This is a genomic window from Shewanella sp. SG44-2 (genome assembly GCF_014164215.1).
GTDB classification, from domain to species: domain Bacteria; phylum Pseudomonadota; class Gammaproteobacteria; order Enterobacterales; family Shewanellaceae; genus Shewanella; species Shewanella frigidimarina.
Genome location: NZ_JACJEU010000028.1, coordinates 1 through 54756, shown reverse-complemented (window position 1 = coordinate 54756; position 54756 = coordinate 1). Strand labels below are relative to the sequence as shown.

General features: G+C 42.4%; 47 protein-coding genes, 2 tRNA genes, 1 pseudogene and 1 riboswitch. Of the genes and pseudogenes, 37 read left to right on the top strand and 13 right to left on the bottom strand.

The window, feature by feature from the left end; translation table 11 throughout:
* Positions 1 to 44 precede the first annotated feature (44 nt).
* The 7 genes from H5181_RS16925 to H5181_RS16895 all read left to right on the top strand — a co-directional run bounded on the left by H5181_RS16925 (position 45) and on the right by H5181_RS16895 (position 7050).
* Positions 45 to 120: transfer RNA gene (locus H5181_RS16925), tRNA-Glu, on the top strand.
* 37 nt (positions 121 to 157) lie between these two features.
* Positions 158 to 233, top strand: a tRNA-Ala gene (locus H5181_RS16920).
* Between the two features lie 402 nt (positions 234 to 635).
* Positions 636 to 1655, top strand: a complete 1020-nt coding sequence (locus tag H5181_RS16915) for a TRAP transporter substrate-binding protein (RefSeq protein WP_182751585.1) — start codon at positions 636 to 638, stop codon at positions 1653 to 1655.
* 65 nt (positions 1656 to 1720) lie between these two features.
* A complete protein-coding gene (locus H5181_RS16910) occupies positions 1721 to 2380 on the top strand; it encodes a TRAP transporter small permease (RefSeq protein ID WP_041413121.1) in 660 nt (219 codons plus the stop codon).
* Complete coding sequence (locus tag H5181_RS16905) at positions 2380 to 3777, top strand: TRAP transporter large permease (RefSeq protein ID WP_011638166.1); 1398 nt, start codon at positions 2380 to 2382, stop codon at positions 3775 to 3777. The genes H5181_RS16910 and H5181_RS16905 overlap by 1 nt, the downstream gene beginning before the upstream one ends.
* A gap of 100 nt (positions 3778 to 3877) precedes the next feature.
* Positions 3878 to 5674, top strand: a complete 1797-nt coding sequence (locus tag H5181_RS16900; protein ID WP_182751584.1) for an ATP-binding protein — start codon at positions 3878 to 3880, stop codon at positions 5672 to 5674.
* Between the two features lie 2 nt (positions 5675 to 5676).
* The gene (locus H5181_RS16895) at positions 5677 to 7050 is read left to right on the top strand and encodes a sigma-54 dependent transcriptional regulator (RefSeq protein ID WP_011638168.1); all 1374 of its coding nucleotides are present in this window, start codon (positions 5677 to 5679) and stop codon (positions 7048 to 7050) included.
* On the opposite strand, the gene H5181_RS16890 is transcribed toward H5181_RS16895, so the two are convergent.
* The 3 genes from H5181_RS16890 to tesB form a co-directional block, all read right to left on the bottom strand.
* Positions 7047 to 8282: an MFS transporter gene (locus tag H5181_RS16890; protein WP_059744391.1), complete on the bottom strand. Its 1236-nt coding sequence runs from the start codon at positions 8280 to 8282 to the stop codon at positions 7047 to 7049. The two genes, H5181_RS16895 and H5181_RS16890, sit on opposite strands and share 4 nt — an antisense overlap.
* Positions 8283 to 8384: 102 nt before the next feature.
* Positions 8385 to 8786 (bottom strand): YbaY family lipoprotein, encoded by a 402-nt coding sequence (locus tag H5181_RS16885; RefSeq protein WP_011638170.1) that lies wholly within the window; start codon positions 8784 to 8786, stop codon positions 8385 to 8387.
* Positions 8787 to 8795: 9 nt separating this feature from the next.
* A complete protein-coding gene (tesB, locus tag H5181_RS16880; RefSeq protein ID WP_011638171.1) occupies positions 8796 to 9656 on the bottom strand; it encodes an acyl-CoA thioesterase II in 861 nt (286 codons plus the stop codon).
* 207 nt (positions 9657 to 9863) lie between these two features.
* On the opposite strand from tesB, the gene H5181_RS16875 reads away from it, so the two are divergent.
* Positions 9864 to 10757 carry a 1,4-dihydroxy-2-naphthoate polyprenyltransferase gene (locus H5181_RS16875; RefSeq protein WP_182751583.1) on the top strand — a complete coding sequence of 298 codons (894 nt, stop codon included), beginning with the start codon at positions 9864 to 9866 and terminating at the stop codon, positions 10755 to 10757.
* A gap of 69 nt (positions 10758 to 10826) precedes the next feature.
* On the opposite strand, the gene gndA is transcribed toward H5181_RS16875, so the two are convergent.
* A complete protein-coding gene (gene gndA / locus H5181_RS16870) occupies positions 10827 to 12356 on the bottom strand; it encodes an NADP-dependent phosphogluconate dehydrogenase (protein WP_182751582.1) in 1530 nt (509 codons plus the stop codon).
* Positions 12357 to 12609: 253 nt separating this feature from the next.
* Positions 12610 to 14526 (bottom strand): propionyl-CoA synthetase, encoded by a 1917-nt coding sequence (locus H5181_RS16865; protein WP_182751581.1) that lies wholly within the window; start codon positions 14524 to 14526, stop codon positions 12610 to 12612.
* 318 nt (positions 14527 to 14844) lie between these two features.
* Here H5181_RS16865 and H5181_RS16860 point away from each other — a divergent pair, with 318 nt between their 5' ends.
* From H5181_RS16860 to H5181_RS16825, 8 genes are all read left to right on the top strand, one after another.
* A complete protein-coding gene (locus tag H5181_RS16860; RefSeq protein ID WP_182751580.1) occupies positions 14845 to 15255 on the top strand; it encodes a MerR family DNA-binding transcriptional regulator in 411 nt (136 codons plus the stop codon).
* Between the two features lie 125 nt (positions 15256 to 15380).
* Positions 15381 to 16550, top strand: a complete 1170-nt coding sequence (locus tag H5181_RS16855) for an isovaleryl-CoA dehydrogenase (RefSeq protein WP_182751579.1) — start codon at positions 15381 to 15383, stop codon at positions 16548 to 16550.
* Positions 16551 to 16639: 89 nt separating this feature from the next.
* A complete protein-coding gene (locus H5181_RS16850) occupies positions 16640 to 18247 on the top strand; it encodes a carboxyl transferase domain-containing protein (protein WP_123881506.1) in 1608 nt (535 codons plus the stop codon).
* 38 nt (positions 18248 to 18285) lie between these two features.
* On the top strand, positions 18286 to 19098 hold the full coding sequence (locus tag H5181_RS16845) for an enoyl-CoA hydratase-related protein (protein ID WP_182751578.1): 813 nt from the start codon (positions 18286 to 18288) through the stop codon (positions 19096 to 19098).
* 2 nt (positions 19099 to 19100) lie between these two features.
* Entirely contained in the window at positions 19101 to 21131 is a 2031-nt protein-coding gene (locus H5181_RS16840) for an acetyl/propionyl/methylcrotonyl-CoA carboxylase subunit alpha (RefSeq protein WP_182751577.1), read from the top strand.
* Positions 21132 to 22022 carry a hydroxymethylglutaryl-CoA lyase gene (locus tag H5181_RS16835; protein ID WP_182751576.1) on the top strand — a complete coding sequence of 297 codons (891 nt, stop codon included), beginning with the start codon at positions 21132 to 21134 and terminating at the stop codon, positions 22020 to 22022.
* A 66-nt stretch (positions 22023 to 22088) separates the two neighbouring features.
* Positions 22089 to 22793, top strand: a complete 705-nt coding sequence (locus tag H5181_RS16830; RefSeq protein ID WP_182751575.1) for a CoA transferase subunit A — start codon at positions 22089 to 22091, stop codon at positions 22791 to 22793.
* Positions 22794 to 22806: 13 nt separating this feature from the next.
* A complete protein-coding gene (locus H5181_RS16825; RefSeq protein WP_011638182.1) occupies positions 22807 to 23463 on the top strand; it encodes a 3-oxoacid CoA-transferase subunit B in 657 nt (218 codons plus the stop codon).
* A gap of 138 nt (positions 23464 to 23601) precedes the next feature.
* On the opposite strand, the gene H5181_RS16820 is transcribed toward H5181_RS16825, so the two are convergent.
* The gene (locus tag H5181_RS16820; RefSeq protein ID WP_011638183.1) at positions 23602 to 24483 is read right to left on the bottom strand and encodes a universal stress protein UspA; all 882 of its coding nucleotides are present in this window, start codon (positions 24481 to 24483) and stop codon (positions 23602 to 23604) included.
* A 1230-nt stretch (positions 24484 to 25713) separates the two neighbouring features.
* Between H5181_RS16820 and H5181_RS16815 the strand changes: the two genes are divergently transcribed.
* The 10 genes from H5181_RS16815 to H5181_RS16770 all read left to right on the top strand — a co-directional run bounded on the left by H5181_RS16815 (position 25714) and on the right by H5181_RS16770 (position 35319).
* Positions 25714 to 26268, top strand: a complete 555-nt coding sequence (locus tag H5181_RS16815) for a Na+/H+ antiporter subunit E (RefSeq protein ID WP_259397072.1) — start codon at positions 25714 to 25716, stop codon at positions 26266 to 26268.
* Positions 26269 to 26446: 178 nt separating this feature from the next.
* Positions 26447 to 26725 carry a monovalent cation/H+ antiporter complex subunit F gene (locus H5181_RS16810; protein ID WP_123776255.1) on the top strand — a complete coding sequence of 93 codons (279 nt, stop codon included), beginning with the start codon at positions 26447 to 26449 and terminating at the stop codon, positions 26723 to 26725.
* Positions 26712 to 27011: a monovalent cation/H(+) antiporter subunit G gene (mnhG, locus tag H5181_RS16805; protein WP_182751574.1), complete on the top strand. Its 300-nt coding sequence runs from the start codon at positions 26712 to 26714 to the stop codon at positions 27009 to 27011. The genes H5181_RS16810 and mnhG overlap by 14 nt, the downstream gene beginning before the upstream one ends.
* Entirely contained in the window at positions 26999 to 27331 is a 333-nt protein-coding gene (locus tag H5181_RS16800; protein WP_182751573.1) for a DUF4040 domain-containing protein, read from the top strand. The genes mnhG and H5181_RS16800 overlap by 13 nt, the downstream gene beginning before the upstream one ends.
* Before the next feature lie 173 nt (positions 27332 to 27504).
* The gene (mbhE, locus tag H5181_RS16795; protein ID WP_182751572.1) at positions 27505 to 28161 is read left to right on the top strand and encodes a hydrogen gas-evolving membrane-bound hydrogenase subunit E; all 657 of its coding nucleotides are present in this window, start codon (positions 27505 to 27507) and stop codon (positions 28159 to 28161) included.
* Positions 28161 to 28469: a Na+/H+ antiporter subunit C gene (locus H5181_RS16790; RefSeq protein ID WP_011638189.1), complete on the top strand. Its 309-nt coding sequence runs from the start codon at positions 28161 to 28163 to the stop codon at positions 28467 to 28469. Before mbhE ends, H5181_RS16790 begins: the two co-directional genes overlap by 1 nt.
* Positions 28470 to 28758: 289 nt before the next feature.
* Positions 28759 to 30204 carry a complex I subunit 5 family protein gene (locus tag H5181_RS16785; protein ID WP_182751571.1) on the top strand — a complete coding sequence of 482 codons (1446 nt, stop codon included), beginning with the start codon at positions 28759 to 28761 and terminating at the stop codon, positions 30202 to 30204.
* The gene (locus tag H5181_RS16780; RefSeq protein WP_102037116.1) at positions 30204 to 31697 is read left to right on the top strand and encodes a complex I subunit 5 family protein; all 1494 of its coding nucleotides are present in this window, start codon (positions 30204 to 30206) and stop codon (positions 31695 to 31697) included. The genes H5181_RS16785 and H5181_RS16780 overlap by 1 nt, the downstream gene beginning before the upstream one ends.
* Positions 31697 to 32998, top strand: a complete 1302-nt coding sequence (locus H5181_RS16775; RefSeq protein WP_182751570.1) for a proton-conducting transporter membrane subunit — start codon at positions 31697 to 31699, stop codon at positions 32996 to 32998. Before H5181_RS16780 ends, H5181_RS16775 begins: the two co-directional genes overlap by 1 nt.
* Before the next feature lie 530 nt (positions 32999 to 33528).
* Positions 33529 to 35319 carry an acyl-CoA dehydrogenase C-terminal domain-containing protein gene (locus H5181_RS16770; RefSeq protein ID WP_182751569.1) on the top strand — a complete coding sequence of 597 codons (1791 nt, stop codon included), beginning with the start codon at positions 33529 to 33531 and terminating at the stop codon, positions 35317 to 35319.
* Between the two features lie 74 nt (positions 35320 to 35393).
* Here the strand turns inward: H5181_RS16770 and H5181_RS16765 are convergent, their stop codons facing one another.
* The 4 genes from H5181_RS16765 to H5181_RS16750 form a co-directional block, all read right to left on the bottom strand.
* Positions 35394 to 35972, bottom strand: a complete 579-nt coding sequence (locus H5181_RS16765) for a thymidine kinase (protein WP_182751568.1) — start codon at positions 35970 to 35972, stop codon at positions 35394 to 35396.
* Between the two features lie 159 nt (positions 35973 to 36131).
* Positions 36132 to 37688 (bottom strand): Na+/H+ antiporter NhaC family protein, encoded by a 1557-nt coding sequence (locus H5181_RS16760; protein ID WP_011638195.1) that lies wholly within the window; start codon positions 37686 to 37688, stop codon positions 36132 to 36134.
* Between the two features lie 82 nt (positions 37689 to 37770).
* Positions 37771 to 37987: riboswitch (Lysine riboswitch) on the bottom strand.
* A 406-nt stretch (positions 37988 to 38393) separates the two neighbouring features.
* The gene (locus H5181_RS16755; protein WP_182751567.1) at positions 38394 to 39317 is read right to left on the bottom strand and encodes an electron transfer flavoprotein subunit alpha/FixB family protein; all 924 of its coding nucleotides are present in this window, start codon (positions 39315 to 39317) and stop codon (positions 38394 to 38396) included.
* Between the two features lies 1 nt (position 39318).
* Positions 39319 to 40068 (bottom strand): electron transfer flavoprotein subunit beta/FixA family protein, encoded by a 750-nt coding sequence (locus H5181_RS16750; RefSeq protein ID WP_059744357.1) that lies wholly within the window; start codon positions 40066 to 40068, stop codon positions 39319 to 39321.
* A 435-nt stretch (positions 40069 to 40503) separates the two neighbouring features.
* Here H5181_RS16750 and H5181_RS16745 point away from each other — a divergent pair, with 435 nt between their 5' ends.
* The 5 genes from H5181_RS16745 (at position 40504) to H5181_RS16725 (ending at position 44824) form a co-directional block, all read left to right on the top strand.
* A complete protein-coding gene (locus H5181_RS16745) occupies positions 40504 to 40914 on the top strand; it encodes an H-NS family nucleoid-associated regulatory protein (RefSeq protein WP_101086534.1) in 411 nt (136 codons plus the stop codon).
* A gap of 162 nt (positions 40915 to 41076) precedes the next feature.
* The gene (gene rcsF / locus H5181_RS16740) at positions 41077 to 41472 is read left to right on the top strand and encodes an Rcs stress response system protein RcsF (RefSeq protein WP_182751566.1); all 396 of its coding nucleotides are present in this window, start codon (positions 41077 to 41079) and stop codon (positions 41470 to 41472) included.
* 153 nt (positions 41473 to 41625) lie between these two features.
* Positions 41626 to 42375 (top strand): tRNA (N6-threonylcarbamoyladenosine(37)-N6)-methyltransferase TrmO, encoded by a 750-nt coding sequence (gene tsaA / locus H5181_RS16735; protein WP_041413643.1) that lies wholly within the window; start codon positions 41626 to 41628, stop codon positions 42373 to 42375.
* Positions 42376 to 42379: 4 nt separating this feature from the next.
* The gene (locus H5181_RS16730) at positions 42380 to 42994 is read left to right on the top strand and encodes a DapH/DapD/GlmU-related protein (RefSeq protein ID WP_011638201.1); all 615 of its coding nucleotides are present in this window, start codon (positions 42380 to 42382) and stop codon (positions 42992 to 42994) included.
* Positions 42995 to 43108: 114 nt separating this feature from the next.
* Positions 43109 to 44824, top strand: a complete 1716-nt coding sequence (locus H5181_RS16725; protein WP_182751565.1) for a proline--tRNA ligase — start codon at positions 43109 to 43111, stop codon at positions 44822 to 44824.
* Between the two features lie 64 nt (positions 44825 to 44888).
* Here H5181_RS16725 and H5181_RS16720 read toward each other — a convergent pair whose 3' ends face one another.
* Positions 44889 to 46253, bottom strand: a complete 1365-nt coding sequence (locus H5181_RS16720) for a sensor histidine kinase (RefSeq protein ID WP_182751564.1) — start codon at positions 46251 to 46253, stop codon at positions 44889 to 44891.
* 10 nt (positions 46254 to 46263) lie between these two features.
* Entirely contained in the window at positions 46264 to 47826 is a 1563-nt protein-coding gene (locus H5181_RS16715; RefSeq protein ID WP_011638204.1) for a response regulator, read from the bottom strand.
* 356 nt (positions 47827 to 48182) lie between these two features.
* Here H5181_RS16715 and H5181_RS16710 point away from each other — a divergent pair, with 356 nt between their 5' ends.
* From H5181_RS16710 to H5181_RS16690, 5 genes and pseudogenes are all read left to right on the top strand, one after another.
* The gene (locus H5181_RS16710) at positions 48183 to 49316 is read left to right on the top strand and encodes a patatin-like phospholipase family protein (RefSeq protein WP_011638205.1); all 1134 of its coding nucleotides are present in this window, start codon (positions 48183 to 48185) and stop codon (positions 49314 to 49316) included.
* 275 nt (positions 49317 to 49591) lie between these two features.
* The gene (locus H5181_RS16705; RefSeq protein WP_011638206.1) at positions 49592 to 50023 is read left to right on the top strand and encodes a copper resistance protein NlpE; all 432 of its coding nucleotides are present in this window, start codon (positions 49592 to 49594) and stop codon (positions 50021 to 50023) included.
* A 73-nt stretch (positions 50024 to 50096) separates the two neighbouring features.
* Positions 50097 to 50303 (top strand): annotated as a pseudogene (locus H5181_RS16700) (sugar phosphate nucleotidyltransferase); the annotation flags it as partial.
* Between the two features lie 158 nt (positions 50304 to 50461).
* Positions 50462 to 51364 (top strand): dTDP-4-dehydrorhamnose reductase, encoded by a 903-nt coding sequence (rfbD, locus tag H5181_RS16695; RefSeq protein WP_182751563.1) that lies wholly within the window; start codon positions 50462 to 50464, stop codon positions 51362 to 51364.
* Between the two features lie 154 nt (positions 51365 to 51518).
* Positions 51519 to 51680, top strand: a complete 162-nt coding sequence (locus H5181_RS16690) for a hypothetical protein (protein ID WP_041413129.1) — start codon at positions 51519 to 51521, stop codon at positions 51678 to 51680.
* Between the two features lie 154 nt (positions 51681 to 51834).
* Here H5181_RS16690 and H5181_RS16685 read toward each other — a convergent pair whose 3' ends face one another.
* Positions 51835 to 53232 carry a magnesium transporter gene (locus H5181_RS16685; protein WP_011638212.1) on the bottom strand — a complete coding sequence of 466 codons (1398 nt, stop codon included), beginning with the start codon at positions 53230 to 53232 and terminating at the stop codon, positions 51835 to 51837.
* 150 nt (positions 53233 to 53382) lie between these two features.
* Here H5181_RS16685 and H5181_RS16680 point away from each other — a divergent pair, with 150 nt between their 5' ends.
* Positions 53383 to 53868, top strand: coding sequence for a glutathione peroxidase (locus H5181_RS16680; RefSeq protein WP_182751562.1), 486 nt, complete (start codon positions 53383 to 53385; stop codon positions 53866 to 53868).
* Positions 53869 to 54756: the final 888 nt, after the last annotated feature.

Here is a 54756-nt window from a genome sequence, read left to right as displayed (position 1 = left end):
ACCAATGAGTATTCACTCGATACAGAGTATAACGTATCAAATGTGTCCCATTCGTCTAGAGGCCTAGGACACCGCCCTTTCACGGCGGTAACAGGGGTTCGAATCCCCTATGGGATACCATATTTTTCAAATTTTAGTTTTTAGTCAGCTAAAATTTGGGGCTATAGCTCAGCTGGGAGAGCGCTTCGCTGGCAGTGAAGAGGTCCACGGTTCGATCCCGTGTAGCTCCACCAATTATTTGGTATTTAATGCATATATTGCATTAATAGATTAACCACCGGAAGGTGGTTTTTTTATGTCTAATTTTTATATATCCCTCCTTTTAATTAAGACCATATAAGCTCATATTCCTCAGCCAGCAATAAATACCACCCTCATATCACGATCAGTGCAAATGTGTGACATCCCACCCATAAGGATTTTTTTACTGTGTGACAATCCACACATAAAATCACGCTCCTGTTTCCTTATTAAATTAAAGTTAATACATTTCATTGAGTTACAAATAATTAACATTCTGGCCTAATGCTTGCTATGTTTTATCTATCCTCATAAAACGTTTATGGCGTACTTGTTCTGGGACAAGTCACCACCTTGAGGAAAATATAACACTAAAAAAAAGGAAGTTAATTATCATGAAAAAATCGACCAGTACCTTTACAAATCCACTCAAGTCAATTGCTAAACTAGCGACTATTGCTACTATTCTTGCCGCGAGCTTTAATGTTTTTGCTGAACCTGTAGAAATTAAATTTTCGCATGTTGTTGCGGAAAATACTCCAAAAGGACAAATGGCACTTAAGTTTAAAGAATTAATTGAGCAACGTTTACCAGGTGAATATGTTGTTAACGTATTTCCTAACTCACAGTTATTTGGGGATAACAATGAGCTAGCAGCACTTCTGCTAAACGATGTGCAATTTGTGGCACCATCATTATCTAAGTTTGAGCGCTTTACCAAAAAACTACAGATTTTCGATTTACCTTTCTTGTTTGAAGATATGGCCGCAGTTGATCGTTTTCAGCAATCAGATTCAGGCCAAAAATTATTAAACGCGATGAACCGTAAAGGCCTTGTTGGTCTAGGTTATCTTCACAACGGTATGAAGCAGTTTTCTGCGAACGATCCTTTGGCATTACCAAAAGATGCGAATGGCAAAAAGTTCCGTATTATGGCATCTGACGTTATTGCAGCTCAGTTTGATGCTGTTGGTGCTATTCCAGTTAAAAAGCCCTTCTCTGAAGTGTTCACTCTGCTACAAACACGCGCTATTGATGGTCAAGAAAACACTTGGTCAAATACCTATTCAATGAAATTTTATGAGGTGCAAAGTCACATCACAGAAAGTAATCATGGCGTTTTAGATTATATGGTTGTGACCTCAAATACCTTCTGGAAAGGTCTACCCGCTGATAAACGTGCCATCTTTAAATCATCACTTGATGAAGCGATTGCTCTTGGTAATAAAATTGCTTCAGAAAAAGATAACCAAGATAGACAAGCGATTATTGATTCTAAGCGTTCAGAATTAGTCACGTTAACGCCTGCTGCACGCCAGCAATGGGTTAACGCAATGAAACCAGTTTGGGCTAAGTTTGAAGATCAAATTGGTAAAGACATGATTGATGCAGCACAAGCAGCTAATACTAAATAGTCTCAACACTTGACGTGGTACTGATGCATTATTGCATCAGTACCACCTTTTTTTATTCAAGGAGTATGACCGTGATTTCAAGACTATTTGGTTATTTTGAAGAAGGGTTCCTTAATTTATTAATTACATTAATGACGTTGCTGGTTTTTGGCGAAGTTATTGCCCGTTTCTTTTTTAATACCGGTTTTTTATGGATCCAAGAACTGACCCTTACTCTTTGTGGTTGGTTTGTACTATTTGGCATGTCCTATGGCGTGAAAGTAGGAGCACATATTGGTGTTGATGCGTTTGTGTCTAAGCTATCTGGTAAGCCACAGAAAGCGGTCGCTATCTTTGCGTGCCTGTGTTGCATTATTTACTGCGGAATGTTTTTAAAAGGAGCTTGGGACTACCTAAGCCAAATGTACCAAATTGGTATTCCAATGGAAGACATCGACTTTCCTGCGTGGTTTATTCATCAATTAGATCCAGATTTTGCTTGGGAAACATTGCGCATCGATATAGAAGATGGCGCTGTTCCTATTTGGTTATCTCAAAGTATTTTAATTATCGGATTTTCAATGCTCACATGGCGTTTTATAGAATTATTTATCGCTATTTTGCGCAATAAAGCTGTTGGTTTCCAACTGGCCGATGAAGCAAAAGACAGCATGCATTTAATCGATGAAGCTGCGCTATCCACATCATCAGAACAACTAGAAAAAAATGATAAGGAAGCGAAATAATGACTATAGCAACTCTATTTATAGCTTTATTTATTTGCATGATGATTGGTATGCCTATTGCTATCGCATTAGGTTTTTCAAGCATGCTAACTATTTTGTTATATTCAAATGATTCGCTCGCTTCAATAGTTTTAAAACTGTATGAGTCGACTTCAGAACACTACACTTTATTGGCAATTCCATTCTTTATTCTATCATCGGCATTTTTGTCTACTGGTGGCGTAGCAAGACGTATTATTGACTTTGCAATGGACAGCGTTGGTCATATACGCGGTGGTCTTGCTATGGCATCGGTGATGGCTTGTATGCTGTTTGCCGCGGTATCTGGTTCATCACCTGCAACTGTGGCTGCTATTGGCTCTATTGTTATTGTTGGTATGGTACGCGCAGGTTATCCAGAAAAATTTGCAGCAGGCGTTATCACTACTTCAGGTACCTTAGGCATTTTAATTCCACCATCGATTGTAATGCTGGTTTATGCGGCTGCGACAGAAGTGTCTGCCGCTAGAATGTTTATGGCTGGTTTAATTCCAGGCTTAATGATGGGTTGTATTTTAATGTTAGCAATCTACATTGTTGCACGAATTAAAAAACTGCCTTCGCGCCCTTTCCCTGGAATAAAAGCACTAAGCATATCAAGTGCTAAAGCAATGGGTGGATTAGCACTCATTCTTATTGTACTGGGTTCAATCTACGGTGGTGTTGCCAGTCCAACTGAAGCAGCGGCCGTAGCTTGTGTGTATGCTTACTTTATTGCAGTATTTGGCTATCGGGATATTGGACCACTCAAGAATGTTGCTTGGCGAAATAAACAAGAATCTTTAATCGGCGCCTCATTACGCAATATAGGGCACATGTTGCTTGCCGTTATTAAAACTCCAACCGACAAAGAAATCCGTCATGTAGTACGTGATGGCGCTAAAGTTAGCATTATGTTGTTGTTTATTATTGCTAATGCCATGCTGTTTGCTCACGTATTAACCACCGAGCGTATTCCACATATTATTGCCGAAACGATTGTCGGATTTGGATTACCCGCATGGGGTTTTTTGATCATCGTCAACTTATTGTTATTAGCTGCGGGTAACTTTATGGAGCCTTCAGCTATTCTGTTGATTATGGCGCCAATATTATTCCCTATCGCAACCCAGTTAGGTATCGATCCTATTCACTTAGGCATCATTATGGTGGTCAATATGGAGATAGGCATGCTCACACCGCCTGTAGGGCTCAATCTGTTTGTCACAGCAGGAATAACAGGAAAAAGTATGGGGTGGGTAATTCAATCGTGCCTGCCTTGGCTGGTATTGTTACTCGGTTTCTTGATGTTGATTACCTATATCCCTCAAATTTCACTATTTTTACCTGAGTATATAGACAAATTAAACGGCTATTAGCTTGATAATTCGCGTATTATAGACGAGCCTTAATTTATTAAGGCTCGTTTTTTTACACATGCTCAATAATCATCATAACTATTACCGATTGGGAATATGCATGCTTTCATTCTCGACTACCAAAAAACGTAAAATTGTACTGAGCATCATGCTCATCATCGGGTTATTACTGACCCTAAAAGTTACGTATTGGTATTTACTTGAACAGGGCACAAAGTCCATTGCTGAACAATCTGAAAAACAAATCAATGAACTGGTAATTTTTATTGATAACGCCCTTTCACACTACGAAAATATTCCAGCAGTGCTCGCGCAAAATCCCATCTTAGAGCAAGGGTTACTTGATCAACGCAATCCTCAAACAATCGAAAAACTTAACGCTTATTTATCTGAATTACAGCAAGTTACAGAGTCGTCAGATATTTACCTTACTGATGCGCTCGGAGTTGCTATTGCCGCCAGCAATTGGGATGTACCCAACTCTTTTATAAATCATGATTATTCATTTAGGCCCTACTTTATTGATGCTATATCAGGAAAGTCTGGACGATATTATGCAGTCGGTACCTCATCCAATAAGCGCGGATTCTACTTTGCTAATCCGGTATATCACAAGGGAGTGGTATTGGGTGTAGTGGTTGTGAAAGTTGATATAAGTTTGATTGAACAACAAAGTAGTGGCATTGCCATCGCAAGCCAATATGAGTTTATGATTAGCGATCCTGACAATATAGTGTTTCTTTCAAGCATTAATAGTTGGCGATTTAATTCATTAACGCCGCTAACACAGGCAAAACGTTTTGCACTTAATTCATCAAAACGCTATGCAAACCGACCCATTGGTGAGCTTAGCATTACCCCTAATTTTGCCTTAGGTGAGTCAAGCACGACTCAGGTATACCAAATCTCGTCTTCTGAAGGCAAAGAGAAGTATTTAGAACGCCACCAGTTAATGCCTAATGCTAACTGGAATGTGCATATTCTAGCCCCCATGAAACCGTTATATGAGTCTTTACCGCCTATTATGTTGCTAGCGGCGACACTTTACTTATTACTGGCCTTGTTTATTATTTACAGCTTAGAACGAAGAAAAAACTTTCTTCGGATGCGTCAAGCCCAAAACCTATTAGAACAACGCGTGAAAGAACGCACATTAGAGTTAGAACAAGCCAATACTCAACTTAAAGATACCCAAGACGAACTTATCCAAGCCGCAAAGCTTACGGTCATAGGCAGTCTGTCCGCCAGCATAAACCACGAACTCAATCAACCGCTAGCCGCACTACGTAGTTATGCGCAAAACACCCAAACTTTCATTGGCCGTAATATGATTGAAGATGCCAGCAGCAATATCAAAATCATGATAGAACTCACCGATAGGCTCGCAGATATTATTGGTCAGTTTAAAAGCTTTACGCGTAAATCTCAGGGTAAAGATAACGCCACCGAAATTAATCAATCGATTGAGCAAGCACTTACCATTGTTCAACCTGAAATGGACAAACAGGGTGTTAAGTTATCGCTGAAATTATTAACGGGTAAATGCCAAATATGGGGCGACAAAGTGCGATTACAGCAAGTGCTCGTTAATCTTATTAGTAACGCTATCGTCGCTATGCAACAATCTAACGAGCGACAATTACAAATCGAAGTCTACTGCGACAGTAAGGTCAATATAAGTATCCAAGACAGCGGTCCGGGTGTAAGAGAAAGCCAGATGAACAAAATTTTTGAACCTTACTATACCACCAGTGAGCGTCAAGGATTGGGCTTAGGGTTGTCCATCTCGCAACGTATTATTGAGTCAATGCAAGGTTCTATTACTGTCGAGAATGCCATACCCGGTGGGGCTATTTTTCATATCATTTTGCCACTTTATTTACGTGAGGAAGTGTAAACGTGACTCAAATACAAGACATCAATAATTATCAAGTCATTATTGTTGATGATGAACCTCATATCGGCATCGTATTACAGCAATTATTTAAGCTAGAGAATATCAGCGCGCTGGCGATTACGAACCCGCAATATATAGCTAACCAAATAACCGCTAACTGGCCAGGCATAGTGATTTCTGATGTCAATATGCCGCAACTCGATGGCTTAAGTTTATTGCAACAACTGAAAAAACAAGACAATGACTTACCTGTAGTACTATTAACGGGTTTTGGTGATATCGCCATGGCGGTAGACGCACTCAAAAAAGGTGCTTACGACTTTATCGAAAAACCATTTAACAACGAACATATACTCGATGTGACCAAACGCGCATTAGATAAACGTGCGCTAACACTTGAGAACCGTAAACTTAAACGCGAACTTGAATCGCACATAGCACCTGGCCCACGTATTTTAGGCAGTAGTCCTGGTGTAATGAAAATGCGCCACCTTATTGACCAAGTGCTAGACACACCGGCAGATATCATGATTGAAGGTGAAACAGGCGCAGGTAAAGAACTTGTCGCCCGATACCTGCATGACCACAGCTATCGTAACAAAGCCAATTTTGTCGCCATTAATTGCGGTGCAATCCCTGAAAACCTCATTGAAAGTGAACTCTTTGGTGCTGAATCGGGTGCTTTCACTGGCATAGACAAACGCCGGATTGGTAAGTTTGAATATGCTAATGGTGGCACGCTACTTCTGGATGAAATAGAAAGCACTCCTATGGCTTTACAGGTTAAATTACTGCGAGTCTTGGAAGATCGTAAAGTCGAACGATTAGGATCAAATACACCGATAAATTTAGACATAAGAGTTATTGCCGCAACAAAATTAAACTTGCAACAACTGTGTGAAGAAGGGAAATTCAGACAAGATTTATTGTACCGACTTAACCTGGTGACCATTGTCATTCCTCCACTACGAGATCGCCGAGAAGACATTCCATTACTGTTTTTACATTTTGCCAGAATTGCTTCTGCCCGTTACCATAAAGCACTCATTGCATTAAATCCCCAGCAAACCATGGTGCTAACCTCTCACGACTGGCCAGGCAATGTACGCGAGTTGCGCAACTTAGCAGAGCGTTATGTATTACTGGGTGCAGAAGCCGCTTTTGCGGGCAATTTAGACAGCCACACGACTATGCACACTAGCATGTCGCTTCAACAACGAGTTGAGTTCTTTGAGAGGATGTTGATTGAAGAAGCTTTAAGCCATAACAAAGGCAGTATTAAGCTAACAATGGAGCAACTCGAATTACCGCGTAAGACCTTGTACGACAAAATGCGTAAGTTTGACTTAGACCGTAAACAATTTATCGAGAGTTAGCTCGCTTTGGATACATCAATAACCTGTTGTTGATGTATCCCTAAACGCCAGATAGCCACTAAAAGCAGTGCCAAAAGGCTCATCGATCCGACAACCACTCCATTCCATTCTGCTTCGTGCCAAAATAGCATTAAATAAGGCCCTCCCAGAGATGCACCAAGATAGTAGCAACATAAATACAGCGATGTAGCCTTAGCACGATGACTGGTTGCACGGATAGCTACAAACGAATTGCAACAGCTATGAGTTAAGAAAAATCCGCAAGCACTGATCAAAAAGCCCACCACAATAGCAGTCAATGTATCCACTAAGGTCAACAACGTGCCTGCGACCATCAAGCATAACGCCACCCTAAATAATGGCATCGAGCCATAGCGCATAATCCATTTTGCCGACAAATAAGAAGCGAAGGTGCCACTTGAATAACATAGAAAAATCAAGGTTGCATTAAAGCGACTTAAACCATAAGGTTCAGCCATAATATGCAATTGAATAAAGCTAAATTGATTAACCATCATCATAAATGCTAAGCCACCAATGGCATAAGCAAGGCGCATCTGCGAGTCTGACAAATGGAACATAAAGCCATCGATGTCTTGCTTTACTTTATGCATCAAAGAGACTTTTTGCTTTACCACTGGGGGCTTAATTTCTTTACGCGGCAATAAATACGTTACCAATGCCACTCCCATTAACGTTACCAAAAATATCAACCCCATAGACGACTGCCACGATAAATTTTGGGCCATTAACCCACCGAAAATTCGTCCTGCGATGCCACCCATACTGTTGGCCATAATGTATACGGCAGCAGCTTTTAGCATAAAGGAAGGAGCCAATTGCTCTTTAAAATAGGCCATCGAAATCGCAGGAACAGCAGCAAGCAAAATACCTTGAAGTAAACGAACCCAAAGTAAGTCATCAAAAGTCTGAGCAAAAATCAACAATATATTAGATGCAGCAAGTAACCATAAACTCACCACAATAGGGGCCAACCGTCCTATCCGGTCAGATAAAACCGCATAAAAAAGTAATGAAAAAGCTAAGGTAAAACTGGTAACCGATAACACCAAAGTAGCTTGTGCGCCAGACACATCAAAATGTTCCGCTATAGACGGCAGCATGCCTTGTACTGTGTACAAATTAATGTAAATCACCATAGAAGCGATGCACAAGGCCCAAATTAAACGAGTTTGCGCATGCGAACGATAAGTCTGAGATAACTCTGTCATAAACAACCTAAACAGCACATTAGGGTAGAAAACAGATTATTACCCGCCAAATAAATAGATCAATGACGGGCATAAGAGTTTGTGAACTAGATTACGAAGTGGTTATTTAACGCGTTTCATTAACACTTGAGTGGTAAATTGACCGTTACTGATCACACGGAACTTATCATACGTTTGAAAAATAGCATTTCCTTGATAAGTGATCATTGCCACAACACCGTAATCAACACCGCTTTTGACTAACTCAGCAGGTAAGGTGAATTTAAATGGAACGGGTGCTCTGGCTATATCAAAGTTTTTTTGAGAAATAATCGCCCCCGGAGTATTGAAATCAATCAATGCGATGTTAATTTTACACCCCTGTGGTAAAGCAATTTTTTCTATATAGCCAGCATAGCCATTTACAATAACAGGTTTTTCAGGCTCAATCGTCACACAACCATTCAGCATAATGGCGATCAAAGTGACAACCGCGAATTGTATCCCTTTCTTAATTATTAACATGTTAGCGTCCTACTTGGTCATTCTGATTAAACCTTCCTGTGTGGCAGAAGCCACAAGACGTCCTTGCTGATCAAAAAACTGCCCTTTTACAAATCCACGTCCACCGCCTGCATTGGGGCTATCAATACAGTACAAGAGCCATTCTCCCATATTAAATGGGCGATGGAACCACATGGCATGATCAATAGTGGCCATACGCATACCTGGAGTTAAAAAAGACACCCCATGGGGCTGAGTTGCTGTGGCTAAAAAATTAAAATCCGATGCGTAAGCGAGTAAATACTCTTGAATACTGTGATCCGATGGTACTTGTCCATTGGCACGTAGCCATACATACCCTTTTGCCTCTGTGGTGTTTGGCGCGATAGGATGAACTGGGTTAACTAAACGCATTTCAATCGGAGAGTCTGCCATAAATTTTTCGAGCATTTTCGCAGGTACTTTATCACGCATGGTCACTGCAAGTTCTTGCTGATTCAATAAACCTTCAGGTCCGGGCACATCAGGCATGACATCTTGATGATTAAAGCCTTCTTCAACCGTTTGGAACGAACAGGTCATATAAAAAATAGGTCGACCTTTCTGAATCGCTTTCACTCTACGCGCACTAAAGCTTCCTCCGTCGCGCATATTTTCAACATCGTAAATAATCGGTAGCTTTTCGTCACCGGCACGTAAAAAGTATGAGTGTAAAGAATGTACATGACGGTCTTCACTAACCGTTTGTTTTGCAGCACTTAACGCTTGCCCCATCACCTGGCCACCAAACACGTGCCCGAAGCCTAAATCTTGACTCTGGCCGCGAAACAGACCTAACTCAATCTTCTCAAGTGACAACAATGACAATAAATCGTTTAATACCTGACTCATAACACCTTCTCTACAACTTGGATTAACGTTAAGGTTACCTCAGTTAAGCTGATGTTTTCTAGCTTATTCTATGGTAATAGCTGAATTAAAGTCATCTTGTGACAAATCACAAAATAGTGATGCAACGCAAATATTCATATCTGCAGCCTTATTGAATATTTGGTATGCTATTAGACATAACTAATCAACAGTGCGTCTCACAATATTATGCAACCTAGCTCAATGCAATCATGGTTTATGGCTATCCGTCCTCGTACGTTACCGGCGGCAATCGGTCCATTATTAATTGGAAACATGCTCGCGATTGGGCTCGAACAATTTAGCTTACTCATCGCCTTCACCTCAATGCTATGTGCGGTATTATTGCAAATTTCAGTTAATCTCGCTAATGACTACTTTGACTTTAAGAATGGTATCGACACCGAAGAGCGTCTCGGTCCAATAAGAGTCACTCAAAGCGGCATACTTGCGCCTTCATCAGTACGAAACGCCATGATCGGTTGCCTTATTACATCACTATTAGTGGGTTCATTACTGATCGTTCACGGTGGCTGGCCCATTGCCATTCTTGCAGCAGCCTCTATATTGGGCGCGTTGTGTTATAGCGGAGGCCCCTACCCACTTGCGTCACATGGATTAGGTGAAATTGCTGCATTTGTATTTTTCGGCTTAGTCGCCGTTGTTGGCAGTTACTATTTACAAGCAGGCACCACCACCATGACAGCGTGGTTACTTGGCTGTGCCATTGGCTTTTTTAATGCAGCCATCATGCTAGTCAACAATACTAGAGACATTTCTACCGACACTAAAGCAGGTAAAAATACCCTTGCGGTACGAATTGGTGAAGCACAAGCTAAAGTGTTGTACCAAAGTTTTGTCTATTTACCATTTGGTATCATTATCGCGGGATTCTTGCTCGGGTCACTCGATGGATTACCTGTATTATTATCGGGAGCATCATTAATCATTGCGCGTAATCTCAGCCGCGAATTTTACGATAACTCAGGTGAAGCATTAAATCCGATCCTTGGACAAACAGCTAAATTGACGATGATTTTTAGCATCTTATTTAGCATTGGATTGTACTTTTCGCTAACCTAACCATTTGCCTTAGCTAAATAAAAAAGGCGCTTCATTGTAAAATGAAGCGCTTTTTTAACGTAAGCGTAATTACACCTTAGACAAAGTGCGTTGTTTTGCACTCCAATCTAAATGGTATTTCTCACCAGCGGGCTTATCGGTGCGCTCAAAAGTATGTGAACCGAAAAAGTCGCGCTGACCTTGTAATAAATTAGCGGGTAATGTCTCACAGCGGTAACTGTCGTAATAGGCAATAGCCGAACTAATACAAGGTGCAGGAATGCCTTGCATAACAGAGGCTGCAACCGTTTTACGCCAGTTAAGGTGTTTTTGCGACAATGTCTGGCTAAAAGTGTCGGCCATTAATAAGTTTGCTAGGTTTGCATCTTCTTGATAAGCCTGAGTAATAGACTGCAAGAATGTCGCTCGAATAATACAACCCGCTCGCCAAATTTTAGCAATTTCAGCAAAATCTAAAGACCAATTTTGCTCTTTAGCATTCATCGCCATCAACTGGAAACCTTGAGCATAACAGCACACTTTAGCGCAATATAATGCATCTTCAAGGTTAGCAATAAACTCAGCTTTTTCAGCATCACTAAAACTGACTGGTGCAGGTCCTGCTAACTTCGAACTTAGCTGCATACGCAAGTTTTTCTGAGTACTCACAGCGCGTGCATAAACAGCTTCTGCAATCGTTGGCGCTGGGCAACCAATTTGCAAGCTGCTCACTGCAGTCCATAAACCAGTGCCTTTTTGGCCTGCTTTATCTAAAATCATTTCAACTAACGGCTTGCCAGTTAAGGGATCGTCTTGTTGTAAGACTTCAGCACTAATCCCCATAAGGTAACTGTTAAGAATACCTTTATTCCAACCATTGAACACATCACCGATGTCATGGGCAGACATGCCTAAGCCGTCACTGAGTAACTGGTAAGCTTCGCAAATAAGTTGCATATCCGCATATTCAATGCCGTTATGAACCATTTTAACGTAATGACCAGAACCAGCAGGACCAATATAAGTCGTACATGGCTCACCTTCGGTTACTGGATTGCCAGGCTCAAAACGCTCAATCGGTAAACCTGTTACAGAATCCACTTTAGCAGCAATGGCTTTCCAAATTGGTTCGACATAACGCCATGCTTTTTCATCTCCACTAGGCATTAGCGATGGACCATAACGTGCACCTACTTCGCCACCAGACACTGCAGAGCTAAAGAAAACAAACTTATCTTTATAACGTGCTTCGCGTTCTACCGTATCGGTCCAAAGGCTGTTACCCGTATCAATAACGATATCATTGGCTTCAATACCAGCTTCGATTAACGATTTACACACACCGTCAACAGGCCCACCAGCAGGCACAGATAAAACAATCACTCGAGGTTCAACTAATTTAGCCAGCATTTCTGTAAGATTATTACATGACTGCATGCGCGGTGCCGTACCTGCTTTGCGCTCACTTTCTTCTTGAGCCACAGCGGCGTTGACTTTTGGAGTATCTAAATCGAAAACTGCAACATGGTAGCCGTTGTCAGCAATGTTTAATGCGAGGTTCTTGCCCATAACACCAAGGCCGATAACGCCGACGTGAGATTGTTGGGTGTGGTTATTCATAGTGTATGTTTCCACAGGTCACAGAGATTAATCGCGTAGTGCGAATCCATTTGGGTGGCAAGTATAGCGATTCTTGTAACTAAATTACCAGTCACAAAACGCGGAAACGCTGTTTTTTACAATGTATGCTCAATCTGTTTATTAGGATATAACATCTTGTCACAATAGAAAAAACCATAAAAACACAGGTTTTTTATGGTTTCGATTAACAATCATCGCGTCTTATACTAGGGTTAATTATTGAAGAGTAACATCATGTTAATTTAGTAGTTAGTGCATTAGCATAACCCATTCTAGTCAACGCATTGCGAACAATATCCAAGGTTTGTGGGTCTTCAATCGTTGCTGGCATGGTGTACTCTTGATTGTCAGCAATTTTACGCATTGTGGCTCGTAATATTTTTCCAGAGCGAGTTTTAGGCAACTTTTGCACAGCACTGACTAACCTAAATGAAGCCACTGGACCAATTTCATGACGTACCAGTGCAAGTAACTCTTTATAAAGAGCTTCATCTGATAAGGTCACACCGTTTTTAAGTACCACTAATCCAAGGGGCACCTGGCCTTTCAGTTTATCTTGCACACCAATTACCGCGGCCTCAGCAACGGCTTCATGCTGACATAAGACCTCTTCAAATCGACCGGTAGATAAACGGTGTCCGGCAACATTTATGATGTCATCAATTCTGCTCATAATGTATAAATAACCATCTTCATCGACGTAACCAGCATCTCCAGTTAAGTAATAACCAGGATACATAGACAAGTAACTGTCAATATAGCGTTTATCATTTTGCCACAAGGTCGTTAATGTGCCTGGTGGTAAAGGCTGCTTTATCACCACATTACCACTTTCATTAGGAGCCACTTGTTGCCCCATGGCATCAAGAATCTCCACTTGGTATCCAGGTACTGCGCGCGCAGGCGATCCGGCTTTAATCTCTATCGGATCGGTGCCTATCAAATTTGCCGCGACTGGCCAACCGGTTTCGGTTTGCCACCAATGATCAATTACAGGTTTACCTAACTGCTGCTGACTCCAATTTAAGGTGTCAGGATCGCAACGCTCCCCCGCTAAATACATTTGCTTCAGACAAGTTAAATCAAATTGTTTAATAAACTCGCCGTCAGGATCTTCTCGTTTTATGGCACGAATAGCTGTGGGGGCGGTAAAAAAGCTACGAACATTTTTTTGCTCGATAATACGCCAAAATGCACCGGCATCGGGAGTACCAATAGGCTTACCTTCGTACATTATGGTCGTCGCACCCACAAGCAATGGCCCATAAACAATATATGAATGCCCTACCACCCAGCCAACATCAGATGCCGCCCAAAAAACATCGCCAACACCAATGTCATAAATGTGTTTCATCGACCATGCTAATGCGACTGCATGGCCACCATTATCACGTACTACACCTTTAGGTTGACCAGTGGTACCAGAGGTATATAAAACATATAAAGGATCGGTCGCATCGAGCGACACGCAATCAGCGTCAGGCGCACCCACCAGTGAATTGTACCAATCCAGATCTCTTGGTGACTGTAGTTGTGCTTGATATTCAGTACGGTTTAAAATAATGCAGTGATCGACTTGATGTTGTGCTTGAGATAATGCGTCATCGAGTAAAGGCTTATACGGTACGACACCAGAAGGCTCAATACCGCATGAAGCAGACAGAATTAACTTGGGTTTTGCATCGTTAATACGAGTCGAAAGCTCATTGGCGGCAAAACCACCAAATACCACAGAATGAATTGCACCAATCCGTGCACATGCCAGCATGGCATAGGCGGTTTCTGGCACCATTGGCATATAAATAACCACTCGGTCGCCTTTTTCGACGCCAAGAGACACCATCAATCCAGCCAAGCGTTTAACTTGAGCCAACACAGATTGATAGCTAATAGAGTATTCGTTGTGCGTCACAGGACTAATATAGTGAATTGCAGTTTGCTCGCCTCGCCCAGCTAATACATGGCGGTCAACGGCATTGAAGCAGGTGTTCATCTTACCATCAGCAAACCAACGATAAAACGGTTTGTCGCTGTCATCTAATACCTTTTTTGGCGCAACATCCCAATGAATGGATTTTGCCGCTTGTTGCCAAAATACTTCAGGCTCGGCTATCGATTGTGCGTGCATTGATAGTCCTAACTCAGCCATATTGTTCTCCGTTAATCAGCGTTCATTAAATTGATTATGAGCAGAATTTATCAAATAGCCCTATTAGACCAAGGGATAATAGCGTTGCATAATGCGAGAAATACCTTTAATTTCAATCGAGTGTTTAACTTAAGCAGAACAAATGACAAATATAAAAAAATACAAAACAGAACAGACGGTTAAGGTATAATCATGGTATAAGTGGCAAGCAAAATTAACACAATATCCACAGTTTAAAAGCTGAAACAACCGCACCAAACTTTACCTTTACGTAAACTTCATATATCTTGCATCAAAAGAAACACTTTTGGTGACATGATGAGCACAACCCACATTCCTCAATCAACATATTCAATCAGTGACTTATCAAAAGAATTTGATATCACCACCCGCAGTATTCGTTTTTACGAAGACCAAGGCTTGATTAAACCTAAGCGTCGCGGGCAAACCCGAATTTACAGTCTGAAAGACCGAGTGCGCTTAAAACTTATTTTACGCGGCAAACGCCTTGGATTTTCGTTAGCAGAAACACGACGTTTATTTGAACTTTACGACGCGGATAAAAGCAGCTCAACTCAACTACAAACTATGCTTGATTTAGTGAACGACAAAAAATCAGCTCTTCAACAACAAATGGACGACATTAAAGTCGTGCTAATGGAGCTAAATTCAGCCGAACAACAGTGCAAAGCGGCATTAGCCGACAATTCGACTAAGAAAGCCAAATAACAACAAAAAATAACTGGCTGACTCAATTCAGCCAATAGCTTTGCCCCACTGCCAAAAACGCAACCATAAAGCGTTGGCAGCAAATGTTTTACCAGACCATAAAAAATTCAACAGGACACATGAAAATGAGCGATTTATATACCAGTTTAAACTTCGGTTTAGGTGAAGATGTTGACATGTTACGTGACGCCGTTCGTGGTTTTGCCGCCAACGAAATTGCCCCCATGGCCGCCCAAGTCGATATCGACAATGAGTTCCCTAATCAGTTATGGCCAGTACTTGGCGAGATGGGTTTATTAGGTGTTACTGTTGATGAGCAATATGGCGGCGCTAACATGGGCTATCTGGCTCACGTGGTGGCAATGGAAGAAATCTCCCGCGCATCAGCCTCTATTGGGTTAAGTTATGGTGCTCACTCAAACTTATGTGTGAACCAAATTAACCGTAACGGTAATGACGCTCAAAAAGCTAAATACTTACCAAAGCTTGTCAGTGGCGAACACATTGGTGCACTTGCCATGAGCGAACCCAATGCCGGTTCTGATGTAGTGTCAATGAAACTGCATGCTCGCAAAGAAGGTGACCGTTACATCCTTAACGGCAATAAAATGTGGATCACTAACGGTCCTGATGCCCATACCTATGTTATTTACGCCAAGACCGACTTGGAAAAAGGCGCACATGGCATTACCGCATTTATCGTTGAGCGTGGATCGAAAGGATTTAGCCAAGCACAAAAACTCGACAAGCTAGGTATGCGCGGTTCAAACACCTGTGAATTAGTGTTTGAAGACTGTGAAGTGCCAGAAGAAAACATCTTAGGCGGCCTCAACAATGGCGTAAAAGTGCTAATGAGCGGCCTTGATTACGAACGAGTGGTGTTGTCTGGTGGGCCATTGGGCATTATGTCTGCTTGTATGGACATCGTAATCCCGTACATTCATGAACGCGAACAATTCGGTAAATCGATTGGTCAATTCCAACTAGTGCAAGGCAAGTTAGCCGATATGTACACGGGTATGAACGCTGCCCGCGCTTATGTTTACAGTGTGGCTAAATCTTGTGACCGTGGTGAAACCACTCGTAAAGATTCCGCTGGCGCTATTTTGTACAGTGCAGAACTTGCCACTAAAATGGCCTTAGATGCCATTCAATTACTGGGCGGAAATGGCTATGTGAATGAATACGCAACTGGCCGTTTATTACGTGATGCTAAGCTTTACGAAATTGGTGCAGGCACCTCTGAAATTCGCCGCATGTTAATTGGTCGCGAATTGTTTAACGAGTCAAAGTAACTAGCATTCCAGTACGAAGGCGGCATATCAAGCGTGTCATGTCGCCTTAATCAAGCCCCCCTATTTTTTGCTTCATTAAGGATATAGAAATGACGCAACTGAGCAGCCGTATCAATCCTCGCAGTGACGAATTTAAAGCCAAGTCAGACAGCATGACGTTATTGGTCGATGATCTTCAACAAAAACTAAAAAAAATCGAACAAGGTGGCGGCCCTGTCGCCTTAGAGCGCCATTTATCTCGTGGTAAATTATTGCCACGCCAGCGCGTTGAAAAGCTGCTCGACCCGGGTTCACCCTTCTTAGAAATATCGCAATTTGCCGCTTACGAAGTCTATGACGAAGAAGTTCCAGCCGCTGGTGTCATTGCTGGTATCGGCCGCGTCAGTGGTGTTGAGTGCATGATTATCGCCAACGACGCCACCGTAAAAGGCGGTACTTACTACCCTATTACCGTGAAAAAGCATCTACGTGCGCAAGACATCGCCAGCCGTTGCCACTTACCGTGTATCTACTTAGTCGATTCAGGCGGCGCTAATTTACCCCGCCAAGATGAAGTATTTCCAGATCGCGATCATTTCGGCAGAATTTTTTATAACCAAGCGCAAATGTCAGCCAAAGGTATTCCGCAGATTGCAGTCGTCATGGGCTTGTGTACCGCAGGCGGCGCCTACGTTCCTGCAATGGCCGATGAGTCTATTATTGTTAAAGATCAAGGCACCATCTTTTTAGCCGGACCTCCATTAGTGAAAGCAGCGACAGGTGAAGAAGTCAGTGCAGAAGAGCTTGGCGGTGCAGAAGTTCATACCAAAATATCCGGTGTTGCCGATCATTTAGCACAAAATGACGACCACGCGCTTGAGCTTGCTCGCCGTGCAGTACTGCGTCTTAATCATCAAAAAGAAATCAAAAGCTTATTAAGCCCAGTCAAACCACCTAAGTTCGATATCAATGAATTGTACGGCATTGTCGGTACCGATCTTAAAAAGCCGTTTGATGTAAAAGAAGTCATTGCCCGAGTAGTTGATGACTCTGACTTTGACGAATTTAAAGCCAACTACGGGGCAACCCTAGTGTGTGGTTTTGCGCGTATTCACGGTTACCCAGTTGGTATTGTGGCCAATAACGGCATTTTGTTTTCTGAGTCGGCGCAAAAAGGCGCTCATTTCATTGAACTGTGTTGCCAACGTAAAATTCCGCTGTTATTCCTACAAAATATTACCGGCTTTATGGTGGGTAAAAAGTACGAACACGAAGGCATTGCTAAACATGGTGCCAAAATGGTGACCGCAGTGTCTTGTGCCAACGTGCCTAAATTTACCGTGATTATCGGTGGCAGTTATGGCGCGGGTAACTACGGCATGTGTGGGCGCGCATTCGAACCGACCATGATGTGGATGTGGCCTAACGCGCGTATTTCGGTCATGGGTGGCGAACAGGCTGCTGGCGTATTAGCCACAGTGCGCCGCGATGGTTTAGCCCGAAAAGGCGTCGAATGGTCTGCAGAAGATGAGCAAGCCTTCCGTAAACCAATTGTTGAGCAATACGAAAAAGAAGGTCATCCGTATCATGCCAGTGCCCGACTTTGGGATGATGGCATTATTGATCCGGCACAAACGCGTGACGTGGTCGGCTTAGCCTTATCGGCAGCATTAAATGCTCCTATTGAAGATACCCGCTTTGGGGTGTTCCGCATGTAATTGTGCGGTTAATTCAGCTAATTAAGGAGTAATAAATAATGTTATCAAACCAATATAAGTTCATTGAATACCGCCTAGAACAAGGGGTGGCAGAGCTGATTTTAAACCGAGTTGAAGTGCATAATGCCTTTGATGAAGTGATGATTAGCGAGATGATCCAGGCTATCGAACACTTTGCCAAAGACAGTCAATGCAATATGTTGATATTACGTGCTAATGGCAAAAACTTCAGTGCTGGCGCCGACCTCAATTGGATGCGCAAACAAGCACAAATGGACTTTGACCAAAACCTCACTGATGCCCACCAGCTTGCCAAACTGATGCATGTGTTAGACAAGTTTCCAAAACCAACTATTGCCTTAGTACAAGGCGCAGCCTTTGGTGGTGCATTAGGGCTGATTTGCTGCTGCGATATTGCCATTGCCAACACTCGCGCCAGTTTTTGCTTAAGCGAAGTGAAATTGGGTCTTATCCCTGCGGTAATTAGCCCGTATGTGGTTCGTGCTATGGGTAATCGCCAATCACGCCGCTTTATGCTGACTGCTGAACGCTTTAGTGCTGATGTTGCCTTAACCCATCAAGTCATTCACGAAGTTAACGATGACTTAGATGCAGCTGCGGCACCTTTTATAACCGCATTTAATGCCAATAGCCCTCAGGGCATGGCATGGGCAAAAAATCTCGTATCGCATTTAGAAAACGGCGTGATTGACGACGCTACGCTCAATTTTACCAGCGAGCAAATTGCTCGTATTCGTGTATCAGATGAAGGTCAAGAAGGCCTTAATGCTTTCTTTGAAAAACGCACGCCTACATGGCAAGCCGCTAAACCTGATCCACAAGGAGCCTAATAATGTTTACCAAATTACTGATTGCTAACCGTGGTGAAATTGCTTGCCGTATTATTAAAACGGCTCAAACCATGGGTGTTCGCACCATTGCCCTATATTCTGATGCCGACAAAGATGCGCGTCATGTGGCAATGGCGGATGAATCGTTTTACCTAGGCGGCAGCGCCCCTGCCGACTCATATTTAAAAGCTGATTTAATTATTGAGATAGCTAAAAAATCGGGTGCGGAAGCCATTCACCCTGGTTACGGTTTTTTATCAGAAAATGCCGAGTTTGCCCGTAAATGTGAGCAAAATGGCATCGCCTTTGTCGGACCTGGTAGCGATGCGATTGATGCCATGGGCAGCAAAAGTGCCGCCAAAGACATCATGTCAAAAGCCAATGTGCCCTTAGTGCCGGGTTATCATGGCGACGATCAAACGGATGCTACGTTAATAGCAGAAGCCAAAGCTGTTGGCTTCCCGTTGCTGATTAAAGCAGCCTATGGTGGTGGTGGTAAAGGAATGCGCATCGTTGAAAACGACGGTGAAATTCTTGAAGCTATTAAATCCGCACGCCGTGAAGCCAGCTCGTCATTTGGCAATGACAGACTGTTAATGGAACGCTACCTACGTCAACCACGTCATGTTGAAGTGCAAGTGTTTGCCGACACTCAAGGCAACGCTATTTACTTATCAGACCGTGACTGCTCAATTCAACGTCGCCATCAAAAAGTGGTTGAAGAAGCACCAGCCCCCGGTTTGTCAGACGAACTACGAGCTCAAATGGGGAACGCCGCCGTTGCTGCCGCCAAAGCCATTGATTATGTTGGCGCGGGCACCGTTGAGTTTTTACTCGATACCGATAATAGCTTCTACTTCATGGAAATGAACACCCGTTTGCAAGTAGAGCATCCGGTTACCGAAATGGTGACTGGCCAAGACTTAGTAAAATGGCAGCTAGTTGTCGCCAGTGGTGGTGAATTACCGCTACGCCAAGATGAAGTGCGTATTCATGGTCATTCATTTGAAGTGCGAATTTACGCTGAAGATCCGCAAAACGAATTTTTACCTGCCAGCGGTAAGCTCAATTTTTTACGTGAACCAGAACAAAATCGTCACGTGCGTATCGATTCAGGTATTCGTGAAAACGATGTCATCAGTAACTTTTATGACCCGATGATCGCCAAGCTGATTGTATGGGATGAGTCGCGCCCTCGCGCACTGCAACGTTTAGTACACGCACTTGAGTCATACCAAATCAGTGGCCTTAAACATAACATCGAGTTTTTAGCCAACATTGCTGAACACCCAGCTTTTGCTGCGGCAGACTTCTGTACTGACTTTATTGAGCGTTATGGCGACACCTTAATTGGTGACGCTGCTATTGAAGCAGATACCGCGTTAGCACTAGCAGGACTTTTTCAAGTACTGTCACGTAAACAAGCAGCAAAAGCGTTGGCCATAAACAGCGCAGACCCGTATTCACCTTGGGGCCTCGTGAGCGGCTTTAGACTCAACAGTTCAAGCGTGCATCGTGTGTCGTTATTAACTGACGCATCCGCCGAAGTACAACAGCATGACTTGCTACTGACTGCCGTTGGCGAACAATATCAATTGTGTTTACATGACCAAATGTTGACGTTAGCGGGTGAACTTAAAGCCGATTTACTTTTAGCTGAGATTAATGGCCATAAGAGCAAAATTCCTGTTAGCCATCAAGGTGATGACTTTACGTTATTTTTACCTTCAGGCAGTTATCACTTTAAAGCCATATTGGCTCAAGTGATTGAAGAAGTGATTAACCATGCAGATAAGCTTAAAGCACCAATGAATGGCACTGTTGTGACTCATTTAGTGGAAGTGGGCCAGCAAGTTAAAGCAGGCCAAGGTTTATTAGTGATGGAAGCCATGAAAATGGAATACACCATCGAAGCGCCGTTTGATGGCGTGGTGAGCGAGTTTTACTTCCAAAGCGGTGAGCTTGTCAGTGACGGTGCACAACTATTAAACGTTGAACCATTAGCCTCTGAAGCTAACGTCGAGGAAGCGTAAATGTTACCGACTAAAGTGAGCATTTTTGAAGTTGGCGCGCGTGACGGTTTACAAAACGAAGTGCCGGTGACCACTGCAGACAAACTCACGCTAATCACTCAACTTGGTGATGCAGGTATTAAGCGTATTGAAGCCGGCAGCTTTGTGTCACCTAAGTGGGTGCCACAAATGGCCGATTCTGATGCTGTATTGCAGCAACTCAAACGACAAGCTGGTGTGGTTTACAGTGCATTAACCCCTAACCTAAAAGGCTTTGAACTAGCGTTAGCGGCTGGCGCTGATGAAGTGGCTATTTTTGGCGCAGCATCAGAAAGTTTTAGTCAAAAAAATATTAATTGCTCAATCGATGAGTCAATCGAACGCTTTATTCCGTTAATGGAAGCCGCCAAAAAACATGGGATTGCAGTGCGTGGCTACGTGTCTTGTGTGCTGGGTTGTCCATACGAAGGCGACATTGATGTGAGAGAAGTCGCGAGAGTATCTGAGATCCTTTATAAAATGGGGTGTTATGAAATCTCATTAGGCGACACCATCGGTGTTGGCACTCCCAATAAAGCGCGACAGATGCTTGAGGCTGTCGCTAAAGTGGTTCCTGTTGATAAGTTAGCTTTGCATTTTCACGACACATACGGCCAAGCGTTAGCCAACATACTTGCCTGCCTTGAAACCGGTGTCAGCGTGTTTGATGCTTCAGTTGCTGGTCTTGGTGGTTGTCCATATGCAAAAGGTGCGTCGGGCAATCTCGCCACAGAAGATTTGGTGTATATGCTTCATGGCATGGGGATTGATACCGGTATTGACCTCGCTAAGCTTGCACTGGCGGGCAATACCATTAGCCGCGTGTTGGGGCGCGCTAATGGGTCTAAAGTGGCAAATGCAATCAGAACATAATCACATATACTCACTGGGGTGAGGCAAAACACTCACCGTTGTGAACATAACAATAAGGACAACAAGATGGCAGGATTCAATAAAGTCGTCCACAGCTATGACGAAGCACTAGCAGGACTAAATGACAACATGACCATTATGGTCGGCGGATTTGGTTTATGTGGTATTCCTGAAGGTTTAATTAACCACATGGTTAAATTGGGTGTAAAAGGCTTAACCGCTATTTCAAACAACGCTGGTGTTGATGATTTTGGTTTAGGTTTGTTACTTAAACAACATCAAATTTCGACCATGATAGCCTCTTATGTTGGCGAAAATGCCACCTTTGAACAACAAATGTTGTCTGGTGAGCTTAATGTCATTCTCACGCCACAAGGCACATTGGCTGAAAAAATTCGTGCTGGCGGCGCGGGTATTCCGGCATTTTTCACCGCGACAGGTTACGGAACGCCGATTGCTGACGGTAAAGAAACCCGCGAAATTAAAGGCTGTCACTACGTATTAGAAGAATCATTGACGGCAGACTTTGCTTTAGTTCGCGCCTGGAAAGCCGACACTATGGGTAATTTGGTGTTTCGCAAAACCGCCGCTAACTTCAATCCAATGATGGCCACCGCAGGTAAAATTACCGTGGTTGAAGCTGAAGAGATTGTTGAACCAGGTGAGTTAGATCCAAACCATATTCATACACCGGGTATTTATGTTGATCGCGTTATCAAAGCCAGCTTTGAGAAACGAATTGAGCAACGTACCGTCAAAGCTGCGAAATAAGGGAGACAACACCATGGCACTGACCAGAGAACAACTTGCCCAGCGCGTAGCAAAAGAATTACAAGACGGTTTTTACGTTAATTTAGGTATTGGGATCCCTACCCTTGTGGCTAACTATATTCCTCAAGGCATGCAAGTGATGCTGCAATCTGAAAACGGTTTACTCGGCATGGGCGAGTTTCCAACCGAAGAAAACATTGATGCCGACCTTATCAACGCCGGCAAACAAACAGTCACTGCAGTTGCTGGGGCGTCATTCTTTTCATCAGCAGAAAGCTTTGCGATGATCCGTGGCGGCCACGTAGATCTTACCGTGTTAGGCGCATTTGAAGTTGATGTTAACGGCTCTATCGCCTCATGGATGATCCCAGGAAAACTGATTAAAGGCATGGGCGGTGCAATGGATTTAGTCGCTGGCGCTGATAATATTATTGTCACCATGATGCATGCAGACAAATACGGTAATTCAAAATTATTATCAAAATGTGAACTGCCATTAACCGGTTATGGTTGCATTAAACGTGTAATGACAGATTTGGCCTTTATGGAAATTAAAGATGGCGCATTCCATTTACTTGAACGTGCCCCTGGCGTGTCTGTTGAAGAGATCGTCACAAAAACCGCGGGTAAGTTAGTGGTACCAGAGCATGTGCCAGAAATGACCTTTTAATTAATCTTAAACGGTTAATATAACAAAGCCCGCCACTCTGGATATACTCAGTGATGCGGGCTTTTTGTATTTTTTAAAATGACAACTAACTAAAAGTACCTATCGCTTCGTTGGTGTGACCGTTAATTTGCAGAAAACCTACAAGGTTAAAGGCGCAAGCAATTGATCATCTGCTGGAATAATCAATACGTTACTGCGCATGCGCTCTAAAACCAACTCGGCAGTATTGCCTATAATCCGTCCTAATAATCCTTCTCGCTGCCGAGCACCAATCACAAAATATTTACTCTTCAATCTGCAGGCTAGCTCAAACAAGCACAGCTCAGGCTCACCAGCAATAATATGGATACACTCAGGATCCATATTAAATTTAGCAATCTGTTTTTGATGATCTTTATATGCCTTTTTAACAAGAGCATGTGTATCAATCAAATCCATATCTCGTAATATTTTGGGTACCCTAAGCACAAAAGCTAAATGTAATTTGGTCCCTGTAGCTTCTGCAAGTTGCTTACCATATGCCACCACAACGCTATTGAGCTGTTGTTTAATAGGATCATGAGTAGCAAGATCGACAGCCATCAACGTTGCGTTGCCCTTAGTGAGTGGATTACTGGTTAATAATAATAACGGGATCCGCGTATGGCGTATCAACTGCCAGTCAGTGGGTAAATAATGGTCGGCATGATGTACAGCCTTCACCATAAGATCAAACCCATGACGAATAGAATGATGACAGGCATGTTCAAATAAATATTTGCTCCACACCATGTGTACCGGAATATCTTCACCTTTAAGATCCACGAGATGCTGCTTTAATTCAGCTTCTCGTTGATCCATTAACTGTTTTTGAGCAACGCTGACTAAACGAGGGTTATAACTTTCAGGACCACTAAAATAAGCATAAGAATAAGCAAAGACTTCCGCATTTTTGTTCAATTGCTTTGCCAGTTGCAAACCGCTGGCTACTGCGTCGGTATGCGCCTGTTCCATTTGTGCAATAATAAACACTTTGTCCATTTAAATCTCCTTATACAAGCCAATTTTTACTGTGCAAAACGCTTGAAAAAAAATCAATTTACTCCATTAAACAAACATCTATCGGTAAGCTTAACAAAGCTGATGAGTAGGCTGCCCCAACTAATTATCTCGCTAATACTCCACTAGCAAAAATGAAGTTAAAAAACTGAGCAAAACATGAGCAAGGAACTATTTTTAGATTAGCCAATAGCGTAAGTTTGTGCTCAAGTATCGGTACAAAAGTTGATCGAAATCAACTTTCGTAAAGCAATATGAATCGATTATATATTAACCAACTTAGCGCAGAGATATGGCAATAGACAACTTTTTTATGTCACTCATTCTGGTTGCTGGTAGAGTTTTGGATGAACTTTGTGACCGACAGAGAGGCCAATCGCAGTAGGAGAAGCCACTGCGAGATTAATACTCCAATGGAATGCTTTTTTGAAGCCTGAAGTAAAAAAGGATTCCGATATGTGGTTGTTCCAGTTTTTCGGAAGCCGATAAAAAGGTCAAAATTACAGTACCTGATATTACAGTGATACTACGCTACTCAATATAATGATGGGCTGATGCCAAATTAATCTAAATGTTTATATTGGAATGCTCCTAAATCCTTGGCCAATAATTGTTGACCACTACCTTTGGTTCTTCCCTTTAATACACGGTGATGTTCTCAAATGGTGGTATTAAAAAAATGTGATCAGGTGATAACTAACACTATGAATATATAAACTTTTTTAGTTTCCACCACATTGAAGAAAAATAATTTTTGATGATGCAGTAAGCAATTAAATACCATAATATTCGTCACTCGAAGTTATAAATAAATTGGTCTATCTGGACAGGAATTCTCTGAAGTGCGCTAGGTTCCATTACATAAATGTAGGTAAATATTGCTTCTATCAATAACTAGAAGTAACTAAATTAAAAAGCTTTCTGGTCATTTAATTATATAAATAGCACTAGCAACGTTCACTTTTGGTGGAGTCCAATTGTACCCATTCAGAAATACTACGAACTAAACGGGATCACCATCTACACTTTGTGTGGAGAACGATAAATAATTGCGCCACCATGAATAATCGAGCATTTTACAAAGCATATTTAGTAAATTAGCAGTTCATAGATTGGCTGCTGTCGCTGGTTAGGAGAAGTAAGGGTTGCTCCTGATAATGATGCCGTATATGGATGTATAACACTATATAACGAAATGATTCTAGGGGATAAATGATGAGTAGATTATCAAGTAAAAGCTGGTTGAACGATTTGATGAATATTCATTTTCGAATAGCATGGTTTCGTGTGGTTGCTTTTGCCTTTATGTGGGTAATGCTTACTGAGGGGTCAGTAAACTCATGGTTGGTTGGCGCTCCGATAGTGCTCGTTGCTACGTTGATAAGTATGGTACTGGTATCTCCTTTTTCCTGCTCGGTGATTCACTCTGTACGCTTCGTGCCTTTTTTTATTTGGAACTCACTTCGTGGTGGTGCCAATGTAGCGTGGTGCGCATTAAATCCAAAAATTCCCATAGCCCCGGGCCTAATTGATTTCCCCTTACGTCTGCCACCAGGAATATCCCGTGTATTCATGGCTAATACTGTCAGTCTGCTACCGGGTACATTGAGTGTCAATTTGGGGAAAAACCATTTAAAAGTTCATGTGCTTGATACACGAAAAAATGTGTTGTCGGAACTAATGACGTTAGAAAAAATAGTTGCCAAAATGTTCAATATCTCTTTGCACGATGGAAAAGGAGATGAATGCAATGAAAATATTTTATAAAAGGTTTTGCCTGCTGGAAACAACGAAGTTGGCGTGCAAGAGCTGGAATGTATTAGATGTATATGGCTTTATTATGGGGAATACTGCGGAATCAATCCTGAATCAGATTAATTGCTTCCTAAACGCAATCAAACCACTAGGCCTTAAAACGCCTGCTAAATTGGACGATTAAATCCGTATGCAAACTCTATATGTCTCACTGGCTTTGTTCCTTTTACTGAACCTCATTGTTGGAATGTGGAGGGTGTTACGCGGCCCCACGGCAGCTGATCGCATGTTAACGGCACAGTTATTTGGCACCACATCAGTGGCGGTAATGTTATTACTGGCTCAAGCGACAGACAAACCAGCTCTTCATGATGTGGCATTAGTATTCGCCTTACTTGCTGCGGTAACCGCGGTAACCTTTGTCCGGCGAGTCTGGGGCGATAGGGAGACAAAGCATGACACTCATTAATGTCCTATCCAGCATCCTACTCTTCACTGGGGGCGCCTTCTTCCTAGCAGGCACTCTGGGCTTATTGCGATTTCCAGATGTATACACTCGCTTGCATGCTTTGACCAAAGCCGACAACGTGGGTCTGGGTCTGGTGGTCGCAGGATTAGCAGTTCAGGCACAAAGCTGGGTCATCGTTGGGAAATTGCTACTTATCTGGGCTTTTGTGATGCTTGCCAGTGCAACCACTTCCCATTTGATTGCAAGACGTGCATTGCAGCGAGGTATCAAGCCTTGGAAACGTTAAGCCTCCTTTACTGGGGGTTTGATAGCCTGTTAGTAATCGGCTTATTTTACCTAGCCTGGCAAGCTCTCGCCAGCCCAGATATGTTCAAATCGATTGTGCTGTTTATCAGTTTCGGATTATTAATGACTTTAGCTTGGGTAAGGCTCAATGCTCCTGATATCGCTCTGGCTGAGGCGGCTATTGGCGCAGGCCTGACTGGCGCCCTGTTACTGGCCGCGTATGCGCGGCTAAAGGATCCCCGTGTTGATGAGTCTAACAGTGAGGAAGCGCAGCCAATTATTCCGCATAAATCGATTGAAGGTGATACAAATGATGAGTAAAAAGATACTTGGATACTCGAATCAGTATGAACCTGATGCTAATAATATGTCATTGATAGATATTGGCAGCATTATGACTCCTCTTCCCCTCGTCAGAAATTTCTGTGTGGTTTCCTTTTATAAGCTGCTATCCAGCCAACGTCAGGTGGCAGCTCAAAATAAGGAGAGATAATATGGATATAAGACCTTGGTTATTGTTGCCACTATTGCTGGTGCTCGGTGTTGTGCTCAGTTATGCCGTATTGTCTATACCTGATCCTGCGCAAGAGCTGCCAACAATGCTGACCGACAACATGACGATCAGTGGTGCACACAATCCTGTGAGTGCGGTGCTGCTAAACTTTCGTGGTTACGATACTTTGCTGGAGATGGGAGTCTTACTGGCAGCTATACTTGGCGTATGGTCTCTGGACGAAATGCCCACTTATCGCGGATCAGCCCCGGACCAGATTCTGGACATCATGTCTCGTCAGCTGATTCCCGTGTTTATTTTGGTGGCCGGTTACTTAGTGTGGGCAGGAGCTGATGCACCGGGGGGAGCTTTTCAGGCCGGCGCTTTACTGGGTGCGGCAGGTGTACTGCTACGGCTTTGCGGATGGCGGGTAAACAATCGTTACTCAGGCCTTCCGTTGAGAGTGCTATTAGTCTTGGGTCTAGCTATGTTTGTCATGGTAGGTACGGGGGCGTTGCTGATCGGAAGTGAATTTTTGCGATACCCTCCCACTGTGGCCAGTGAGCTGATGTTGATTATCGAATCTGCAGCTACCCTCTCCATTGGCGCAACATTGGCAGCACTGTTCCTCGGTGGACGGCCAAAGGGAGAAGAATAATGAGCAATATTTACCTCTATGCACTGCTTGGCGTGGGTTTGTTCATTTTAGGTATATATTCCTTAATCGTTTACGCTAATTTGTTGCGCAAAATACTGGCTATCAATGTGATGTGCACCGGGGTGTTTCTGGTTTTGGTATCGTTGGCTTCCCGTAATCATAATGTCCAACCAGATCCTGTACCTCATGCCATGGTCATTACCGGTATCGTGGTGGCCGTATCAGCCACTGCGTTGGCGCTCATTTTGATGTTAAAAATAAATAAGGCAATTGGGAAAAGCGAATTCCCCGACAAAGATTGTGAATGAGACCTCGGAACCCAGAACAGAGAAAATATAGGCCATTTCATATTGTCTCAATGATTGAGTGCCGTAAAAACTAAATAACCAAAAATGACAACATAGCAAGAAAGGACTACCAAACTAAATTAGCGGAATATTTATGCTTCACCCCGGCGCCCTATTCAATAACATAGCCTTGTTTGCAACTGGCTAAGTGAATAAGCGCCGATGAGTGATAATGCAAACAGCGTGCGTGTAAAGAGCTCTTCACTAATATTGGGCAGGCACTGAATACTAAAAAGGACAAGATTGCTGCATGGAGTTAATTTTGGAGCAAATCCCGTGGATTGTGATGCCGATCATCTTCCCCTTGATAGGGAGTATGGCTTGCTTCCTGTTTCCGGCAAAAGCGAAGTCACTGGGTCTGCTGACTTCCTTGGTTGTTTTGGCATGTGTGACTAGGCTCGGCTGGCAACTCAAAGCACTAGGATCGCTGCGCTACCCTATGGGTGGTTGGGGGGCGCCATTGGGCATCGACCTTTACGCAGATGGTCTGAGTCTACTAATGCTATTGATGGCGGCACTGGTAGGTTTAGGTATCAACATCTATTCCAGCAGTTATTTCAGTCGCGACAAAGCGAGGCATTTTTGGCCGTTGTGGTTATTCCTGTGCGGGGCGCTCAATGCATTGTTTCTGTCAGCAGATATCTTCAATCTCTATGTCACACTGGAATTACTGGGATTAACGGCAGTGGCCCTTGTGGCATTAGCAGGTGGCGCCGACGCCTTGATTGCAGCAATGCGTTATCTATTGGTAAGCCTACTGGGCTCCTTGTTCTATCTGTTGGGCGTTGCCCTTATCTACCACAGTGTTGGTAGTCTGGACATTGCAATACTAGCACAACGAGTAGAACCGTCACCTGCGATGTGGGCGGCGGTGGGATTGATAAGTACCGGCCTACTGCTCAAAACAGCGCTTTTCCCAATGCATTTTTGGTTACCGCCCGCCCATGCTTCAGCCCCAGCCCCCGTGAGTGCGCTTATGTCCGCATTGGTGGTCAAAGCTTCCTTCTATATTCTGCTACGCATGTGGCTGGAGTTCTTTCAAACGCAGGGGGGGGCATTCGCTAATTTTCTGGGACTGCTCGGCGCCGCGGCCGTCCTTTGGGGCGGAATTCAAGCACTGCGCCAAACACGGCTAAAATTACTTATTGCCTACTCGACAGTATCACAACTGGGCTATCTGTTTTTGGCTTTTCCGTTGGGGACGAGCATTGCCTGGAAGGGAGCACTATATATGTTATTTTCCCATGCTATGGCTAAGGCGGCGATGTTCATGGCGGCGGGTAATATTCAGTTTTTTGCGGGACATGACCGCATAGCGGAGCTCGGCTCAATAACCCAACGTCTGCCGCTGACATTGACGGCATTCGCCCTAGCGGGTATCAGCCTTATGGGGCTACCGCCCAGCGGTGGATTCATTGGCAAGTGGTTATTACTGCAGGCATCAATAGAATCCGGACAGTGGTGGTGGGGAATTATTCTGCTCCTTGGTGGATTTCTGGCCGCTGGCTATGTATTCAAAGTCATTGCTCATGTGTTTACTCATGACGAACCAACAAGCCGAACGGTAACATTACCGGCCACGATGGAGTGGAGCGCTTTGGGGTTGGCTTTAATAGCAGTGCTCTTGGGCTTGTTCACATACTGGCCGCTGGCAATGTTAGAAATGGGTTCCCCCTTTGGCACAGGACATAGCTGATGAATTGGAGTACGGCGCTACCCTTGTTGATCCTCACCAGCTCTTTCTTGCCGGGGCTGATAATTTTCTGCTTGCCCGAGGATCGTGTCGTCACCCGCACAATGCTTAATCTGGCAGGTGCGCTATTTAAGATTGTGCTGGTCGGGGGAATGTTTTGGGGCATATTACATGGCTATCATTTTGAGGCTCGTCTAACCCTCTTACCAGGACTCGATTTGGTTCTGCGTTCTGGCCCATTGGCGATGCTTTTCGTGACACTTTCTTCCGGACTGTGGCTGGTCACTACCGTTTATGCCGTTGGATATCTGGAGGGTTCACCTCATCGCAGCCGCTTTTTTGGCTTCTTCAGTCTGTGTGTTACTGCCACGACAGGTGTTGCCCTTGCGGGGAATTTGATTACCTTCCTGCTATTTTATGAACTACTTACTCTTTGCACTTACCCACTGATCGTACACCGCGGAACCGAAATCGCACGCCAGGCCGGCAGAAATTACCTTATCTACACTATCATCGGAGGCGCATTGCTACTGCTGTCTTCTGTGTGGTTGTATACGCTTGCCGGCACTCTGGAGTTCACCAACCGCGGTTTTTTGTCCGGTCTTGATGCCTCTTTGCACCCAACGCTGATGATAATCTTCTGCTTGTTGATTGCCGGATTGGGGGTAAAAGCGGCTTTGGTCCCCCTACATGGCTGGTTACCGCAGGCCATGGTTGCCCCAGCGCCTGTAAGTGCGCTGCTGCACGCCGTGGCAGTGGTAAAGGCGGGCGCATTCGGCATAATACGGGTTGTTTACGATGTGTATGGCATTGAGTTTGCCAACAGTTTGGGGCTAACCTTACCCCTAGCAATACTGGCTGCTGTGACCATAATTTATGGCTCGCTGCGCGCCTTATTTCAGGACGAACTTAAACGTCGACTCGCATTTTCTACAGTCAGCCAAGTGTCCTATATAGTGCTAGGCATAGCGCTTGCTAGTCCGATCGCGACGCTGGGAGGACTGATCCACCTGGTGCATCAGGGAGTGCAAAAAATCACCCTTTTTATGTGCGCAGGTAACCTCGCCGAGACCCTAGGGATTCATAAAATCAGCGAGATGAACGGGGTCGGACGTCGGATGCCTTGGACCATGGCGGCATTCACCATTGGCGCCTTCGGTATGATAGGTGCCCCGCCGCTCGCAGGTTTTTTTAGCAAATGGTATCTAGGACTGGGGGCATTGGACGCAGGACAGGGCTGGGTGATATATGTTCTGGCGGTAAGTAGTGCCCTCAATGCCGCCTACTTTTTACCCATATTGTATACTGCTTGGTTTAAGGCCCCTCCCGATAGCTGGCCGGCCGAACGATCTTTTGGAAACAAAGAGACGGCTTGGACATTACTTGTCCCCCCCATAGTTACTGCACTGTTGACATTGGCTTTGGGGCTTTTGGCATTTGCACCGTTTAACCTATTGGAATGGACTCGATTAATTGTGAGTCGAGGATTTGCCTAATGAACGCCATAGTGAGTGTATCCCTACTTTTATCAGCACTAGGCCTGCCGCTGCTGTTGGCGTTCCCTGCACTGCATACTCACCTACCCAGACCAATACATATGGCGCTGTTGCCAGCTGCTACGCTTGTGTTTATTCCTGTGGATTTTGCTATTGAACTGCCCTGGTTTTGGCTGGGCGCTGGGTTGGGTATAGACGCGCTATCCCGTTGGTGGCTGGCTATGTCGGTGGTGGTGTGGGGCGTTGGAGCAGCCTTTGTGCCTACTCCAGCCAAATGTGACGGCTATAATCCACAGACTAGCTTACTGCTATTATTTCTAGTGGGGCAGATTGGCGCAGTGCTGGCAACGGATATGATTGTCTTCTTCAGCTTTACGACTCTGATGAGCTACGCGTGTATTGGCCTCTTGCTTACTCATGGTGACGAAACTACTCGCCGCGCTGGGCGGATATATCTGGTGCTACTGATCCTAGCAGACATCCTGCTATTCGAGGCCGTGATGATGGCCACCGCAACAACAGAATATCTGGACTTCGCTACCCTAACCAAAGCAATGACGCTATCAGAGTCATCATCTTTTTATCTGTCGATGGTAATTGTCGGTATCGCCCTCAAGGTAGGAGTGTGGCCATTACATCGATGGCTATCTTTGTCTTATTACTCGGTTCGGCCGGCGATGGCGCTGCTGTTGTGGCTAGGCCCCGTCGCCACGGGCTTGCTTTGTGGCCTGCGTTGGTTGCCGTTGGGTGAACTTGCCGCACCCATGGCTGGAGCTGTGCTGCTAGCGATCGGCTTTGCGACAATCTTTTATGCCATGCTGTCAGTTTCGCGGGTTCAATGGAAACAGCGACTTATCTGTGTTTTCTTCATTGCGACGGGAAGCTTTGTTATAGGCTTGGGGACGGGGCTGATCAAACCTGCCCTATGGAATCAATATGGAGACTCAGCCCATGTCTTCATTGCCTCTCTAGGATGGGGGCTGGCATTGATGACCGCAGGGCTTGAGTGGTTCAAGGATGAAGGGGAAACATCGGGATCGAGCAATGAGAACCTGACGGAATTGTCTGTAGAGCGTTGGTTTGATGCCTTCATTCGTTGGGGAGGGAGGATGGGAAACGAGACTTTGCCAGAACTTCGCTCTTCATGGTTTGCCAGATGTAAGGGACTCTGGCAACAGCGAGGATGGCAGAACACGTTCGGCACCGGTGAATACTTTTTGCAGCGTTGGTCAATTGCGACCACTCTATTTATACTCTTAGTTATTGTGACTCTGGTTCTTTTGCTGCTGGATGCTATGTAGACTCAGTAAGACAAGTTACTTAATAGAACATAATAAAATTGGATTAGAAGCTGAAGTATCCCTACGAATTTAATAACTAGCTTGTGGATCCTTGATTAAATCTTGCATCATCTTAACTCCTGCTAACCAGTGAGATTTCTGCAGTTTCAAAGACTTATATTTTTAGGGTCTTAAGCTTCAAAATAATTTTGATAGATTAATTTATCACATCTGCTATTCCGAGTTGAAATTATACAAACCGGACAAAAACGATTACGTATTCGTTAGCAAAGCAAAAAAGTTCATCAATACTGAACTTTCCAAAGGTGATTACTGTATTAACAAAGAAGTTAACAACACACATATTTCAGAGTAAACATATCGATACGTTGAATACATATTACTAAGTTTACGTTTACGTAAAAATAATACTGAGTTTTTACTCGAAATTGGGTATGGTTAGATAAATCAACTATCTGATTGGACCAGTAACAAGCTGCATTATGTTGCCGAGACCAAACTAAAATACAACATAACCAAGGAATGATCTTATGCCTATTTACCAAGCTCCTCTTCGCGATTATCAATTCATTCTGTCTGAACTGCTTAATGTCTATAAACAAACTGATTTACGCGGTTTTGATGAAATAGATGCGGATCTCACTGATGCAATTTTGCAAGGTGTTGCCGATTTCAGCACCGACATCATGCTGCCACTCAATGCCAGTGGTGACTTAGAAGGTTGTAAACTGGTTGATGGTAAGGTCATTACCCCTTCTGGGTTCAAGCAAGCTTATAAACAATACGTACAAGATGGTTGGGCAACATTAACCTGTGATCCTGAATTTGGTGGCCAAGGTTTACCTGAAGTTATCGGTACATTCGCAACCGAAATGAAAACCGCCACTAATATGGCGTTTGCCATGTATCCAGGCTTAACCCATGGCGCTTATTCAGCCATTCATGTGCACGGCAGTGATGCGCTAAAGCAAAAGTACTTAGCAAAACTGGTCAGTGGCGAGTGGACTGGTACCATGAACTTAACCGAGTCTCATGCGGGTACAGATTTAGCCTTATTACGTACTAAAGCGGTTCCTGCGGGTGACGATGTATTTGCCATTAGCGGCGAAAAAATCTTTATCTCGTCTGGCGATCACGATCTCGCCGACAACATCATTCATTTAGTATTAGCGCGTTTACCTGATGCACCGGAAGGTGTTAAAGGTATTTCACTATTTGCTGTACCTAAGTTTTTAGTGAATGCCGATGGTAGCTTAGGCGAAGCTAACAAGCTTAGCGCAACAGGTCTTGAGCATAAGATGGGTATTCATGGTAACTCAACATGTGTGATGCATTTTGACGGCGCTATCGGTGAGCTTGTTGGTGCAGCACATCAAGGTCTAAAAGCCATGTTTACCATGATGAACCAAGCACGTTTAGGTGTGGGTATTCAAGGTTTAGGCGTATCAGATATTGCTTATCAAAATGCTCTCGTTTATGCCAAAGAGCGTATTCAAGGCCGTGCATTAAGTGGTGTTAAGCAGCCAGAACAAGCTGCTGACTCATTATTAGTCCATGGCGATGTGCGTCGTATGCTGTTATCACAAAAGTCGTTCAATGAAGGTACACGTGCGTTAATGGGTCAACAAGCACTGTGGCTTGACCAAGTAGAACGTCATACCGATCCAGAAAAAGCCAAACAAGCTAATGCACTTGCGGCATTATTTACACCGATTGTTAAAGGCTTTGTCACCGACCAAGGCTTTAAAGCGTGTGTTGATGCCCAGCAAATCTATGGTGGTCATGGTTATATTAATGAATGGGGTATGGAACAGTTTGTACGTGATATCCGTATTGCAATGATTTACGAAGGCACAAATGGAGTACAAGCACTCGATTTAGTCGGCCGTAAATTACTTAGCGATAAAGGCGCTGCATTAACCTTGTGGTCAGGTATGGTGAAGGAATTAATTCAGCAACACGCGGGTAATGACGCAATGAAACCTTACCTTGCAGGCTTAATGGATGCAGCAGGCGATCTTGAAAAAGCCACCGGTTTTATTGTGCAGTCAGCCAGCAAGAATCCTGATCTTATTGGTGCAGCGTCAATGGCCTATATGCAGTTGTTTGGTATTACAGCGCTAGCGTGGATGTGGGCTCGTATTGCTGCAACATCATTAGCCGCATTAGAAGCAGGTACTGAAGAGACTGGTTTTTACCAAGCTAAACTTAAAACCGCACAATTCTTTATGAGCTATTGGGGCAGCCAAACCCGCAGCTTACGCAAACAAATTGAATCGAGCAGTGCTGATATTGTCGATTTCGCAGAAGCCGATTTTTAATAAATAATGACACACAAAAAAGTCGCATCAATTAACTTGAAGCGGCTTTTTTATTCAGTCTGATTAGGTTTGACTTAATCCCACAAAAACTCACGAAAATGCTTACGACAAACCGACTCGTAACTTTCATTACCGCCAATGGCAACCTGCTCGCCTTCACGCATTGGTTTACCGTCATGATCAAGACGCACGACCATGTTAGCTTTACGGCCACAATGACAAATCGTTTTAAGCTCAACTAATTTGTCGGCCCAGGCTAATAAATATTGGCTACCAGGAAACAATTCTCCTTGGAAGTCATTACGAAGACCGTAGCACAATACAGGAATATCCATATTATCGACCACATGGGTAATCTGCCTCACCTGTTCTTTACTTAAAAACTGGCTTTCATCAATCAATACGCAATGAATTTTTTGCTCATCATTCGACGTCGAAATTAACTCTATTAAATTATCAGTGCTACCGAACACCTGCGCTTCGGTTTCAATGCCGATACGTGATGACACTTTGCCGACACCATAACGATTGTCTATCGATGCCGTCATCACTAACGTGTGCATACCGCGCTCACGATAATTATAAGAAGACTGCAGTAATGATGTTGATTTACCGGCATTCATCGCCGAATAATAAAAGTACAGTTGCGCCAAAATGAAGTGTCCTAACGGTTAATCACATAATACCAGTCATATTACCTTTTTTAACTTAGTAACAACAAACAAAAATGCCGTATTCATCATGAATACGGCATTTCCATCACAGCTTAAATAGAACACTCACCTACATACGCTAGAGCTTAGTTCAAGTGATCACTTCTTAGCCCAGAAATGTAATACAACAACACTAATGACAAACAACATGCTACAGCAAACTAACCCTGCGATTAATGAGCCAGTAAAACCTAATACGGTGTAACCGACCAAGCTAATTAAAGCAGCAATTAAGGCATACGGCAGTTGAGTAACAACGTGATCAATATGATGGCAACTGGCACCGGTTGACGACAATATGGTGGTGTCTGAAATGGGCGAACAATGGTCGCCAAATACCGCACCAGACAACACCGCAGCCAACATTGGTAACATCATCGTGCTGTCACTTCCCATCGCCATGTCTGCGGCAATAGGCAACATAATGCCAAACGTGCCCCAACTTGTACCAGTCGAAAAAGCAGTAATACCCGCTAACAAGAATAACACTGCTGGTAGTAAGGCAAATGGAATATTGTCAGTGGCTAAACTTGCCATGTATTTACCGGTTTCAAGCTGACCAATCACACTCGAAATTGTCCATGCAAAAAGCAATATGTAAATGGCTGGCAACATAGAGCGCGCACCAACCGACATCCCTTTGAGTAACATAGACAAATCAACTTTTTGCTGAATCGCAAGAATTAGCGTCGCAATAAGACCAATTACAGAGCCAAAAAATAGTGACGAGCTAACATCGGTATTCTCAAATGCACCGAGTACATTAAACGGTAAGTCTTTGGTTGCTAACACATCAGCGCCACTTGAAACCATAAAATACACTGTCGCGAATACCAATACCGCGATAGGTAAAAACAAGCCAATCACTTTACCGGTATCGGCTTCAGGTAAGTCTGTGACTGCGCCAGGTGGTTGGCCTTTTGACTCATCAAACAAATTACCACGCAGTGCGTTTAATTCATGCTGACGCATTGGGCCTACATCTAAGCTAAACGTTGCTACACACAGTAATAATAATAACGAGAAAATGGCATAAAAGTTCATTGGGATCATTTGAATAAAGACACTCAAATGGCCAGAATCGGTAAATCCATGGGCAGTTAAAATACCGCCAATTAATGCGATAATGTATGCCCCCCAGCTAGACACGGGAGAAATAACACACACTGGTGCGGCGGTGGAATCAAGAATATAAGCCAATTTGGCACGCGAAATATGGTAGCGGTCAGTGATTGGACGTGAAATCGAGCCGACGACTAAACTGTTAAAGTAATCATCAATAAACACTACGCAGCCTAAAAACATGGTCATTAACTTGGCATCACGTTTATTACGAATACGCAATTTAGCCCAATCAGCAAAAGCACGGGCTGAGCCGCTAACAGTGATTAATGCAGTGATCATGCCCAGCACAATCAAAAAGCCTAGAATGTACACATTCCAACTATTCAGCGCTGCGTCTTTCCAAACTAACTGGCTAGCGGTATTTAAGATATATTCGCCGCTGCTAACCAATGAAAAATCGGTCAGTAATAAGGCGCCGAAAACAATGCCAACCCCTAAAGAGAGCAATACTTTACGAGTTAAAATGGCCAGAGTAATAGCCACAAGTGGTGGCAAAACAGAAAGTGCCGAATCGGCATAACTTATTATCATAATTTAATTATTTCTTCGTTGGATACGAATGGAGAAAAACTAGAAATAAGGCTGAACATACACAGGAAGTGTATGCGTTAACTTAACTAGTAGCACTCCACAGTAATATCCATTTAATATGAATATCATTCTTTTTATCAAGTCGATAAAAACACTATGACAGTGCAGTCCCTTTCGAGAACTGCCCCAACAAATGCGGCTGATAACCCCATTTATTTCGGCATTGCATCCTTTTATGTCGAATTATTGGCATCACCCAATTCAACATGACTTTTATGCAACGCACCTCTACTTTTGTTGTGTGTAGTTAAAGCTCATTACACACAACGCGAACATACAATCATAAATTACATATTCTGCGCCAGTAAAAAGCACTAAACAGAACCACAAATAACAACAACGCCAATTTAAACAACAATTGAACAGCATTAGTTTAACGTTTTTAAATCAAATGCACACTAATGTAATGGACACAAAAACGGCAACCGCATCAAACCGTCGATATTTGAACTGAGTTTTTTAACGTTATCATCAAAATCAGTACTAAAACTAAAACTAAGACTAAATCCAAGACTAGCCCAATAAAAAAGGTTTCTACCGTATAGGTAGAAACCTTTTAATTGAATAACAAAACGTATAATCGTGCTTTAAAGTCGATTGAAAAACTAACGTAATCAACTTCCCACCTAACGAGTTAACGTCAGATTAAACGAGGTTATTCAATGCCGGTATCGCTTCAAATAAGTCGGCAACCAAACCATAATCCGCCACTTGAAAAATAGGGGCTTCAGGGTCTTTGTTAATGGCCACAATCACTTTTGAATCTTTCATACCGGCAAGATGTTGAATCGCGCCAGAAATACCCACTGCAATGTACAAGTCAGGTGCAACAATTTTACCTGTTTGACCTACTTGCAAGTCGTTAGGTACAAACCCTGCGTCAACAGCTGCACGTGATGCACCTACTGCTGCGCCTAACTTATCGGCGAGTTGCTCTAAAATAGCAAAGTTTTCACCGCTGCCCATACCACGACCACCAGACACAATAATGCCTGCATTGCCGAGTTCAGGACGGGCAGATTCAGTAAGTGACTGAGAAACAAACTCAGTTTTTGAATCTATTGCTTGGCTTAAGTTGACGACTTCAGCACTGCCTGTTGATGCTACAACATCAAATGCACTAGAGCGCACTGTCATGACTTTTTTAGCATCTAAGCTTTGCACAGTCGCAAGTGCATTACCCGCATAAATAGGGCGTACAAAAGTGTCACTGCTTACAACTTCAATCACTTCAGATATCTGAGCAACGTCTAATAATGCTGCTACGCGAGGCAATGTATCTTTACCTATACTGGTTGCCGCCGCTAAAATATGTTCGTAATCAGCCGCAATTTCAACAACTAATTTTGATACATTTTCAGCTAATTGAGCGCCATATTGAGCGGCATCTGCCACTAATACTTTACTCACACCCGCTAGACTTTGTGCTGCACTCACCGCGGCAGAACAATCTGCACCAACAACCAGTACATGAATATCACCACCAATGGCTGCTGCAGCGCTAACCACTTTCGCCGTGTCAGTCTTCAAACTGACATTATCGTGTTCTGCTAATACTAAAATGGTCATATTAGATCACCTTCGCTTCATTTTTTAACTTATCAACTAACTCTTCAACAGAAGACACCATGATGCCCGCTTTACGCTCAACAGGAGGTGTGACGCTAAGTACTGTTTGATGCGCTCTTAAGCTCACACCAAGATCAGCCACAGCCATAATCTCTAATGGCTTGCGTTTAGCTTTCATAATATTAGGTAATGAAGCATAACGAGGTTCGTTCAAACGTAAGTCTACCGTCACAATCGCAGGCAAAGGCATTTTCAGCGTTTGTAATCCACCATCAATTTCACGAGTAACCGTAATCATGTCACCATCAATTTTGACTTCTGATGCAAATGTCGCTTGTGGCATATCAGTTAATGCTGCGAGCATTTGACCCGTTTGATTATTGTCGCCGTCAATTGACTGCTTACCAAAAATAACAAGTTGTGCTTGCTCTTTTTCTTGCACTGCCTTTAACAGCTTAGCAATAGAAAGGGGCACTAACTCTTCATCGGTCTCAATATGAATCGCTCGGTCGGCACCTAGTGCCATTGCGGTTCTTAATTGTTCTTGCACCGCTTTAGGGCCAACACTTACCACTACAACTTCAGTGGCAATGCCAGCTTCTTTGAGGCGAACAGCTTCTTCTACCGCTATTTCGCAAAATGGGTTTAACGCCATTTTAAGGTTGGTCGTATCAACATTTGTGTTATCAGCTTTTACCCTGACTTTCACATTGGCATCAACTACGCGTTTAACAGGCACCAATACTTTCATAGGTTTTCCTTACTACACCTTCAATGTATATGGACAACACACTGGCGTTCGCCAATGCAAGATGGGTTAACTTTACGTCCTGTTAACGTTAACGTCAATCAAAGTCAAACGACTGTTTACATATTTTTTGTTATTGTGGTGGCAATCAAACTAAACAAGTAGTGGATCATTAATTACTTAATGGGAATGCTTAATTAAAATTAATTGCATAATTAGATGATTTTATTTGATTCAATGCCAAATAGTTTCTATTATTACAGCTATATTCAGTATTGATTAAGCTGTATTAGTAATAATCAGAGAATTAATCTGACTTATATTAATAATAACGACCCAAATAAACAATATGAAGTACTGAAACTTACACGGAACGTTGATACTTTTTATCTCTTATAACTTTTATTTTATAAATAAATCATTAGGAAACTATACAACATGAGTGACTTTTTAGACATATTAACCCACGGCCGTCGTTTTAAAGCTGCAGTAAAAGAATTGTCTCTTGATGATTTACGTGAAACAGCGGCGAAATTAGAAAAAATCATTACCGAACGTCAAGAAGAAGAGAAATTAGAACTTGAAGCTAATGCTGAACGTAACGCTCGTATTGCTGAAATTCTTGCTCAAATTGAAAACAGTGGCTTATCAATTGAAGATTTAGGTGATGTGACCTCTTCTGTTAAAACAGCTAAACCTAAACGTGCACCGCGCCCACCAAAATATCAAATCACTGTTGATGGTGAATTAATTCAATGGACTGGCCAAGGTCGTATGCCTACCGTATTCAAACAACAAGTTGATAGCGGCAAAAATATGAGCGAATTCTTAATTCCTGGTATGGAATAATTATTCTGATTAAGGGTTAACCACACCGTTATCCTTTAAAATAAAAAAGAGCTTACTTCGGTAAGCTCTTTTTTTTATAGCATTTGAGCGCTTTATCATCGGCAAGAGAAAAGGTAAACTAACCGTCGTTGATCCATTCCCCATTAGTAGAAGGCTACGGCTATGACTTTTCCTCTTAAATATGCATTTATTGCCTCAGGTATAGCACTATTATTGAGCGCTTGTGCGAGTGATTATACGTTCAAAAGTAATTTAGACAGTAAAGCGATCAATGATTATTTTAAAGTCGGTGATGTAACGTTATATGAAGGTAGTGATCAACCTAAAGGAACCTTTGAAACTTTAGGTTTAGTTGAAGGCGAAACCTGCCAAGAAACCAAACAAGATGCACCACCACAAATGGCCGTAGCACGAACCAATGCCAGAAGAGCTGCTGCAGATATGGGCGCAAATGGTTTTGTGGTTAAAAGCTGTTTTATGATTACTGAAGCAGACAATAGTTGTTTTAGCCGTGCACTTTGTGTCGGTCAAGCCATTAAAACTCCTACAGAAAAATAACAACTCAATATAATATATTGACTGCCCATAAAATGATGAGTGCTCATATAACACTCATCAACATTTTCTATATTTGATTTATAACTCCCTTTGTTTGCTTAATTCAGGTATCGCATGACACAAAGCAACGATCGACACAGTCAAACAGATCTAATGAATCATAAATCTAGCGTTCCGTTTAGCAGCCAATTAAATGCTGTTGCAATATGCAGAACACCTTACAAACAAAAGTTTGGTATTCCTCGTCAGCCAGGTTTAGTCAATGCGGTAGGTTATATAGAGTTTGAACCTGCGTTTAATCACATTGATGCCGTTAGAGGAATAGAGCAATATTCACACTTATGGTTATTATTCTGTTTCCATGAAAATCTGGCTCAAGGTTGGAAAACCACCGTTCGCCCTCCCCGTTTAGGCGGCAATGAAAAATTAGGTGTCTTTGCAACTCGTTCAACATTTCGGCCAAATGGAATCGGTCAGTCCGTTGTTAAATTGCACGGAGTGGTTAATCGTAAAGGTAAAGTGTGCTTAGTAATATCTGGAATGGATTTATTAGACGGCACGCCGATTGTCGATATCAAACCTTATATTCCGTTCTCAGATGTTATTATTGATGCACAGGGTGGTATTGCCCAAGATGCACCGATATTAATTCCACTTACTTATACACCGTTAGCGACAGAGCAAATAGATCACTACAGCCAACAAGAGCAGTACCAAGATTTAGCCGCGCTTATTGAAGGGGTATTGTCGCAAGATCCTCGTCCTGCATACAAAAAAGCCAAAAACGATCCCAAACTTTATCAAGTGGCATTATACGACTTAGATATCTTTTGGCATATCACAGCTCAAGGTATTGAAGTGTTAGAACTCAAGCCGACAAAAGTTGAACTGTTAAAGGATTAAATTAATGGCAGACATAGATTATCAAGCACAACATAAGAAACGCTTATCATGGATGCCATGGCTGTATTTTTCACTTAAACCAAAGCATTTATCATGGGCAAAACCTTGGCAAGATGACATTCAACAACGGTTATGTCAGCTTGAAACCATTCATATAGGTGAACAGTGTTTTATTGCCCCACAAGCTCAGCTTTTTGCCGAACCGGGTCGTGATATCTCTATAGGTAACCAATGCATGATTGCCGCTGATGTGTTTATGCATGGTCCAATCACCCTAGGCAATGAAGTGGCCATTAACCATGGCTGTAGTATAGACGGGGGCCGAAATGGTATCAAAATTGGCAACCAAACTCGTATTGCTAACAACGTCACGATTTATGCCTTTAACCATGGTATGTCACCCAGCGAACCCATTTATAAACAACCCGCGACATCAAAAGGTGTAGTGATAGGCCAAGATGTATGGATTGGCGCTCAGGCGGGCATTGTTGACGGTGTCACCATTGGAGATTGTGCGGTGATTGGCATGGGCTGCATTGTCACAAAAGATGTACCCAATTTTGCTATTGTTGCTGGTAATCCAGCCCGAGTTATTGGCGACCGACGCGATAAAAAATAGCCAGCTACCATTTAAGTATCACAAAGCCATCTTTTGAGTCGAATTAGCAGGTGACATCATTGATTCAGGTGCTAAAATGATGCTAATTCATAGCAACTATTTTGGACATCGGGAATGCGAGTTAGCAAGTACCTGCTTTCAACACAAAAAGAAACCCCTGCTAATGCAGAGGTGATTAGTCATCAGTTAATGTTACGTGCCGGTATGATCCGTCGTAATGCTTCAGGTCTCTACACTTGGCTTCCGTCAGGTTTACGTGTTTTACGTAAAGTTGAAGCCATTGTTCGTGAAGAAATGAACAAAACAGGTGCTATAGAGATATTAATGCCGTTAGTCCAGCCTGCAGATCTATGGGTTGAAACGGGTCGTTGGGATAAGTTTGGTCCTGAGTTATTACGTTTCCAAGACCGTAATAATCGTGACTTCGTATTGGGGCCAACCCATGAAGAAGTGATCACCGATTTAGTCCGTAAAGAATTAAGTTCTTACAAGCAACTACCGCTAACACTTTACCAAGTACAAACTAAGTTCCGTGATGAAGTACGCCCTCGCTTCGGCGTAATGCGCGCGCGCGAATTCTTGATGAAAGATGCCTATTCTTTCCATTTAGATCAAGAAACCATGGATAACACTTACCACGCTATGCATACCGCATACAGCAATATTCTGACTCGTATGGGCTTATCATTCCGTCCAGTACTGGCTGATACTGGTTCTATCGGTGGTAGCATGTCGCATGAATTCCATGTGCTGGCTAACAGTGGTGAAGATTTAATCGCTTATTCAACGGGTAGCGATTATGCCGCTAACATTGAAAAAGCCGAATCACCAATGCCAACCGACACTCTTGCCACGCCGACTGAGGCGATGACGTTAGTGGATACGCCTAACGCCAAAACGATTGCTGAGTTAGTTGAGCAATTTAATGTAGTCATCACTAAAACGGTTAAAACCTTAATCGTAAAAGGTGCTACTGACGAAGTGCCATTAGTTGCATTAGTTATCCGTGGCGATCACGAACTTAACGAAATTAAAGCCGACAAGCTTGAATTAGTCGCGTCACCATTTGAATTTGCTTCAGAAGCAGAAATTCGTGCTGCAGTTGGAGCAGGTCCTGGTTCTATAGGACCTGTTGGCTTAACAATGCCAATTATTGTTGATCATAGTGTCACTGTGATGAGCGATTTTGCCGCGGGTGCTAACGCTGAAAATAAGCATTATTTTGGTATTAACTGGGACCGCGACTTGCCGCTTGCGACTGCTGCAGATATCCGTAATGTGGTCGAAGGTGAACCAACGCCTGATGGCTTAGGTACGTATGCCATGGCTCGTGGTATTGAAGTCGGCCATATCTTCCAGTTGGGAACAAGTTATTCTAAATCAATGAATGCCACCGTGTTAGACGAAAACGGTAAAGCCCAAGTGCTATTGATGGGTTGTTACGGCGTTGGCGTGAGTCGTATTGTGGCTGCTGCTATTGAGCAAAACAACGATGATCGTGGCATTACCTGGCCTGAAGCTATTGCACCGTTTACTGTAGGCATTTTGCCAATGAATATGCATAAGTCACATCGTGTAGCTGACATTGCCGAAAAACTTTACCAAGACCTGGCTGATGCTGGTGTTGAAGTATTGATGGATGATCGTAAAGAGCGTCCTGGGGTTATGTTTGCCGACATGGAGCTCATTGGCTTGCCGCATGTTGTCGTGATTGGCGATCGCAATATTGATGCAGGTGTATTTGAATATAAAAACCGTCGCACGGGTGAGAAACAAGACATTCCATTCGATGAGATTGTGGCATTTTTAACCAATGCAGCAAAAGGTTAGTTATTAACGATTTAACATGTTAAAAACGCACCTTTTGGTGCGTTTTTTGTAGCTTAAAATACTTTTATTCGATATTTTTGATATAAATATCGACTTCAAGACCTTGATTCAAATCCGAAATAATCTCAAGCCTACCACCTAATTTCTGCGTCACTAGATTATACACAATGGACATGCCTAACCCTGTGCCACCAATATTGCGTGCAGTAGTAAAAAAAGGTTCAAATATTCTCCGCTTTACTTCAGGGCTCAAACCTTTGCCATTATCTTTGTAAAACATCTTTATTTCATCACCACAGTAATTTGCGCCTAATATAATTCGCTTCTGTCCTACATAATCAGCAGGAAATGCATGCCGAAAACAATTGGACACCAAATTAGTAAAGATTTGTGCAATAGCACCAGGATAAGATTCAACAACCAAGTCTGGTTCTAATTGAATATCAAGCTCGATACCTTGCTTACGGGTTAATGGCCTAAGAGGGGAAGATATTTGCTCCAAATATTCAGTTAAATTAACCTGCTCTTTTTCTAAAATAAGCTGGTCAGCTGCTGTGCGTTTAAAGTTATGAACTAACTCTGCGGCACGCGATAAATTACGTTCAATTAAATGTAATCCGTCAGTGAGTGTATGGATAAACTCTTCAAAGTCTTGTTGTTCTAATTCACCCGCGGCGAATAAGGCTTTGAGTTTAGTTAACTCATCGATACAGTGACTGGTTGATGTCACCGAAATACCTAATGGAGTATTCACTTCATGTGCAACACCAGCAACAAGATTACCTAAGGCGGCAAGCTTTTCGCTCTCTATTAAACTGGCTTGTGTCGCTTGTAAGTTATTTATCGCATTTTTTAACTCCGCAGTTCGCTTTTCAACTTCAGCTTCTAAGGCAACATTATTCAATTCAAGTTCATTTTGATAAGCTTTGACCTTTTTCGCATTGACAGCCCTACCATACAAATCAGCCAAAGAGCTCACAAATGATTGCTCATCACGGCTCCAATGCCTAATGCCCCCCTTATGCTCGCAACAGACAATTCCGATCATTTTACCAGCATGTCTTATTGGGCTGTCTAACATGGCTGTGATTGCATTGGGACGCAAATAAATATCTTTAAACTCACAGGTCGCAGGATCTGTCATCGCATCACTGGCAGCAATTGTTCTTTCTGTATCTAGGGCGCGAAAATACCCCGGAAATTCTAAGCGAGTTAGCGTGATATTATTTTGCTTAGTTTGATTATCAACTAATAAAAAACAACCGATTGATTGGTTATCTTCGGTTAACAGCCATATACCCGCCCTATCGATGTCAAGTCCGCGACAAACTGAATCGATAATCAATTTTGAAGCCGAATCTAAGTCGCCGGTATCAATCAATTCAGACTGGCTGACAGCCAGTAATACTTGTTCTAAATTCTGATTCATAATCGTTTGCTTAATGTGTGCTTTGTGCAGGTTCATCTGGCATTTGCTGCTGTATCTCAACAAACTTATCAAGCAAGATTAAACTGGCATCACACATCAAAGGATCAAATTGCTTACCTGACTGCTCAATTAAATAATCTCTTACTTTTTCAGCTGACCAGGCGTCTTTATAACTGCGTTTTGACAAAAGTGCATCAATCACATCGACAATAGCCATAATGCGACCTTCAATAGGTATAGCATCAGCAACTAACCCTCGAGGATAGCCATTACCGTCCCATCGTTCATGGTGTGTATAGGCAATACGAGCGCCCATTTTGGCTATGATACGATTTGATGCCGCAAGTAAGTTGTAGCCTTTTTCTGCATGGGTTTTCATTATCTCCCACTCGCTATCGGTCAACTTACCGGGTTTATGTAAAATGCTTTCAGGAATACCTATTTTACCCACATCATGCAAAGGGGCGGCATAGCGCATGGTTTCAACAAAATCATCGTTCATACCAATATAGTTAGCCAGCATTTCACTCATCACCGCCACACGCCTTACATGAGCACCGGTTTCTTTACTGCGCTGCTCAATCGCATCACCAATAATTAAGATCAGTTCGCGTTGTGTTTGTTGGACGTTTTCTTTGCTTGAAAGGTTTTCAAAGGTCAGACTGACGTTAGCGGCAAATAATTCAAGGATCCTGACTTGCAACGGTGTTAATGCGCTGTCGTGTTGGAGGTATAAAATACTGGTTACATCTTGGCCAAATTTATAAAAGCCTACATAAATATTATCGTGAACTATCGACTTCTCTAAACTAATGGCTTCAATAATATACTCTTTTACTTCACCCGGAAGTGATTGGACATTTTCTATTTCAGAGTAACTGACCATATTGCCAGTCGCTGCTAATAGGTTCATATGAGTATCTTGGTAGAGATCTTTACGAAAACTGGTTAAATAGAGCGCTGAACTATTTAAATTAAGTAATTGCAATGTTTGCTCAAGAACGGCACTGCCAAAATTATGAAGAGTATGGCTTAATAGCACTGAAGAAGAAGCTTGGATGACTTTCTCCATCCCAAGCTGACTTTGTTCAATGGTTTTAATATCACGGTATGAACGCAAGGAAGCATAAACACACGATTTAAGTTTGGTAGCGGTTAATTCAGTTTTTGCTTTGTAGTCATTGATATCAAACTCTCTGATCACCCTTTCTTCAGGAGCACAGCCCGGCTGGCCAGTGCGAAGAATAATCCTTGTACTGTGATTATTTAACTCACCTCGAATACGTTCAATTAAGTCGAGCCCCGCGTGATCGTTTTCCATCACAACATCGATAAATGCAAGCGCGATATCAGGCTCATCACGTAGTAAAATGAATCCTTCTTCAGCGCTAAAACTTGAATAAAAAGCGAGTTTTCTCCCTTCTAACTCAAAATGACTCAATGCGAACTTAGTCACATCATGTATGCCTGGTTCATCATCAATGATGGCAATCTTCCAAGGAGAAAGTTGCTTTGCTTTATTTACTGTATCGTTATCAACCGATACTGCTGATGTTGTCTTAAACAGAGCCACATGCCATCCTTAAAATTGGATTATCAACCGAGTGCTAATTAACAAAAAATTAACACGCAACCATCGAAACATCAAAAATGTATGATGTGCTCATTCCTGATCCACATCATTTAAGTAAATATAACATACGAGAAAAAAACCAGTTTAGATCTTATTATCTATCTCGATTTACTTTGTACAGGGGCGATCATATCCATGTTCTACTGTTCATTTTTAAGAGGTTTACGCCTAGAATAAATAGAATATTGATAAAGTATAGACAATAAATAACATAGTCGACTTATTGGTAGCTGGTGTATAACACAAAAAGAATTCATACTAGAATCAAGCATGCTTAACAGATTAAAGGATCGAGATTGCCAGTATCAACAGCATTAGTACTAGGAGGTGGTGGGGCCAGAGCTGCATATCAAATTGGCGTATTAAAAGCGCTAGTGCAGTTTTACCCGCGCAATCATAATGTCCCATTTGATATTATTTGTGGTACATCTGCTGGTGCCATTAATGCAATATCGATAGCAACCCATGCATCTTGCTTCCATTTAGCCATAAAAAAACTGGATTGGGTGTGGCGTCATTTTGAAACCCATAAAGTCTATCGCACGTCTATCCCTCAAGTGTTGAGACATTTGGGACGAATGGCTATCAAAGGTCTTCAAGATGACAAAGTCAATACTGATGCAGGTAGCCTGCTGGATAATCAACCCTTACGAGAGTTGCTGAATAATCTTATCGATTTTAAAAGAATTGATCGTAATATTGGCAATGATGCACTCAAAGCTATCAGTATCGACTCCTCATGCTACAACAATTCACGTTCATATACTTTCTATCAAGGTAACGAACACATTGATGATTGGCAACGTGCTAGACGAGTCGGTATTCGCAGTTTATTAAATACTGAGCACTTACTTGCAAGCTCAGCTATTCCGATGGTATTCCCATCAATTAAACTTAATCAAGCCTATTATGGTGATGGGTCTGTCCATCAATTATCACCACTATCAAGCCCAATCCACCTTGGCGCTAATAAAATATTTGTGATTAATTTAGACAGCCCACACAAACACTTTCCCATCGAGTTTGAATATCACCCTAAAACAGCAACAATCGCCGGACATTTATTAGATACCATTTTTTCGGATACATTGAACAGCGATTTAGAGCGTCTGCAACGGGTCAACAACACCTTATCAATGATATCCCCACAAGACCGTGAAACCTTGAACTTACGCCATATCGATACTTTAGTGATGAAACCAAGTCAAGATTTAAGCCGAATTGCGGAACGGTTTTATGATGACATGCCTTTTGCAATCAAAACTTTATTGAAATTATTTGGTATTAATAGACAGTCTGACTCAAGTATTGTGTCGTACTTATTATTCGAAAAAAGCTATACCACCACCTTGATTGATTTAGGCTATCAAGATGCAATGGATAGAATTGATGAAATAAAACAATTTTTCGATATACAGACTAAAGTTTAACCATTAGGACTTAAAATCTATGATATACCTATATATTAACATCGGAAATTAACATCGGGATCAATAGGTAATAAAAGCGCAAGAGCGCTTTGCTTATCTATACTAAAATCATCATCGTCATACAAGTTTAACTTGAGTCAAATAGACATGCTTTACATAGTCACTTCCATAAAAGTGGATATTATTTTAAATTGTTAATCATTAACTTGAGACACAGAACATCAAAACTGCCGAGCGTTACATGCGCGACAATTTTGTATCTAAAAGGATTTTAGATGAAAAATTTATGGATAATGATCGCATTAATAATCGTCGGTTGCGGCCAACAAGACATCTCGACTATAGATACCACTTCAAGTAGTAAAACAACTTTGCAATGGCAAGGTGTATATCATGGTGTATTCCCTTGTCCGAGTTGTGATGGGATGGATACCACTCTTGAACTAACCCAACCGAACCAATATACCATCCACACAATTCGTTTAGGCACTGATCCCAATCCTTATCGTGGTAGTGGAACATTCAAATGGGATCAAAGCGGTAATATTATCATTTTAGATCGTGGGCATATTTATCAAGTCTATTCCGATCATTTATATTTGTTAGATGTAAAATTTAGGCGAATTAAAGGCCCAGACGCAGATCGATACAGGGTCGATAAAATCGAAGGACTAGGCCAGCAAATATCCCCCCCCAACGCTGAATAACATCAATAACAAACCTGCTTAATTGATCTTAGCTGTGCTAAAATTATTTTATTGGTCACTTAAAGAAAGTTTGATGAGAAAAGGCATTTTATTAGCTGGAGGTTCAGGCACTCGGCTATACCCTATCACCCAAGTGGTTTGTAAACAGCTATTACCCATTTACGATAAACCGATGGTCGATAATCCTTTCTATACTCTTATGCAAGCTGCTATTACTGATATTTCGCACATTTTTTCCTCTTCTAATTTAGCTCTTTTCAAAGCACTTTTACGCTATGGTTTTTCCTCACTCATTCAACATATTACTGATAGACCAGGACACGATCGCCGCTATGCTATTGATGCGAGTAAATTGACTACTACATTGCATTGGACACCAAAACATAACTTCTCGAATGGTTTACGCCAAACCGTTCAGTGGTATTTGGCTCACTATCAATGAGAATATTAACGTTTGGTCAAACAGGTCAACTCGCCAGAGCCTTAAAACGTGCTCAGCCCAAATCTGCAGAACTAATCCAACTCAGCCATCAACAAGTTGATATTACTCAGCCACAACTCATTGATGAAGCGTTAGCTTTTTATCGGCCCGATATCATCATCAACTGCGCGGCTTATACTGATGTAGAAAAAGCACAAATAAACCCAGTCGCAGCAATGCAAATCAATGCATTGGCCGTTGAGTATATGGCAAAAGCAGCCAGTAATTATGGAATCAAACTAATTCAATTGTCGACTGATTATGTATTCGATGGTCGCTCATCAACACCTTATTCTGTGACACAAAAACCATCAGCCATTAATGCTTATGGGCAGTCAAAATTACTCGCCGAAGAGACATTATTGAGCTATCAATCTGCTCTATTTTGTATTGTGCGAACTTCTTGGCTTTACCATCACAGCGGCAATAATTTTGTTACCACTATGCTAAAGTTAATGACGCAGTCACATAATCAACAAACGATAGGATCAAGCGCAGACAACCCCATCAAAGTTGTTAACGACCAAACGGGCAGCCCGACAATGGTTGACGATTTTGCACGTTTTCTGTGGAAACTGTGTTCACAAAAACAATGGTCAGCGATTTACCATTGGAGTAATGCAGGTAAGTGTACTTGGTATGAGTTTGCTCAAGAGATCAAAACACAAGGAATAGCGTTAGGCTTATTACCTCAGTCAATTTATTTACAACCTATTACATCAGAACAATATGCTTCTCTCGTTAATAGACCCGCTTTCAGTGTGTTAGACACCCGCTTATCACACACACTCGTCATACCAAAACCTTGGCAACAACAATTAGCTCAATGCCTTAATGAGCTGGTGCTGAGTAAAGTTTGATTGTTTACAGTAAAAAATGAATTGTCATATCAGTGTCATCTTTACGTGCAATAATTTTTACCATCAAGGATGAAATATTTCGCTTTAGCTTGTCATTAACTTTAGGTAAAAAGAGGCTGTACCAACAGAGGTACAGTTATCTGGAATGTTGAAAATGTCACACTCATTTGAATTTGATGAAGATGATGCGCCATGGGGCGATAACATCAAGGGAAAACCAAAATCGAAAAAAGTAAAGCAACGCCGCCGTGATACTAAGCGCCGTTACTTTGACGATAATGCTGAAATGGAGTTCGCGCCTGCTAAGTGGAAATAATTTAACAGGATTTTCTCATCAAGTTTAAAAAGCAAGTTGCCTGCAACTTGCTTTTTTGTTGAAATAAAAATGGCCTTGACGAACTCAAGACCATTTAAATAAAACTTTGGACGATGCTAAATCAGTCGTTTACGATGTAACAAGTATTGCCACTTTACAGATAAAATATGGTGGCTAATCCCAAGAAAGTAAAAAAGCCTACAACGTCGGTTACGGTGGTCAAAATAACCGAACCAGATAACGCCGCATCTTGATTAAAGCGCTGTAAGATCATCGGCACCATCACACCAGCAATAGCAGCAACAGCCATATTCACTAAAATAGCACAGGCAATAACTACGCCCATTATCGTATCGTTAAACCACCATCCGGCAATAATACCGATGACAATTGACCACAACATACCATTTAGCGCACCGATACCGAGTTCGTTTTTCATCAACGACATCACGTTACCAGCAGAAATCTGACCCATTGCCATACCGCGGATCATTAACGTTAACGACTGGCTACCTGCAATGCCCCCCATTGAAGCCACAATTGGCATCAATACCGCTAACGCGACGACTTGCGACAATACATTTTCGAATAATCCGATGGTAGCAGATGCTAAAAATGCTGTGAGTAAGTTAATCCCTAGCCACACGGCACGACGCTTTGCTCCCACCACAATTGGGGCGAATAAATCGTCGTGTTCATCCATACCAGCAGTTGCCATTAATTGTGCTTCGTAATGTTCACGCACTAATGCTGTAGCTGTTCGCAGTGTCATTCGGCCAATTAATATACCGTCTTCATCGACAACCGGTAATTCAAGTTCGCGGCTATGTTCAATGGCTTCGGCAGCTTCGATCAAAGATGAATCAGCAGATATTACTCGGCTGTCATCCCATTTTAACACCTGCAATTGAGTATCAAGATCTGCAGTTCTGAAAACGTCATAACGACGCACTGTACCTAAATATTTATCGTTTTGATCGACTAAAAAAAGATGGTCATTACAATCTAAGTCAATACGACGAAAAAAGCGTTGTCCTTGTGCTACGGTAGATGTAAGACTTAATGCCAACATCTGGTGATCAGCATAACGACCGATTTCATTTTCAGAATATTGGTCATATAGTTCGAAATGCTTACGCTGACGTTCACCCATCTGTGCTAATGCACGATCGGTAATGTTGTCAGGTAATGAATCACTCCATTCAATAAGGTCTTCAGGACTTAATTGAGAAAAGAGTAAGTCTAATTCCTCATCAGGCATTTTCTTAACAATGCCTAAACGAGGATCGGCGCGCATTAAGTTTAGAACGTCTACACGCTCTTCAACATCGACTTGCTGCCAACGTTCATAACGTTCATCAAGCGGTAACGATTCTAATAATAAAGCAATTGTGCCTGGTTCTGCTTCAGTCAAGATTTCACTGAACACTTCGGCCTGTTCATCACCTTCGGCTTCAGTTAACAAATGTACCACGTGACTGACATCAGCCTGTGGTTGTGAACTGGTGTCGATTTCATCTTCAGAACTAAGTTCGTTCTTTAATTCACTCATCAGCCCGCCCTTAATTCTTGATAGTAAAATATGCGCAACTATATTGAAATTGGTATTGATAAGCAAACAGATAAATTAGGTTGCCAACAACTTAATTGCCAGCTAAGCACTTTCCCATTATAGTTTACCTTTCATATAAAGGAGCATCACATGACCGCAGCAATTTACCCTATTTCCGTAAAAGACATTCAAGGCAATGATGTTGTTATGGAGAATTTTAAAGATAACGTTTTGCTTATTGTTAATACTGCAAGTAAATGTGGCTTCACTCCACAATACAAAGCACTTGAAGCACTATATCAACAGTATAAAGACCGCGGTTTAGTTATTTTAGGTTTTCCTTGTAATCAATTCGGCAAACAAGAACAAGGTAATGAAGATGAGATCAGTCAATTTTGCGAACTAAACTTTGGCGTGACATTCCCATTATTTAGTAAAATTGAAGTCAATGGCAGTAACAGCCATCCGTTATATCAACATCTTAAAAAGTCTGCCAAAGGCCTTTTAGGTAGTGAGTCGATAAAATGGAACTTCACTAAGTTTTTAGTCGATAAACAAGGAAACGTGATTGAACGATATGCACCAACCACAAAACCAGAAGATCTCAACGCTGTCATTGAAAAACTGCTTGGATAACCATAACGTCAATAGCGTAGTTGAGTACCGAGAATCAATGAAAGTGGGTTTGGGTAATTGATGTCATGTTAATCACCCAGCTTTTTACCCACAGCTTAGTACGAGACGATATTCATCAATAGCAGTACGTAAACGACATAAATTCATTACAAAAGTGCACGTTTTAAGTCACTGATAAATAATCAGTATAAAATTAATATCCATATTTTGATAAAAATATACATTTATATTGAACTTTTAAACCATTAGGTACTCAAACTTAATAACAGTGATATTCACTTTTGTTCATCTTCTCCCTGGGACTTCTAGCGCGGTCCCCTTGATCGCTAAGTCGATCGATAGGCAATCATTTGATTGCCTTTTTTTATGTCTGTTGATTGCACAACTCAACTAAAATGAGTTGCATGATCTAGCTGAGGTCTAGCCTAGTGATGTGTTTTCTATGTAGAGAACTCAACATGGGATAATTACCGACTATCACACAGAGATTTTCCTACTAACTTGAGTGTATTGGCTTGCACTCAACACGCTAGTAATGTGTTAATGCGCCCTACTAGCGTAAATTGATAAGTAGCATAAATAGATAAGTAGCAAAAATAGGCAAGTTTGATATTACCAACATGAAATAAAACCATTCTCATCAATTTACCTCAGCTGTTATCAAGAGTTGGAGCTGACTAGCACTGCGCATATTTATCACCTCACCTAAACAAGTGATACCGTTTAACTGACAGTAAGTAAGCTAATGAGTTTCGCTAAGTCGATTTCGATATTGAGAGCCCGAAATCTTTCTGTAAAACCAGTACTTAGGATCTCGAAACAACAGATGTGATGTCATGATTAACATCATTCACATCATTCACATCATTCACATCATTCACATAGCAC

Coding starts and splice junctions, on each gene's coding strand:
- H5181_RS16755 (WP_182751567.1), bottom strand. CDS start 39,317: ATGACCATTTTAGTATTAGCAGAACACGATAATGTCAGTTTGAAGACT.
- rcsF (WP_182751566.1), top strand. CDS start 41,077: ATGACTTTTCCTCTTAAATATGCATTTATTGCCTCAGGTATAGCACTA.
- mbhE (WP_182751572.1), top strand. CDS start 27,505: ATGGATATAAGACCTTGGTTATTGTTGCCACTATTGCTGGTGCTCGGT.
- H5181_RS16825 (WP_011638182.1), top strand. CDS start 22,807: ATGGCACTGACCAGAGAACAACTTGCCCAGCGCGTAGCAAAAGAATTA.
- gndA (WP_182751582.1), bottom strand. CDS start 12,356: ATGAATAACCACACCCAACAATCTCACGTCGGCGTTATCGGCCTTGGT.
- H5181_RS16875 (WP_182751583.1), top strand. CDS start 9,864: ATGCAACCTAGCTCAATGCAATCATGGTTTATGGCTATCCGTCCTCGT.
- H5181_RS16840 (WP_182751577.1), top strand. CDS start 19,101: ATGTTTACCAAATTACTGATTGCTAACCGTGGTGAAATTGCTTGCCGT.
- H5181_RS16890 (WP_059744391.1), bottom strand. CDS start 8,282: ATGACAGAGTTATCTCAGACTTATCGTTCGCATGCGCAAACTCGTTTA.
- H5181_RS16745 (WP_101086534.1), top strand. CDS start 40,504: ATGAGTGACTTTTTAGACATATTAACCCACGGCCGTCGTTTTAAAGCT.
- rfbD (WP_182751563.1), top strand. CDS start 50,462: ATGAGAATATTAACGTTTGGTCAAACAGGTCAACTCGCCAGAGCCTTA.
- H5181_RS16725 (WP_182751565.1), top strand. CDS start 43,109: ATGCGAGTTAGCAAGTACCTGCTTTCAACACAAAAAGAAACCCCTGCT.
- H5181_RS16860 (WP_182751580.1), top strand. CDS start 14,845: ATGAGCACAACCCACATTCCTCAATCAACATATTCAATCAGTGACTTA.
- H5181_RS16850 (WP_123881506.1), top strand. CDS start 16,640: ATGACGCAACTGAGCAGCCGTATCAATCCTCGCAGTGACGAATTTAAA.
- H5181_RS16835 (WP_182751576.1), top strand. CDS start 21,132: ATGTTACCGACTAAAGTGAGCATTTTTGAAGTTGGCGCGCGTGACGGT.
- H5181_RS16685 (WP_011638212.1), bottom strand. CDS start 53,232: ATGAGTGAATTAAAGAACGAACTTAGTTCTGAAGATGAAATCGACACC.
- tesB (WP_011638171.1), bottom strand. CDS start 9,656: ATGAGTCAGGTATTAAACGATTTATTGTCATTGTTGTCACTTGAGAAG.
- H5181_RS16845 (WP_182751578.1), top strand. CDS start 18,286: ATGTTATCAAACCAATATAAGTTCATTGAATACCGCCTAGAACAAGGG.
- H5181_RS16780 (WP_102037116.1), top strand. CDS start 30,204: ATGAATTGGAGTACGGCGCTACCCTTGTTGATCCTCACCAGCTCTTTC.
- H5181_RS16900 (WP_182751584.1), top strand. CDS start 3,878: ATGCTTTCATTCTCGACTACCAAAAAACGTAAAATTGTACTGAGCATC.
- H5181_RS16820 (WP_011638183.1), bottom strand. CDS start 24,483: ATGGACAAAGTGTTTATTATTGCACAAATGGAACAGGCGCATACCGAC.
- H5181_RS16750 (WP_059744357.1), bottom strand. CDS start 40,068: ATGAAAGTATTGGTGCCTGTTAAACGCGTAGTTGATGCCAATGTGAAA.
- H5181_RS16815 (WP_259397072.1), top strand. CDS start 25,714: ATGATGAGTAGATTATCAAGTAAAAGCTGGTTGAACGATTTGATGAAT.
- H5181_RS16865 (WP_182751581.1), bottom strand. CDS start 14,526: ATGGCTGAGTTAGGACTATCAATGCACGCACAATCGATAGCCGAGCCT.
- H5181_RS16690 (WP_041413129.1), top strand. CDS start 51,519: ATGTCACACTCATTTGAATTTGATGAAGATGATGCGCCATGGGGCGAT.
- H5181_RS16775 (WP_182751570.1), top strand. CDS start 31,697: ATGAACGCCATAGTGAGTGTATCCCTACTTTTATCAGCACTAGGCCTG.
- H5181_RS16720 (WP_182751564.1), bottom strand. CDS start 46,253: ATGAATCAGAATTTAGAACAAGTATTACTGGCTGTCAGCCAGTCTGAA.
- H5181_RS16770 (WP_182751569.1), top strand. CDS start 33,529: ATGCCTATTTACCAAGCTCCTCTTCGCGATTATCAATTCATTCTGTCT.
- H5181_RS16810 (WP_123776255.1), top strand. CDS start 26,447: ATGCAAACTCTATATGTCTCACTGGCTTTGTTCCTTTTACTGAACCTC.
- H5181_RS16730 (WP_011638201.1), top strand. CDS start 42,380: ATGGCAGACATAGATTATCAAGCACAACATAAGAAACGCTTATCATGG.
- H5181_RS16790 (WP_011638189.1), top strand. CDS start 28,161: ATGAGCAATATTTACCTCTATGCACTGCTTGGCGTGGGTTTGTTCATT.
- H5181_RS16680 (WP_182751562.1), top strand. CDS start 53,383: ATGACCGCAGCAATTTACCCTATTTCCGTAAAAGACATTCAAGGCAAT.
- H5181_RS16785 (WP_182751571.1), top strand. CDS start 28,759: ATGGAGTTAATTTTGGAGCAAATCCCGTGGATTGTGATGCCGATCATC.
- H5181_RS16830 (WP_182751575.1), top strand. CDS start 22,089: ATGGCAGGATTCAATAAAGTCGTCCACAGCTATGACGAAGCACTAGCA.
- H5181_RS16760 (WP_011638195.1), bottom strand. CDS start 37,688: ATGATAATAAGTTATGCCGATTCGGCACTTTCTGTTTTGCCACCACTT.
- H5181_RS16855 (WP_182751579.1), top strand. CDS start 15,381: ATGAGCGATTTATATACCAGTTTAAACTTCGGTTTAGGTGAAGATGTT.
- tsaA (WP_041413643.1), top strand. CDS start 41,626: ATGAATCATAAATCTAGCGTTCCGTTTAGCAGCCAATTAAATGCTGTT.
- H5181_RS16705 (WP_011638206.1), top strand. CDS start 49,592: ATGAAAAATTTATGGATAATGATCGCATTAATAATCGTCGGTTGCGGC.
- H5181_RS16910 (WP_041413121.1), top strand. CDS start 1,721: ATGACCGTGATTTCAAGACTATTTGGTTATTTTGAAGAAGGGTTCCTT.
- H5181_RS16905 (WP_011638166.1), top strand. CDS start 2,380: ATGACTATAGCAACTCTATTTATAGCTTTATTTATTTGCATGATGATT.
- mnhG (WP_182751574.1), top strand. CDS start 26,712: ATGACACTCATTAATGTCCTATCCAGCATCCTACTCTTCACTGGGGGC.
- H5181_RS16885 (WP_011638170.1), bottom strand. CDS start 8,786: ATGTTAATAATTAAGAAAGGGATACAATTCGCGGTTGTCACTTTGATC.
- H5181_RS16915 (WP_182751585.1), top strand. CDS start 636: ATGAAAAAATCGACCAGTACCTTTACAAATCCACTCAAGTCAATTGCT.